The sequence below is a fragment of the Leuconostoc aquikimchii genome (assembly GCF_040838325.1).
In the GTDB taxonomy this organism is placed as follows: domain Bacteria; phylum Bacillota; class Bacilli; order Lactobacillales; family Lactobacillaceae; genus Leuconostoc; species Leuconostoc aquikimchii.
The window spans coordinates 1,441,786-1,499,456 of sequence record NZ_JBFPER010000001.1; the positions used below are offsets into that span (position 1 = coordinate 1,441,786).

Annotated in this window: 51 protein-coding genes and 1 tRNA gene (2 of these 52 only partly in view); 13 read left to right on the forward strand and 39 right to left on the reverse strand. The window is 38.2% G+C overall.

Going from position 1 to position 57,671, the window contains the following annotated elements:
- From AB3K24_RS07090 to AB3K24_RS07210, 25 genes are all read right to left on the reverse strand, one after another.
- A protein-coding gene (locus AB3K24_RS07090) for a 6-phospho-beta-glucosidase (RefSeq protein WP_367974669.1) crosses the window boundary here: on the reverse strand, positions 1-191 show its start. It extends 1,246 nt beyond the left edge of the window; 191 of the gene's 1,437 nt are visible here — the first part of the coding sequence; it begins with the start codon at positions 189-191; the stop codon falls past the left edge of the window.
- A 168-nt stretch (positions 192-359) separates the two neighbouring features.
- A complete protein-coding gene (locus tag AB3K24_RS07095; protein ID WP_367974671.1) occupies positions 360-1,022 on the reverse strand; it encodes an NAD(P)-dependent oxidoreductase in 663 nt (220 codons plus the stop codon).
- Between the two features lie 66 nt (positions 1,023-1,088).
- Positions 1,089-1,634 (reverse strand): NADPH-dependent FMN reductase, encoded by a 546-nt coding sequence (locus tag AB3K24_RS07100; protein WP_367974673.1) that lies wholly within the window; start codon positions 1,632-1,634, stop codon positions 1,089-1,091.
- A gap of 107 nt (positions 1,635-1,741) precedes the next feature.
- Positions 1,742-2,545, reverse strand: coding sequence for an HAD-IIB family hydrolase (locus AB3K24_RS07105; RefSeq protein WP_367974675.1), 804 nt, complete (start codon positions 2,543-2,545; stop codon positions 1,742-1,744).
- A gap of 67 nt (positions 2,546-2,612) precedes the next feature.
- On the reverse strand, positions 2,613-2,795 hold the full coding sequence (locus AB3K24_RS07110; protein WP_367974676.1) for a hypothetical protein: 183 nt from the start codon (positions 2,793-2,795) through the stop codon (positions 2,613-2,615).
- A complete protein-coding gene (ffh, locus tag AB3K24_RS07115; RefSeq protein ID WP_367974678.1) occupies positions 2,795-4,264 on the reverse strand; it encodes a signal recognition particle protein in 1,470 nt (489 codons plus the stop codon). The genes AB3K24_RS07110 and ffh overlap by 1 nt, the downstream gene beginning before the upstream one ends.
- Positions 4,265-4,363: 99 nt before the next feature.
- Positions 4,364-4,708, reverse strand: a complete 345-nt coding sequence (ylxM, locus tag AB3K24_RS07120; protein ID WP_367974680.1) for a YlxM family DNA-binding protein — start codon at positions 4,706-4,708, stop codon at positions 4,364-4,366.
- Positions 4,705-5,892: a signal recognition particle-docking protein FtsY gene (ftsY, locus tag AB3K24_RS07125; protein WP_367974682.1), complete on the reverse strand. Its 1,188-nt coding sequence runs from the start codon at positions 5,890-5,892 to the stop codon at positions 4,705-4,707. The genes ylxM and ftsY overlap by 4 nt, the downstream gene beginning before the upstream one ends.
- Position 5,893: 1 nt before the next feature.
- Positions 5,894-9,436 (reverse strand): chromosome segregation protein SMC, encoded by a 3,543-nt coding sequence (smc, locus tag AB3K24_RS07130; protein WP_367974684.1) that lies wholly within the window; start codon positions 9,434-9,436, stop codon positions 5,894-5,896.
- A 3-nt stretch (positions 9,437-9,439) separates the two neighbouring features.
- Positions 9,440-10,141, reverse strand: coding sequence for a ribonuclease III (rnc, locus tag AB3K24_RS07135; RefSeq protein WP_367974686.1), 702 nt, complete (start codon positions 10,139-10,141; stop codon positions 9,440-9,442).
- 88 nt (positions 10,142-10,229) lie between these two features.
- Positions 10,230-11,594: a phosphoglucosamine mutase gene (glmM, locus tag AB3K24_RS07140; protein ID WP_367974687.1), complete on the reverse strand. Its 1,365-nt coding sequence runs from the start codon at positions 11,592-11,594 to the stop codon at positions 10,230-10,232.
- An 18-nt stretch (positions 11,595-11,612) separates the two neighbouring features.
- Positions 11,613-12,695, reverse strand: coding sequence for a CdaR family protein (locus AB3K24_RS07145; protein ID WP_367974689.1), 1,083 nt, complete (start codon positions 12,693-12,695; stop codon positions 11,613-11,615).
- Positions 12,692-13,507, reverse strand: a complete 816-nt coding sequence (gene cdaA, locus AB3K24_RS07150; RefSeq protein WP_367974691.1) for a diadenylate cyclase CdaA — start codon at positions 13,505-13,507, stop codon at positions 12,692-12,694. The genes AB3K24_RS07145 and cdaA overlap by 4 nt, the downstream gene beginning before the upstream one ends.
- Before the next feature lie 67 nt (positions 13,508-13,574).
- Positions 13,575-15,668 carry a Na+/H+ antiporter gene (locus AB3K24_RS07155; RefSeq protein WP_367974692.1) on the reverse strand — a complete coding sequence of 698 codons (2,094 nt, stop codon included), beginning with the start codon at positions 15,666-15,668 and terminating at the stop codon, positions 13,575-13,577.
- 4 nt (positions 15,669-15,672) lie between these two features.
- Positions 15,673-16,551 (reverse strand): UDP-N-acetylmuramate dehydrogenase, encoded by an 879-nt coding sequence (gene murB / locus AB3K24_RS07160; RefSeq protein ID WP_367974694.1) that lies wholly within the window; start codon positions 16,549-16,551, stop codon positions 15,673-15,675.
- 111 nt (positions 16,552-16,662) lie between these two features.
- The gene (gene ndk, locus AB3K24_RS07165) at positions 16,663-17,076 is read right to left on the reverse strand and encodes a nucleoside-diphosphate kinase (RefSeq protein WP_367974695.1); all 414 of its coding nucleotides are present in this window, start codon (positions 17,074-17,076) and stop codon (positions 16,663-16,665) included.
- 62 nt (positions 17,077-17,138) lie between these two features.
- Positions 17,139-17,654 carry a YehS family protein gene (locus tag AB3K24_RS07170; protein WP_367974697.1) on the reverse strand — a complete coding sequence of 172 codons (516 nt, stop codon included), beginning with the start codon at positions 17,652-17,654 and terminating at the stop codon, positions 17,139-17,141.
- Positions 17,655-17,696: 42 nt separating this feature from the next.
- Complete coding sequence (gene mutL, locus AB3K24_RS07175) at positions 17,697-19,676, reverse strand: DNA mismatch repair endonuclease MutL (protein WP_367974698.1); 1,980 nt, start codon at positions 19,674-19,676, stop codon at positions 17,697-17,699.
- Between the two features lie 28 nt (positions 19,677-19,704).
- Positions 19,705-22,299 carry a DNA mismatch repair protein MutS gene (gene mutS / locus AB3K24_RS07180; RefSeq protein ID WP_367974700.1) on the reverse strand — a complete coding sequence of 865 codons (2,595 nt, stop codon included), beginning with the start codon at positions 22,297-22,299 and terminating at the stop codon, positions 19,705-19,707.
- A 47-nt stretch (positions 22,300-22,346) separates the two neighbouring features.
- A complete protein-coding gene (recG, locus tag AB3K24_RS07185) occupies positions 22,347-24,377 on the reverse strand; it encodes an ATP-dependent DNA helicase RecG (RefSeq protein WP_367974701.1) in 2,031 nt (676 codons plus the stop codon).
- Between the two features lie 129 nt (positions 24,378-24,506).
- Positions 24,507-25,646, reverse strand: coding sequence for a class C sortase (locus tag AB3K24_RS07190; protein WP_367974702.1), 1,140 nt, complete (start codon positions 25,644-25,646; stop codon positions 24,507-24,509).
- The gene (locus AB3K24_RS07195; RefSeq protein WP_367974704.1) at positions 25,636-26,814 is read right to left on the reverse strand and encodes a class C sortase; all 1,179 of its coding nucleotides are present in this window, start codon (positions 26,812-26,814) and stop codon (positions 25,636-25,638) included. The genes AB3K24_RS07190 and AB3K24_RS07195 overlap by 11 nt, the downstream gene beginning before the upstream one ends.
- A 148-nt stretch (positions 26,815-26,962) precedes the next feature.
- Positions 26,963-28,498 carry a SpaH/EbpB family LPXTG-anchored major pilin gene (locus tag AB3K24_RS07200; RefSeq protein WP_367974706.1) on the reverse strand — a complete coding sequence of 512 codons (1,536 nt, stop codon included), beginning with the start codon at positions 28,496-28,498 and terminating at the stop codon, positions 26,963-26,965.
- A 2-nt stretch (positions 28,499-28,500) separates the two neighbouring features.
- Positions 28,501-29,613, reverse strand: a complete 1,113-nt coding sequence (locus AB3K24_RS07205) for a pilin N-terminal domain-containing protein (RefSeq protein WP_367974708.1) — start codon at positions 29,611-29,613, stop codon at positions 28,501-28,503.
- Complete coding sequence (locus AB3K24_RS07210) at positions 29,610-32,363, reverse strand: SpaA isopeptide-forming pilin-related protein (RefSeq protein WP_367974710.1); 2,754 nt, start codon at positions 32,361-32,363, stop codon at positions 29,610-29,612. The genes AB3K24_RS07205 and AB3K24_RS07210 overlap by 4 nt, the downstream gene beginning before the upstream one ends.
- A 301-nt stretch (positions 32,364-32,664) precedes the next feature.
- Between AB3K24_RS07210 and AB3K24_RS07215 the strand changes: the two genes are divergently transcribed.
- Positions 32,665-33,240, forward strand: a complete 576-nt coding sequence (locus AB3K24_RS07215; protein ID WP_367974712.1) for a recombinase family protein — start codon at positions 32,665-32,667, stop codon at positions 33,238-33,240.
- A 49-nt stretch (positions 33,241-33,289) separates the two neighbouring features.
- Here AB3K24_RS07215 and AB3K24_RS07220 read toward each other — a convergent pair whose 3' ends face one another.
- From AB3K24_RS07220 to AB3K24_RS07245, 6 genes are all read right to left on the reverse strand, one after another.
- On the reverse strand, positions 33,290-34,696 hold the full coding sequence (locus tag AB3K24_RS07220; protein ID WP_367974714.1) for an NAD-dependent succinate-semialdehyde dehydrogenase: 1,407 nt from the start codon (positions 34,694-34,696) through the stop codon (positions 33,290-33,292).
- A gap of 229 nt (positions 34,697-34,925) precedes the next feature.
- A complete protein-coding gene (locus AB3K24_RS07225) occupies positions 34,926-35,519 on the reverse strand; it encodes a TMEM175 family protein (RefSeq protein WP_367974716.1) in 594 nt (197 codons plus the stop codon).
- Between the two features lie 12 nt (positions 35,520-35,531).
- Positions 35,532-35,918 carry a MerR family transcriptional regulator gene (locus AB3K24_RS07230; RefSeq protein ID WP_367974717.1) on the reverse strand — a complete coding sequence of 129 codons (387 nt, stop codon included), beginning with the start codon at positions 35,916-35,918 and terminating at the stop codon, positions 35,532-35,534.
- A gap of 3 nt (positions 35,919-35,921) precedes the next feature.
- A complete protein-coding gene (locus AB3K24_RS07235) occupies positions 35,922-36,305 on the reverse strand; it encodes a hypothetical protein (RefSeq protein ID WP_367974719.1) in 384 nt (127 codons plus the stop codon).
- Between the two features lie 75 nt (positions 36,306-36,380).
- Positions 36,381-36,854, reverse strand: coding sequence for a DUF1440 domain-containing protein (locus AB3K24_RS07240; protein WP_367974721.1), 474 nt, complete (start codon positions 36,852-36,854; stop codon positions 36,381-36,383).
- Positions 36,855-37,691 carry a VanW family protein gene (locus AB3K24_RS07245; protein ID WP_367974723.1) on the reverse strand — a complete coding sequence of 279 codons (837 nt, stop codon included), beginning with the start codon at positions 37,689-37,691 and terminating at the stop codon, positions 36,855-36,857.
- Between the two features lie 204 nt (positions 37,692-37,895).
- Here AB3K24_RS07245 and AB3K24_RS07250 point away from each other — a divergent pair, with 204 nt between their 5' ends.
- Positions 37,896-38,156 (forward strand): SemiSWEET family transporter, encoded by a 261-nt coding sequence (locus tag AB3K24_RS07250; protein ID WP_367974724.1) that lies wholly within the window; start codon positions 37,896-37,898, stop codon positions 38,154-38,156.
- 181 nt (positions 38,157-38,337) lie between these two features.
- On the opposite strand, the gene AB3K24_RS07255 is transcribed toward AB3K24_RS07250, so the two are convergent.
- From AB3K24_RS07255 to AB3K24_RS07265, 3 genes are all read right to left on the reverse strand, one after another.
- Positions 38,338-38,544 (reverse strand): CsbD family protein, encoded by a 207-nt coding sequence (locus AB3K24_RS07255; protein WP_367974726.1) that lies wholly within the window; start codon positions 38,542-38,544, stop codon positions 38,338-38,340.
- A 533-nt stretch (positions 38,545-39,077) separates the two neighbouring features.
- Positions 39,078-39,149: transfer RNA gene (locus AB3K24_RS07260), tRNA-Glu, on the reverse strand.
- A gap of 89 nt (positions 39,150-39,238) precedes the next feature.
- Complete coding sequence (locus AB3K24_RS07265) at positions 39,239-39,448, reverse strand: P8 family protein (RefSeq protein WP_367974727.1); 210 nt, start codon at positions 39,446-39,448, stop codon at positions 39,239-39,241.
- Between the two features lie 151 nt (positions 39,449-39,599).
- On the opposite strand from AB3K24_RS07265, the gene AB3K24_RS07270 reads away from it, so the two are divergent.
- Genes AB3K24_RS07270 through AB3K24_RS07290 form a run of 5 tightly spaced genes read left to right on the forward strand, consistent with a single transcriptional unit; the run spans position 39,600 to position 42,894 of the window.
- The gene (locus tag AB3K24_RS07270) at positions 39,600-39,809 is read left to right on the forward strand and encodes a helix-turn-helix transcriptional regulator (protein WP_367974729.1); all 210 of its coding nucleotides are present in this window, start codon (positions 39,600-39,602) and stop codon (positions 39,807-39,809) included.
- The gene (locus AB3K24_RS07275; RefSeq protein WP_367974730.1) at positions 39,802-40,278 is read left to right on the forward strand and encodes a hypothetical protein; all 477 of its coding nucleotides are present in this window, start codon (positions 39,802-39,804) and stop codon (positions 40,276-40,278) included. The genes AB3K24_RS07270 and AB3K24_RS07275 overlap by 8 nt, the downstream gene beginning before the upstream one ends.
- Positions 40,279-40,288: 10 nt before the next feature.
- A complete protein-coding gene (locus tag AB3K24_RS07280; protein ID WP_367974732.1) occupies positions 40,289-41,179 on the forward strand; it encodes an ABC transporter ATP-binding protein in 891 nt (296 codons plus the stop codon).
- Positions 41,176-42,402, forward strand: coding sequence for an ABC transporter permease (locus tag AB3K24_RS07285; RefSeq protein ID WP_367974733.1), 1,227 nt, complete (start codon positions 41,176-41,178; stop codon positions 42,400-42,402). The genes AB3K24_RS07280 and AB3K24_RS07285 overlap by 4 nt, the downstream gene beginning before the upstream one ends.
- 24 nt (positions 42,403-42,426) lie before the next feature.
- The gene (locus tag AB3K24_RS07290; protein ID WP_367974734.1) at positions 42,427-42,894 is read left to right on the forward strand and encodes a substrate-binding protein; all 468 of its coding nucleotides are present in this window, start codon (positions 42,427-42,429) and stop codon (positions 42,892-42,894) included.
- A 46-nt stretch (positions 42,895-42,940) separates the two neighbouring features.
- Here the strand turns inward: AB3K24_RS07290 and AB3K24_RS07295 are convergent, their stop codons facing one another.
- From AB3K24_RS07295 to AB3K24_RS07310, 4 genes are all read right to left on the reverse strand, one after another.
- Positions 42,941-43,948, reverse strand: coding sequence for an aldo/keto reductase (locus AB3K24_RS07295; protein ID WP_367974736.1), 1,008 nt, complete (start codon positions 43,946-43,948; stop codon positions 42,941-42,943).
- Positions 43,949-44,040: 92 nt separating this feature from the next.
- Complete coding sequence (locus tag AB3K24_RS07300; protein WP_367974738.1) at positions 44,041-45,081, reverse strand: aldose epimerase family protein; 1,041 nt, start codon at positions 45,079-45,081, stop codon at positions 44,041-44,043.
- Positions 45,082-45,476: 395 nt separating this feature from the next.
- Positions 45,477-47,183, reverse strand: a complete 1,707-nt coding sequence (locus AB3K24_RS07305; RefSeq protein WP_367974740.1) for an ABC transporter permease/substrate binding protein — start codon at positions 47,181-47,183, stop codon at positions 45,477-45,479.
- Complete coding sequence (locus AB3K24_RS07310) at positions 47,176-48,369, reverse strand: quaternary amine ABC transporter ATP-binding protein (protein ID WP_367974741.1); 1,194 nt, start codon at positions 48,367-48,369, stop codon at positions 47,176-47,178. The genes AB3K24_RS07305 and AB3K24_RS07310 overlap by 8 nt, the downstream gene beginning before the upstream one ends.
- Positions 48,370-48,527: 158 nt before the next feature.
- Between AB3K24_RS07310 and AB3K24_RS07315 the strand changes: the two genes are divergently transcribed.
- Positions 48,528-49,148, forward strand: coding sequence for a TrkA C-terminal domain-containing protein (locus tag AB3K24_RS07315; protein WP_367974743.1), 621 nt, complete (start codon positions 48,528-48,530; stop codon positions 49,146-49,148).
- Positions 49,149-49,260: 112 nt separating this feature from the next.
- Positions 49,261-49,806 (forward strand): biotin transporter BioY, encoded by a 546-nt coding sequence (locus tag AB3K24_RS07320; RefSeq protein ID WP_367974744.1) that lies wholly within the window; start codon positions 49,261-49,263, stop codon positions 49,804-49,806.
- 251 nt (positions 49,807-50,057) lie between these two features.
- Here AB3K24_RS07320 and AB3K24_RS07330 read toward each other — a convergent pair whose 3' ends face one another.
- On the reverse strand, positions 50,058-50,903 hold the full coding sequence (locus AB3K24_RS07330) for a bifunctional 5,10-methylenetetrahydrofolate dehydrogenase/5,10-methenyltetrahydrofolate cyclohydrolase (protein ID WP_367974746.1): 846 nt from the start codon (positions 50,901-50,903) through the stop codon (positions 50,058-50,060).
- Positions 50,904-50,975: 72 nt separating this feature from the next.
- Between AB3K24_RS07330 and AB3K24_RS07335 the strand changes: the two genes are divergently transcribed.
- From AB3K24_RS07335 to AB3K24_RS07350, 4 genes are all read left to right on the forward strand, one after another.
- On the forward strand, positions 50,976-51,458 hold the full coding sequence (locus tag AB3K24_RS07335; protein ID WP_367974747.1) for a deoxycytidylate deaminase: 483 nt from the start codon (positions 50,976-50,978) through the stop codon (positions 51,456-51,458).
- A gap of 289 nt (positions 51,459-51,747) precedes the next feature.
- Entirely contained in the window at positions 51,748-52,716 is a 969-nt protein-coding gene (locus tag AB3K24_RS07340) for a thymidylate synthase (protein WP_367974749.1), read from the forward strand.
- 40 nt (positions 52,717-52,756) lie between these two features.
- Positions 52,757-53,254 carry a GNAT family N-acetyltransferase gene (locus AB3K24_RS07345; RefSeq protein WP_367974751.1) on the forward strand — a complete coding sequence of 166 codons (498 nt, stop codon included), beginning with the start codon at positions 52,757-52,759 and terminating at the stop codon, positions 53,252-53,254.
- Positions 53,255-53,865: 611 nt separating this feature from the next.
- Positions 53,866-57,671 carry the 5' portion of a hypothetical protein gene (locus tag AB3K24_RS07350; protein ID WP_367974753.1) on the forward strand. 1,165 nt of this gene lie beyond the right edge of the window, so 3,806 of the gene's 4,971 nt are visible here — the first part of the coding sequence; the start codon lies at positions 53,866-53,868; its stop codon lies off the right edge, out of view.

A 57,671-nucleotide genomic window follows, 5' to 3' on the forward strand; every position in this document is an offset into this window, starting at 1 on the left:
ATTGCCTCATGATTAGGGTAATATACATCTGGTAAAACACCATCTGTAATTGCCCGCTCTTGCCCTGGCTTGCCAACAGTCATGACATCCGCAACACTAACGCCCTTGCCGCCTTCTTGCCAACCACCTTCAAGTTGATGTGCTGCAACCGCGCCGCCCCAAAGAAACTTTTTTGATAGCCCATTAGACATTTTTTATTCCTCCTTATATTACCTATAGTCTATCAAGAAAGCGCTTACATTTCCATTTAGTTGTTTGCCACATAGTTGCGGCAATTAGCATATTTAACGCGTAAAAGTAATCAAAAAAAAAACTTGATATGGGTTTAACCATTATCAAAGTTTTTTATAATATCACCATTAAGCATTTGCAACTGTAAAACGTGCGTTATGGTGTGTTGGCTTCAAAATTTCAGCAACCAGTGCAAACGCCATTGTGCCCGCAGTTGTTTCTGATACGCCTTGATCATTAATTAATAAATGATCTGTACCTGTAAGTATTTCCTGACTTTTTTCACCTGCTACAAAATTCAATCCTGGTGAAATACCAAACCAATCAACATTGTCAACATCACGCAAAAAGTTAAGTTCTTTCAATTGATTTTTCGGAATCGCACGCCAAGGTAACGTACTATCATCCTTTTCAATATCCGCAACAGCCAAATGCTCATTGCTATTGCCATCTCCAGCTACAAGTAAACTCCCCGCACCTAGAACAAAGGCCAAACGTGTCTTGCTTTCTCGCAATAAGGCTACCAGTTTCGTTGCCAAATCAATCTGTAAATAGGCTTTATCAGGTGTCGTTGAAAAAGCATCAATAACAACATCGGCAGCTTCAAAATCTGATTCGGTTAATAGAAAAGCATCTTTTGCAAGCGTTTCAATCGATTGAAATTCATTTTTTAATGCCGTTAACTTGTCATTAGAACGTGCATGAGCAATCACCACTAAATCATGATTTAGCGCTTCTGCTACAATAGCTTTTCCGGTCATGCCTGTTGCACCAATCACAAATATTTTCATTTGACGCTATTATCCTTATGCTTTCATTTCTAATTCAAAAAATGCGTTCAATCAATCTTACGCGTCTTATTTAAATTTGCTGGCAAACGATACAAATTTCTGGGTTGCATCGGCAAGAAATGCTTTCGTATCTGAATTCGTAATATGACCTTCGTCATCAGATAGATTTTGAACCCCACCGATATAAAGTTCTGGTTGCTGCATTGTTGGCATATCCAACATGACTAGAGATTGACGTAGAATATGATGTGCTAGTGTGCCAGCAGTACCACCAACTGATTGTGAAGCTACTAGGGCTGGTTTCCCACCCCAAACACTTTCACCCCAAGGACGTGAACCAACATCTAAGGCATTTTTCAAAGCAGCTGAAATGCTACGATTATGTTCTGGTGTTACAAAAATAATTGCATCTTGCTTCGCAATTTCTGAACGAAAGGCCACATATGATTCAGGTGATTGCATGTCATAATCTTGATTATATAAAGGCAAGTCACTAATATTGATGTAAGTTACCTCAGAATCTTCAGGTAAACCAGCAACGAGTGCATCAGCAACTCCTTTTGAATACGAATTTTTCCTAATAGATCCTACTAAAACGCCATATTTAGTCATGTTATTTGTCTCTCTTTCTTCTTACTATTAGTAAGTATACAACTAATTTTATCATAGCACAAGCTTTTTTAAAATTTGAATAACAAAAAAACACGCCTATTTGCGTGTTATAATTTTTCTAAAATTGTCTTCAAAACCCCGTCGTTGTCGTTATCAGCAATGCTTCGTGCAAAATCATGTTGAAAAAGCGCTTCATCAGAATTTGTCATAGCCACTGGTTGACCGACGTACTCAAGCATTTCTAAATCATTTAAGCCATCACCAAAAGCCATAATTTCAGATGGTAAAACATCTAATGTTTCAGCAATGTATTTCAGCGCATTTGCCTTGTTAACATGAGGATTCACAATATCAATTGCCCCATACCCGGAAGTTGTCACATGAACCTTATTGCCAAGCACTAGCTTAACTTCACGCATAAAATCATATTCAACACGCGGCAAAACAAGCGATACCTTTAAAATTGGTTCATTAATTTCAGTAACAGAATCAATGAGTGTCAAATTTTCAAAATATTTTTTTGCAAAAGCAAGATGCTCATCACTGTGATTTTTAATTATCATGAAGGCTTTGTTAGCTGCAACAAAGGACACGCCTAATTGCAAGTGCGTCTTATATTTATCCGCTAGGCTATCAATTTCAGCTGGTACCTCTTCAGATACTGCCCAGACATGAGTCAGTTCGCCATTTAAAATGACCTCTGCCCCATTATTAGCAATCATCTGATATTGTCCTTCAAAATTTTTGAAGTACTCACGTACTTTTTGCACATGATTACCTGTGGCAACAATAAATTGTCCACCTTGCGCATGTAATTTATCAAGTACTTCTTGAAATAATACTTCGTTGAATGTTTTATCATCTTTTAGAAAAGTAGCATCTAGATCTGATGCAATCAATTTAATTGACATATTTCTCCTTTAAGTTCAAATCAACTTGTGTGTCTCATATAATTTCTAAAATCAGCTAACCTCACACTCACTCGCGTTTTATCCACCACTCTAATAACTTGATTAAACCAAATATAATCATGCTTGGTATGAGTGCTGACAAAATTGCCATTAACACGGTTGGCATTGAAAGATTAGGTGCATTTAACATATTTGCGCCCAGCATTACCACAAACACAAATATAGGTAACACACGTTCCAATCGTTGCATTATTTCTTACCACGCTTTTTCTTAGCTTTTTGTAACCGACGTGCTGCCTGTTTTATCGCAAAATTCTGAACTTTTTGACCAAAGTTACCAGATGGCATGCCGCCACCACCCATCATTGCGGACATATCCATACCAGAACCGCCCATCATTTTGTCAATGCCGCCAAAGTTACCATTCGTCGCTTGATTCATCATTTTACGCATTTGATCAAATTGCTTAATCATACGGTTCACTTCAACAATAGGACGTCCAGCACCTGCCGCCAATCGTCGTCGACGTGATGGATTAATTAAGTCAGGATCTTCACGTTCAGCTGGCGTCATTGAACTCACAATTGCTTCCAAATGTGAAAACTGTTTTGCATCAATATTGACATTTGCCAACGCTGGATTGTTCGCCATACCTGGAATCATTTTTAACAAATCTTCCATCGGTCCCATACTTTGAACTTGTTTTAACTGCGTAACAAAATCATTGAAATCAAAGGTGTTTTGACGCATTTTTTCAAGCTGTTTAGCTTGTGATTCTTCGTCAAAGTCACGCTGTGCCTTTTCAATCAAGGTCAGCACATCACCCATACCTAAAATACGAGAAGCCATACGTTCTGGATAAAACACATCCAAATCTGTTGGCTTTTCACCTTGACCAACAAACTTAATTGGCTTCCCTGTGACATCACGTATTGAAAGAGCGGCACCACCTCGGGTATCACCATCTAATTTAGTTAAGACAACACCCGTTAAATCTAATGCTGCTGAAAAACCTTTTGCTGTGTCAGCAGCATTTTGCCCAGTCATGGCATCGACTGTCAGTAAAATTTCGTCTGGTTGTGAAATTTCAGCTATATCTTTCAGTTCTTGCATCAAAACTTCATCAATTTGTAAACGACCGGCCGTGTCAATAAAGACATAATCATTCTTGTTTTCGGCAGCTTTTGCTAATCCTTGCCGCACAATTTCACGCGGATTAACTGCCGTGCCAAGTTGGAACACTGGTATTTCTAAATCGCGTCCTAATATTTCTAACTGATCAATAGCTGCTGGCCGATAAACGTCGGCTGCAATCAAAAGCGGTCGTGCTTTTTCTTCTTTTTTTAATTTATAAGCTAGCTTTGCAACTGTTGTTGTTTTTCCAGCACCTTGCAGGCCAGCCATCATAATAATTGTCGGAATTTTAGGTGATTTATTCAACGGCACCGCTTCGGCGCCCATTGTCATCGTCAATTCATCATTGACAATCTTGACTACTTGTTGCGCGGGGTTTAAGCCTGTCAAAATATCAGCACCACTCGCTTTTTCACGAACGTTGGCAACGAATTTTTTGACAGTGTCATAATTAACATCAGCTTCTAATAATGCCAAACGAATCTCACGCATTGTTGCACGTAAATCCTCTTCACTCACTCGCCCACGGCCAGTTAAGTTTTTCATTGCCTTTGAAAGGCGTTCAGTTAAATTTTCAAATGCCATAATATTGATATTAAAGTGCCCGGGCTAGATCTTACATATGTATACCTATGTGAAAATCATCGTTGTACCGGACACGTTTCTCCTTTTTAGCGTGTCATATTAGTCTTCTATTTCGTGTGCCATGAGTTGTGATACAAGTTTTTTTAACTTGTTATCTTTATTATAATACACTGCGATGTAATCTTGCACTTGCGTCTCAATTGCGGAACGCGCCTCAAATTTTTCTTGTAACCGTAATACATGTTCATATTTTATCAGCTGGTCAAGACCACGTTTAATATTATCAGACACCGCTTGGCGGCTAACCGTTTCAGCTTCTGCTATTTCAACAATTGAGTAATCATCTTCAAAATAATATCGTAAATATTCTTGTTGTTTAGCCGTTAATAGCTCACCATAAAAGCCAAATAAACTATTAATGCGATTTTTCTCTTTAAAATTCATGCAATCAAATCCTTAAACATGCCATATATAAATTCTTCGGGCTTAAATTCCCGTAGATCACTGGCCTTTTCACCAAATCCAACCCATTTCACTGGCAAATGCATCTCATTTCGAATGGCAAACACGATGCCACCCTTTGCTGTACCATCCATTTTTGTTAAGACAATACCCGTCACATCGGAAGAATTTTTGAATAACTTTGCCTGTTGTAACGCATTTTGACCAGTTGTGGCATCAAGCACCAACAGTACCTCGTGTGGTGCGCCGGGCACTTCACGCTTAATAATACGTGTCATTTTTTCTAATTCTTGCATTAAATTAACATTATTTTGTAAACGACCTGCTGTATCAACAAACAAAATATCATAATGCTCATCACGTGCTTTAGTTACTGCTTCAAAAACAACGGATGCTGGATCTGCTTTTTCTTTGCCAGCTACTACTGGCACACCCGCACGTGCACCCCATTCTTGCAATTGTTTTGTTGCCCCAGCACGGAACGTATCTGCTGCTGCAAGTAAAACGGACTTCCCTTGTTGTTGATATTTTGTGGATAACTTGCCAATTGTAGTTGTTTTTCCAACGCCATTAACACCGACTAACAAGATAACCGTTGTGCCATTGACATTGAAGTGCATGGTTGCGTCTTCATCAACACCATCAGCTTCATACATATCAACCATTTTTTTTATGATGACATCACGGACATCTTCTTGACGATGTGCATTTTCAAGTTTAACTTCTTCACGCAAGTCATCTGAAATTTTAATCGCCATATCAAAGCCAACGTCTGCACCAACTAGGGTTTCTTCTAACGCTTCAAAAAAGTCTTCATCAACAGAACGAAAGTTGGCCAAAAACTTATTGAATCGCGCAGCAAACCCAGTGCGTGATTTTTCTAAACCTTTATTATAGATCTGTTGCTCTACTACTTCAGGTTCAGGCATTGGTTCTAATGCTACTTCTGATTCTGATATTTTCTCTGTTTCGGTCACCTGAGGAAAATTATCAGACGTCAATTCTTCGGTTACACTGTGCCCAGATTCTGCTTCTTGTGAGTCATTCGATGTTGTCGGCTCCAGTCGTTCTGAATTGTCTTGATTGGTTTTTGATTCAACCGTATTTTCAGATGTTTCACTTGTTACTTCGACCTTTTTTTTACGAAAAATATCAAATAATCCCATATTACCCTACACTTTCTGTTACTTTGTCCAAATCAATTGCAATCATCTTCGATACACCCGCTTCTTGCATGGTGACACCGTATAACAAATTAGCATTCATCATCGTCCCCTTGCGATGCGTGATCACAATAAATTGTGTATCCCCAGAAAAATGGTATAGATATTTAGCAAAACGATCAACATTTGCTTCGTCCAATGCTGCTTCTGCTTCATCAAGTACAACAAATGGCACAGGCCGCACATCTAAAATTGCGAACAATAATGTAATCGCAGTAAGCGCCTTTTCACCGCCTGACAACAAACTCATTTGTTGAAATTTTTTGCCAGGTGGTTGTGCGGTAATATCAATTCCTGTGGTCAACAAATGTTTTGGATCCGTTAAGAAGATTTCCGCTCGACCACCACCAAACATTTTAGCGTAGATCGTTGAAAATCTTGCTGCTACTGCATCAAAAGTTTGCTTAAAACGAATTTGAACCTCTTCATCCATTTCATCAATTGTCTGTAATAACGTATCACTGGCTGTTTTTAAATCATCACGTTGCTTAGTTAGGAAGTCAAAACGTATTTTCACTTCTTCATATTCTGCAATGGCGCCAATATTAACCGTCCCCAATTCGTCCAAACTGCGCTTCACCAGCGCTAATTGTGATTCGAGATGTGATAATTCGGCAGTTTCATGATCAGTAACAATATCTGTTATGTCCACAATACCATATTGTGTCAATAACTGCGCTTGCACATTATCAAGTTGCCCCTCTAAATGGGTTAATTGTCCGACAGCTTGACTTTGTGCGCTGTTATTGGCACGTAATGTTTCTTGTTGTGTCGTCACTTGATTTTCTAGGATGACAACCAAATCAGTTAAGTCATTAACTTGTTTCGTATACTGATCAAATTTAGCTTGTATTGCGACAATCCGATTCGTAATGACATCTACTTTTTTAACATTGTCAGCATTGCTTTTAGCTGTATTTAACTGATCGTTTGCCTCTTTTAAGGCACTTTGCACTTGATGCCATTGATTTTCCGCATCATCATGTTGTGTTTTCAATAACTTGATTTGACTCGCTAAGCTGTCCATTTTTGCTTGCACCGTCGCGTAGTTTGTCTGCACGGCAGCTTTTTGTTCACTGCTCACTTGTGACTGAAGTGAACTATCAGCCAATTCTTGTTCTAACCGCTTGGTTTCATTCTCTTGGTTTATTTGTTTGTCTTGCACTACTTCAAGCTTTTGTTGGTTAGTCGTTAACTGTGAAGCAATATCAGCTAATTGTTTTGTTAGCTCATCACTTTCTATTTGCAAAGCCTGTAACACCCGCTTTTGCTGTTTGACCACATCCTGTCGCCGCGCTAAATCATAATCAATTTGTGCTGTGTCATTTTGAGCCGTTGTTAATCGTTCCTGCGCTGCTTGTAATTTTTGACGCAAATTATCACCTTGAAGACGTGAATCTTGTAGTGACTTCTCTAGCTTGTTAGTCAATTGCGTCAAGGTTTCCAATTGCTCATTTAATCTGGTGAGTTCCGTTTGACGACTCAAAATTGATGTGCCTGATTTATGGTTAGCCCCACCAGTCATGGCGCCACCTGCATTCACAACTTGACCATCTAAACTCACAACACGAAAACGGTAATTGCCCAGACGTGCAATTTGTGTTGCGGCATCAAGATTTTCAGCAATTACTGTACTACCTAACAAGTTTGACTTGATATCAGCCATTTCAACAGGCATTTCAACTAAATCAGCTGCAATACCAATAAAACCTTCGCTACTTGTAACACGGGAAATGCCTGGTAATGGTCTCGGCTTAATCGTATCAATCGGCAAAATAGTCACACGTCCAGCTCGCTTTTGAGTTAAGTACCCAATAACTGCTTTCGCAGTCCCTGTTGTATCCACAACAATTTGCTGTAAAGCACCACCTAAAACTGTTTCAACTGCCATCGTATAGTTAGCAGGCACCGTCATTAATTCAGCGACAACACCTTTAATCCCTAAAAATTGCTGTCTCACTTGTGATTGCATAAGTGCACGCACGCCTTGGTAAAACCCTGCATATTCATCTAAAGCAGTTAGCGCATCCCTTTGACTACGTGTTTTATTCAAATCATTTAACGCACTATACCATTGTTTTTCATACGCCTGGTAACGTTTAGTATCACGCTCACTCTGCTTTTGCAAAGTAACAACATCACTTTCAAAACGATTAATAGGTATGACGTCATGTTGTTTTGGCAAATCTAACGTTAAGGTTGCTAATGTCTGTTTTTCATCTAATAATTTTTGTGATAAAATCTGACGGCGATTCATTAAACGTTGCTGCAATTTTTGATCAGATTGCAGACTATTATGTAATGCTGCAATTGTTTGCATTGTCTGTATATAAACATGACGATGATGAGCGATTTTTTTCTGTAAGTCATGTTGTAAAGCGACTTGTACTGCGTTATCAAATGATGCGACTTGTTGTTGCAACGTTTGCTTTTGTTCTTGTAGCGTCTGATTTTCGACGTGACGTTGTTTAACTTGCTGCTTTAATTCTTGTACCCGTTTTCCCCAATCAGCTGTCTGACTATTTTTTTGTACGATATTTTGCTCGATTGTTTTAATTTGTTGCGCACTTAAATTTTTAGCCCCAATCAGACGTTCTCTCTCTTGCGTGTCATGCAAAATTTCTTGCTGCAACTTATCTCTCTGTAGCTGAACACTCACACGCTCTTGTCGTTTTTCTGATAGTGATTGGTGTAAGATGTCTAAGGCCGATTTCACTTGATTCACACGACTGTCTTGCGCTTCAACTTTAGTCGTTGCCTGTTTGATTTGCGTTTCTAAATTGCGGTGGGTCAAAGCTAGTCGTAAAGTATCTAATGTTTCAAATCGGTCATTTTGTGCAATATAATCAGTTGCTTGCGCTGATTGTTCGGCAAGTGGTTCAATGCGACCTTGAATTTCATAAATAATATCAGCAACGCGTGCTAAATTATCACCCGTTTGTTTTAATTCTTTTTGTGCCCGTTCTTTATTTTGCTTATATTTATAAACACCTGCAACTTCTTCAATAATCCCACGGCGCTCTTCTGATTTAGCATTAAAAATACCCTCAACACGGCCTTGAGATATAATCGAAAAACTTTCTCTGCCAAGGCCTGTATCCATGAATAATTCATGAATGTCACGTAAGCGACTATCAACACCATTAATTTGATACGTACTTTCACCAGAACGATACAATTTTCTTGTAATACGAATTTCATTAAACTCTGATTTGATATAGTGATCAGAATTATCAAATGTCATTGACACTTCTGATCGATTTAATGCGCTGCGTTTATTTGTCCCACCAAAAATAATATCTGACATTTTAGTGCCCCGCAAATCTTTGGCACTTTGTTCGCCCATAACCCAGCGTATTGCCTCAATAATATTCGACTTACCTGAACCATTGGGGCCAACAATGCCGGTCATACCAGGCATAAATTCAATAATCGTTTTATCAGCAAAAGACTTAAAGCCACTGATTTCAAGGGATTTAAGTTTCATAGGTTACTTGTCTTCCAATAATTTTAGTGCAGTACGTGCTGCAGCCTTCTCAGCATCTTTAATAGACTTACCCGTACCACGTGCCAACTCGCGCTCATCAACTGAAATACTTGCCTCAAATAATTGCGTATTTCCAGCTAATGGTTTTTCACTTTCAGTACGGTAATAAATATCAACCGCACCATTTTTTTGCAGTTTTTCTTGCAAGCGACTTTTAAAATCTATAAAACGATCAAAAAAATCTGTATCTATTGCTGCAAACAAGGTTTGATCCAAAAAGGCGCAGACAGCCCCAAGTCCCTGATCCAAATATAAAGCACCAATAAAAGCTTCCCAAATGTCTTCTAACAGTGAATCACGGTCACGTGCCCCTGACATTTCTTCGCCTTTTCCAAGACGAATACCTTCATTTAAATGTGCTACACGTGAAAAATGTGCAAAAGAACGCGTTTGCACCATCGCAATACGCATTTCTGTCAATTGTCCTTCATGCCAGTTTGGATACCGTTTGAATAGGTATTCAGCCACCGAAACTTGCATGACAGAATCACCCAAAAATTCTAGTCGCTGATAATCACGACCCGATACCTCCTGGTGTTCATTCAAATAGTTACGTTGCGTCAATGCTTCTTGTAGCAGTGACTCATCGTTAAATTGTATATTGAACGCTGTTAATAAATGTTTTTTAAAGCTGTCTTGTGACACGGTTTTTTTCCTTTTAAATCATAGTTTTATACTCTATTATATCAAAAAAAGCGCCAAAGTTTTAATAAACTTGGCACGTCATGCATTTTTATTTGTTTGCTTGCTCACGCACAACGGCAGCAATCATTTCAACATAGCGTTCAACTAGAGCTGTTGTTGGTGCTTCAGCCATGACGCGCAGTAACGATTCTGTCCCTGAAGGACGCACAAGCACACGACCATCACCGGCCATTTGCGCTTCAACTTCTGCTATTTTCGTCACAACAGCTGGATCGTGCTGAATGGCTATTTTATCAGTAACTTTAATATTAACTAGCTTTTGTGGGTAAATTTGAACAGCTGCTGCTAATTCTGATAGTCTTTTGCCACTTTCTTTGACGACATATAATAGTTGCAAGGCTGTCAATAAGCCGTCCCCAGTTGTTGCCCAGTCGCGAAAAATGATATGCCCCGACTGTTCGCCACCAAGATTATAACCTGATTTAAGCATCTCTTCCATAACATAGCGATCACCAACAGCAGTTTTCACACTTGTCATACCATTTTCTGTTAATGCTTTATAAAAACCAATATTGCTCATGACCGTTGAAACGATTGTCTTATGTTTCAATCGTCCCTGTTCATTCATGAATTTACCAATGATAAACATAATTTTATCACCATCAACAATTTCACCATTCTCATCCACTGCAATCAAGCGATCACCATCACCATCAAATGATAAACCGGCTTGCACATCATTTGTTTTAACAAGCGCCGCCAGTGCTTCAGGATGTGTTGAGCCAACGCCATCGTTGATATTCAAACCATTAGGCTCAGTGCCCATAGTCACAAATTCAACGTTTAGATCTGCAAATAAACGTGCCAGTAACCCACTCGTTGCCCCATTTGCACCATCAAGTGCCACGCGCATGCCAGCAAGATCTGTTGGAATTGTTTTTTGTAAGAAACTCATGTAACGCAAAGCACCTTCAGGATAATTATTGACGACACCAATTCCTTCAGCACTTGGCCTAGGCAAGGTGTCAGTTGGCGCATCCAATAACTGCTCAATCTCATATTCAAGTTCATCAGATAATTTAAAACCATCATTACCAAAAAATTTAATGCCATTATCTGCTGCTGGATTATGTGAAGCTGTAATTTGTACACCAGCATCTGCTTCTAAATTTTGTACCAAAAAAGCAACTGCAGGGGTCGTAATGACACCTAAAACTAACACATCGATACCAACTGACAAAAAGCCTGCAACAATTGCTTGCTGTAACATTTCCCCAGAAATTCTTGTGTCTCGACCGACAATAACAACAGGCTTTTTAGTGTTTTGGGTATGCCGGGTTAAAATTGCCCCACCTGTGCGGCCTAAACGAAATGCTAATTCTGGTGTTAACGATTCATTAGCAATGCCACGTACACCGTCTGTTCCAAAGTATTTTAATTTAATATCTGACATATTTTTATCTCGCCTTCTCTAATTACTACTTGAAGTCCCAGCATCACTTGTATCAGTCTCACTAGATGCTGAAGCGCTTGATGATGTCGCAGCGCTCGTGCTTGAACTGTCGCTACTCCCACTACTACTGCTATTATTGTTGCTACTCTCTTTAATTTGTGAAACTGTAGCCGTCACAGTAGACCTATCATAACGCACAATCCCATCAATATTTGGTAATTCAACGTTAAGGGTACCTTTATCACTGATACCGTTAACATCAACTGGTACACTAATATTATCCATAGCATTAAGTATATCAGATGAACCATACGCCGTCACTGTTCTCGGTTCAAACGTGATTTGATAATTGTTAGAACCACCATTTTTAACGTTAGCGTTTAGCGATAGTCGTTTTGAATCCTCAGGTGCAATTGCCAGTGTCGCCTCAACAGTTTGACGGCTCAAATTAACTTCCACTGTATTACCGTCCTTGTCTAGTGCTACAAGCTGTACAGTTCGTGTTAAGGATGTCTTCACACCACTTGGCAAATTCAGACGTGCAGCAATGCTATTAACCGCATCAACGTTCGTCTTCGGCCCAGTAATTGTCACATGTTTTGGATCTGTTGTCGGTTCACTTGCGGTGTAACCCTTGGCAATATTGTCGCTATTATAACTCACATTAATGGGTAATGTCGTTGATGTTTTCCGTGCAATAGTAACCGTTACTTTTTGGGGGTTAACTGTGGAAGTTAACGAGGCATTAACACCACGTAGTGCCACGGTAGCAGTATGTTTACCTGCTTTTAACCCTCTTAAATCTATACTTGTTTGAATATCATTACGGCTTTGTGCCGCAGAAACTAAAGCGCCGGACCCTTCAATATCAACTTGTACTGTCGTTGGTGCTCCAATAACAACATATTTATCATTGTCAAACTGTACGTTCAAAGCTACTTTTAATGTCGCTTTTTTTTCTGGTATGATTGTTGAAAAATTATTAGAACCACTGTTTGATGATCTATTTGATCGCGTACTTAAAACATACGATGACAATAAAATGGCAATAACAAACGCGATGACAAGATTAACAATTTTTGATTGACCTATTTTTTTCATCGTATTTGTCCTCCTTTGCGCCACCAATGTGTCTTATCGACAACACCGTCTACTCCTGGTAAAAATTGGTGTTCAAAGAAATTCAGGTAACTTTCTTGATCCATATGCCTAAGTAAATCACCTTTTTGGGTAATAGAAATTTCACCAGTTTCTTCTGAGACAACCACAGTAATCGCATCACTTGCTTCAGATATACCCACTGCGGCACGATGTCTTGTCCCTAACTCTTTGGGTATACGCGTACTCTCTGAAAGTGGTAAATAAGCTGCTGCCACCGTAATACGACCTTTACTAATAATAACCGCACCATCATGTAGTGGTGTATTTGGAATAAAAGTGTTAATCAATAATTGTCCGGTAATGTTAGCATCAAGTTTAATACCCGTTTTAATATAATCATCCAAATTGGTTTCGCGCTGGATTGTAATCAATGCCCCAATGCGTCGTTTAGACATGTATTGCAGCGCAGCATCTAGACTTTTAATTAACTGATGCTCAACCGTGTTATCAATACGTGCACGTCGCACCGTTAAGCGACGGCCTAAAGTTTCCAAACCACGCCTAATTTCCTGTTGAAAAATCACAACTAACGCAATTGGCGCCCAGGTAATCAATTGATCCATTACCCATGATAACGTTATTAAGCCAAGATACCAACTGACTACCTTAACCAAGATGACAGTGCCCACACCAAGTAAAATTTGTAATGCACGTGTGCCTTCCACAAATTGAATAATTTTATACAATAAAAACCAAATAATTATAATATCGACCGCGTGCATCAGATTGTTAGTTGTTAGGTACGATAACATATTTTCCCCTTTACATCATTTCAATGTCAAACCTGCCATACTTTTTAGTATGCGCATACATTGTACACTATTCTTCGTCTTTGCCAGCCAATGCTGCTGTTTCGGAAAAATTAATGAATTGTCTAATATTAATACCAGCTTGACGTGTAATACGTTTTTGTTCATATAAATTTTGAATCGTTTCACGCTGAGCATTCAATGCCTTTAATTCAAGTTCCATTCTCATCTTTTCATCCAATTGTCGCTGTTCTGGTGTATCATCATGCTTTTCATTTTCAATACGGTAACGATAAGTGACAATCAAATTATAAGCATTTTGACGTTCCATGCGGTGTGTCACTGTATCCCCACTATACTTTTCCATATAGTCTGAGAGCGCCTTAATTGCTGCCTTTGACGTCTCGCGAATAGCCAGTGACGTTTCTTTTTGTATTTTTGCACTTGTCTCATCCGAAAACCAAATGCGCACACTACGCCATGCACGCCGCATAAGTACCAGTGCCCACTGTGACGAAAATTGATACTGTGCATCAGCTGCGATAAGATTTTCAAGTCGCTCCAAACGTCTAGATTGTGATGAAAACGTTAATGGCGAAATATCTTCATTAACCAACAATTGTTGTAAACGATCACGTTGTGCCTGTACACCAATCAAGCGTAGTTCAGCGTCATCTGTACCCGTGTAGCCTGACTTATCACCGATTAACTGACGTCTAATTTGTGCAATTGTCCCCTGTTTTCTGGTAATTAACTCATAAACAATCGCACGGTTTTCTTCACGTTGCTGTTCTCGCAATGTTTGAATGCCGACTTGAATAGCAAAAATACGTGCTTGAGATTCAGTCATCTCAGGTTTTGACACTTCTGCTGTCACAGCTTCAGAATCAGCCATTTCTGGTTGTGTGAAATCATGCGCTGAACGTTCTTTGGTCATAATTGGTAACATGATCGTTGCTACAAGCAAACTTACAATAACAACAACAGCCGCGACAAACACCAATAAATCTCTTTGTGGGAAAGCAGTCCCATCATTAATAATGGTTGGCACAGTCATGACAGCGGCCATTGTAACCGCCCCACGCACCCCAGTCAAGCCAGAGGTTATTGCCATTTTAAATGACGGTTTAATCTCTCTTGATTTAACATACGCCGCCATTTGATTCCCATAAGCCCAAAATGTTCGAATAGCAAATACAATAAACCAGACGACAATGCCATAAAAAATGGCATGTCCCGTGTGCATCTGTGAGCTTTGAACCACAGCAGCAAGAGCTGGTGGTAATTCAATGCCTAATAGCACAAAAATAATGCCATTTAATAAATAAACAAATATTTCCCATGTTCGAACACCAGTAATTGAAATTTCCGGATTACGAGCATCAACATGATGATCACTTAATATTTTTGTGATGATAGCGCCAGCAACAACCGCAATGACACCTGAGGCATGAAATATATCTTCCGCTACCCAATAAATTAAAAAGGGCGCCAGTATCGTCACAACCGTATGAAATACCACATCGTTCAACCCAACACGATCAAACACATCACGTAACCAATTTAACAGACTACCTAATAATAAACCAATGATTAAGCCAACGATTGTCATCCAAAAAAAATTACCAATCGCTTGACTAAGTAAAAATGTACCGGCAACTGTTGCTTTAATCGCTGTATTAAAACTCACCAAACCGCTGGCATCATTAATTAAACTTTCGCCTGATACAATATGCAAGACCGTTTTTGGTAATTTCACACGTTTCGCAATAGCCTGTACCGCAACAGGGTCTGTTGGTGACACAACTGCTGCTAAAGCCAAAGCCACGGCACTTGGTAATTGCGGCATCAATAGATGTATGAAAAAGCCACCGACTAGTGTAGTTAATAGCACTAGTGTAATGGCATTACCTAAAATAGGACCACGCAATTCCCATAATTCATGTTTTGGAAATCGCCAAGCATCATTGTAAAGCAATGGTGCAACAAATAATAACATAAACCAGTGTGAATCAATTTTAATAAAAATACCAAAAGCTAAAGATAACACCAGGCCAATGGCAATTTGGAACAAACTGATTGGGACTTCAGGTACAAAATGTGATATAACGTTTGATATCGTCACTGAGACGATCAAAATAACTACTAATTCTAATATAATCATAAATTTATCGTTCCCCTATAATACGCACTTCGGTTTCCAGCATAACATCAAACCTCTTTTTAACCGTTGCTTGTACGTAGTGAATCAAATCTTCATAATCATTGCCACTACCATTGCCAATATTGACCATAAAACCAGCATGCTTTTTTGACACTTCCACGCCCCCAATACGTGCGCCTTGAAGACCTGAATCCATAATCAATTTGCCAGCAAAATACCCCTCTGGTCGTTTAAAAACAGAGCCATTCGATGGATAATTTAATGGCTGCTTATCAGCCCGTCGATAATTATTAATGTCCATTCGTAATTTAATATCTGATTTTAAGTCCGGTGCCAAAACGAAAGTGGCACGCACAATCACACCGCCATTTTCTTGAAAAACTGAATGACGATAGCCAAATTCTAATTCATTTAAACTAAAAGTCTGTATTGTCAGATCTGGCATGATAGCAGTAACTGCTGTGACTACCATATCTGTTTGCCCACCATAAGCACCTGCATTCATAAAAATTGCACCGCCCACAGAACCAGGAATGCCAGCAGCCCACTCTAACCCTGCGAGGCCATGCATCATTGCAGTCTCCGTAACTAAAATTAAATCTGATCCCGCATCAGCTGTAATTGTGCGCTGGTCGACATGTATATCACGTAATTCATGCAACAAAATCGATAAGCCCTTTAGTCCCCCATTTCGCACGACTAAATTTGATAATCGACCAAAAATATGAACTGTTTGCTTCTGTGTTTTAGCCCAGGATAAGAGTTGTTGTAACTCTAAATTTGTTTTAGGAATTGCTAAATAATCCACTATGCCTCCAACTTGTGTATAGGCATATGGCGCTAACGCTTTTTTTTCAAATATTGTTATATCATTTAATTTCATTTTTAGGCTCCGAGTCTGTTACTTCTATTTTACCAAACTTTTAGCTAGACCACTCAAAATGAACAAAAAAACTTGACTTGAGATCAATTTAATCTCAGTCAAGCTTTAGCGTCAATCAAACCAGAGGCCTATTTCGCGCTTTGCTGATGTCACGCTGTCTGAACCATGCACGATGTTCATCATTGCTTCGCCATCCCACTCACGTCCTAAATCACCACGAATAGTCCCAGGCGCTGCCTTTGTTGGATTTGTTTCGCCCATCAAGGTTCGCCAACCTGAAATAACGTTAGTTCCTTCACCAATCATGACCACAACTGGTCCAGACATCATATAGTTGACTAGAGAAGGATAATAAGGCTTGCCAACATGCTCAGAATAGTGCAAATTAAGCAACGATTCAGTCGGGCGTATCATTTTAATATCAACAATTTGATAACCTTTATTCTCAATCCGTCGTATAATTTCGCCTACTTTAGCTCGCTTGACACCATCAGGTTTAATCAACATTAATGTCCGTTCAGTCATACTATCCTCCAATAAAATGATATTAACTATATTGTACATGAATATGAAAACGCTTACAAGACTTATTTGCGCGCTGTTCTTTTAACATCAGCTGGTCGATATTCCATTGCCATCCCCTTGAGAATATTTCGTAAGTATCTATCACCAGCTGGCTTATAATTACGATGGTCTGGTCGACGTAAAACAGCACTTAATTCATTATTTGAAATTGTAACGCCTGCTGTTTTTAAGAAACTCATGTAATCATCGCTTGTGTAAGACATCGCAATTTTAAGTTTTTTCATGATAACATTATTAATGTCTTCTTCCTTAAGCATGTCAAAAGTTGGGGCCACAGGCTTTAAATCAGGCCCAAATTTCTGCCCGCGTTGTGAAATAATTAAACCATTCATGAATGATTCCAACTGTTTTATGTCAACTTTTTCATCACGTTTAAGCCCTGAATCCTGCTTAACAAGTAATGTATGTAACTGTTCTTCATCAATAATCACGCCACCAAATTTAAAAATTTTAAGCATGTCTTCATTTTGAATATTGAGTGCATAGCGCAGACGGATAATAATATCATTGTTGTTCATTTACTTTTCTCCTGTATGTACGACGCTCTTAACGCCATTGTTTTAGTAAGGGTGATTATCATATGTTTCCCATTTTTCATGAGAATCTTGAATACGTTTAAACATTTTTTCCATTTCTGTTAACGTGAACTGCGTTAAAACTGGTCGACCATGTGGACAATTGTATGGATTTTCTGAACTTGCTAATGTTGTCAGTAACGTACGCGCTTGCGCATCAGAAAGATGCATGTTGGCACGAATAGCCCGCTTACAACTCATCATAATGGCTGCTTTTTCTCTAAACTCAGCCACGGTCAACGCACCATCACGTAATATCCAATCAATCATTTCACGAATTGTATCTTCTTCTTGTCCATTTTCAAACCACGTCGGATGTTCACGAATAATGACACTCGTTGGTCCAAATGGCACCACGGCTAAGCCGACATGCAATAAGTCCTGCTCATGATCAGCAATTTTAAGCATGTCAGAAGCAGTATAGTTAATTGTGATTGGGACTAAAAGCCGTTGTTTATCATCGCTCACTTCGCCAATTTTTTGACGATAGTATTCATAATTGATTCTTTCTTGAGCCGCATGTTGATCTATCAAAAATAAACCATCGTCATTTTGAGCAAATAAAAATGTGCCATGCATTTGTCCAATATATGACAAATCTGGAAAACCACTTGGTTTGGTTGGTGTCACATCAAGTATTTCTTGATTTTTAACTGCTAAGTCAGCAAACGGCGCCTGATAAGTGGCAACTGATTCTGTTATTTGTTCTGACTCAAGCACATCAAAAACTGGCAGGGCTGCTTCATTTTCGTATTTAGTAACAAACGCGGTCACCGAAGAATCCGATAATTGTGATCGTTTTATAATATTGAGTGCAGCAACATCAGACGCTGTATGACGCGCAACATTGGGCTGTGATGACATCGCATCATTTAACTTCGTATGCATCCACGGTGCTACTTGAGTCGGTTGCCCGATTTTATGTTCAGTTACTTTTGTTTTACCGTATAAGTTCTCATAAGCATCTGGAATTAAATTTTCATCTGCCAAACGTGTTTTGATTGTTTGCACCAGTAATTCCGACAGTTCTGTTTCTTTTGATAAACGAATTTCTGATTTTTGAGGATGTACATTAACGTCTATTAACAGTGGATCTGTATTGATGTTAATGACCCCCATCGGAAAGCGGCCAATCATTAACTTGGAGCCATAACCGTGAATAACAGCATTTGAAACCGTAAAATTTTTGATAAAACGTCCATTGACTAGTATTGTCAGATATTCACGTGACCCACGCGTCAACTCAGGTAAAGAAATGTAACCAGTCAAGTTAAAATCATCATCTTCTCCAGCAAATGATAACATTTTTTGCGCGGTATCGCGGCCATAAATCGCAGCAATCACTTGTTGTTGGTTCCCATTTCCTGTTGTTTTGAGCAAATCTCGACCATCAGAAGTTACTGTAAAAGCGATATTAGTGTATGACAACGCTAAACGATTCATAATATCAGCGACACGCGATAATTCCGTTTGCGGTCGTTTCAAATACTTCAATCGTGCTGGTGTATTATAAAACAAATCACGTACTGAAATAACCGTGCCACGACGCCCATTGGCTGGCGTGGCACTCACTTGCTTGCCACCCTTGATATGGTACATAACACCTTGAGTTGCCATTTCAGTCGTTGTATTTACGGTCACATCAGCAATAGCAGCAATCGATGGTAATGCCTCACCACGAAAACCAAGTGACACAATATTAAACAAGTCATGACGATTCACTATTTTACTTGTTGCATGTCGTGTAAATGCCAACGGTACATCCTCTGGCTCAATACCTGTGCCATTATCAACGACACGAATAAGCGATTCACCAGCATCTTCAACAATAACTTCAATTTGTGTGGCACCTGAATCGATGGCATTTTCAACTAATTCTTTTACCACGCTCGCTGGCCGTTCAATAACTTCGCCAGCGGCAATTTGGTTAGCTAATAAATTTGAGAGTTCATGTATTTTTCCCATCTTGTCCACGCCCGTCGGCGCACACCTCCTAATTTCTCAGTTGTTTCAATGTATTCAAGGCATTCATGGTATCAATTGGCGTCATCTTCAAAACATCAAAACTATCAAGTGTTGCCAACAATTTTTTCGTTTCTGTATCGACAACGTCGATATTGAACAAAGCAACTTGTTCAGATAAACCATCCGTTTTTGATTTTAAGTCCGTCTCGAGCTGTTGTGGTGCTATCGTAACTATTTTTTGATTTTCTAATACCGTCAGTATTTTCGTGGCATTAGCAATGAGTTCATCTGGTAAGCCAGCCAGTGCCGCAACATGAATCCCATAAGATTTATCAGCTGGGCCTTTTTGAATTTGATGTAAAAAGTGTAGCTGTCCAGCGTCATCTTCAACAGCACCAACATGAACATTTTCAATGCTCGCATGCTGATCTGCTAAAGTAGTGAGTTCATGATAGTGCGTCGAAAACAGCGTTTTTGCGTGGATATGCGCATCTAAAAATTCAATGATTGCCTGAGCCAAAGCCATGCCGTCATAAGTCGCCGTACCACGCCCTAATTCGTCGAATAAAACTAATGAATGCGCGGTCGCTTCCTGCAAAGCATGATTTGCTTCGGCCATTTCAACCATGAAGGTAGATTGTCCCATCGCCATATCATCATTGGCGCCAATTCGTGTAAATATTTGATCAAAAATTGGTAGCTCAGCGTACTCTGCTGGTACAAAACTACCCATTTGTGCCAGAATGACAATGAGAGCCAGTTCACGCATATATGTTGATTTTCCAGCCATGTTGGGCCCAGTAATCAATTGCATGTTTGTCTTCTGATCAAGCATGACATCATTAGCGACAAATTCACCAGCACCAAGCAACGACTCCACTACGGGATGTCGACCTTGCTTAATGGCAATATTATTATGTTCTGTAAAAGTAGGTCGTATAAAACGATGATTATCAGCAACATCAGCCAATGCTGCTAAAACATCCAGACGTGCGATTTGTTGTGCAAGTTTTTGTACGCGACTGATATTTGCCTTGACACGTTCACGCACTGTCACAAATAATTCATATTCGCGTTGTGCACGTTTAGCTTGTGCTTCAATAATAAGGCGTTCATGTTCTTTTAATTCAGGTGTGACAAACCTTTCAGCGTTAGTCAATGTCTGTAAACGTTCATAACGATTTTCTTCTAGTTTAACGATATTTGCTTTAGTGACCTCGATGAAATAACCAAAGTTTTTATTATAGCCAACTTTTAATGAATTAATGCCGGTCGCGGCACGCTCATCTGTTTCCAATTGTGCTAACCATTTTTGATTGTCATGTAATACGCGACGGTAGGTATCAATTTTTTCATCAAAACCATCATTAATGATATCGCCTTCACGCACACTAATTGGCGGATCATCAATAATTGCTTCTTCAATTAATCCTGCAAGATCAACCATATCATCTAATTGATCGCCTGTTGCCTTTAAAATACTAGTTGTCTCAGACAAAACAGATTTAACACCTGGTATCGCCAATAATGATCGTTTTAACTGAACCAATTCACGCGCATTCATTGTTCCCATAGCTGCTCTGGCTGACAAACGTTCCAAATCATATACTGATTTTAAATGATCTTGCAAAGCACCACGCGTAAAAAAATCCCCCTGAAAAGCTTGTACCAAGTCCAACCGCGATTCAATATCATGCTGATCGCGCAAAGGTTTTAACACCCACTGTTTGAGTAGTCTACCACCCATAGCCGTATGTGTGGCATCTATGAGACCAAGCAATGAGCCTGCGCGTTTTTTTGTTCGTGTATTTTCTATTAAATCTAAATTAGTTCGCGTATCTTGATTGAACTTTAAGTAAGTTAAACGTTCATAACTCACCGCCGGCACAATATGATCTAAATTACGTCGTTGCGTATCAAAAATATAATTTAGCAGCATTGCTGTTGCTGACACTTCATCGGATTTTATGAGCGGCTGCGTCAAAAAGCTCACTGTCGCATTTTCTCCAATAACTGTTTGGGTAGAAATCACTAACCCACGTTCACCAAGTTGCGTTGCTAGCTGTTGTCTAGTTGTTTGTTCATCGTTTTTTCGCAGCACAACTTCTTTGACTTCTAACGAACGCAACTCATCAATAACATCACTAAATCGATGCATTGTTGTTGCTTTCAACTCGCCCGTAGATAAATCAATATAGGCTAAAACCCAAGTACCCTCACTTGGTAAGATGGCAGCCAAATAATTATTTTGCTTATCTGATCCCGCACCGTCAAACATTTTAGTACCAGGTGTAATGAGTTGCACGACGTCACGTTTGACCATCCCCTGAGCAGTGGCGGGGTCTTCCATTTGTTCCACGATAGCTACTTTGTGTCCCTGGTCCACCAAAATATCAATATAATTTTTTACAGCATGATGCGGTATCCCCGCCATAGGCACTGGATTTTCCGAATTTTTATTGCGTGCCGTCAAAGTTAATTCTAGTAGCTTTGCACCTTGTATGGCATCTTCTTCAAATAGTTCATAAAAATCACCTAATCGATAAAAGACAAAGGCATCTGGATATTGCGATTTAATTTCGTGATATTGCACCATCATTGGTGTGTCAGCAGGTTTGACCATTTGTTAAGCGTCTCCTAATTTATATAATTCACAGTTTTATTTAATTTTTAATCAAAATGACGATAATGTGCCATCGTGCGTGATAAATAATCAACCAACGTTTGATTAGCCACTTGTTGATCCCAATTTTCTTGACTCACGAGTGTAATCGCTTCTTGCTGTGCAATTTCCATCATAGTTAAATCTTTAATCGGATCACCAACAACAAACTCTGGGACGCCAGACTGCTTAGTCCCTAAAATATCGCCTGAACCACGTAATTCTAGATCTCGCTGTGCAAGTATAAAGCCGTCGGTTGTTTCAACCATGGCGTCTAAACGGGCGGTCCCATAATCTGTTTTGGGGTCTGCGATAAGCATTGTGTAAGATTGCCTGCTACCTCGCCCGACACGTCCTCGTAATTGATGTAATTGGGCTAAGCCAAAACGATCAGCATCCAGAATCAACATGACAGTGGCGTTTGGCACATCCACCCCAACTTCAATGACCGTTGTAGCAACTAAAATTTGAATACGGTTGGCTTTAAAATCGGCCATCAAGGTTTTCTTTTCATCATTTGACAACCGACCATGTAATAAACCAACTGTATATTGTGGAAACGCCAATTGCATCGTTTCATACATCGCTGTCGCATTTTGTACGTCAAGTGATTCAGATTCTTCAATTAAGGGTGTCACAATATAAGCTTGTGCGCCAGCATCAATTTGCTTTTTAACAAAAGCAATGGCGTTGTCTAATTGATTATGACCCATACGTGTCGTTTTAATGACTTTACGACCATTTGGTAATTGATCAATGACTGACACATCCATTTCACCATATGCTGTAATCGATAGCGTTCTAGGAATGGGCGTTGCAGTCATTGCTAGAATATCTGGATTCACGCCATTTTCGCGCAATGCTGCGCGTTGATTCACACCAAATCGATGTTGTTCATCAATGACCGCCAATCCTAAGTGATGAAAAGCAACATCAGGTTGTAATAACGCATGCGTACCAACTAAAATATCAATGTCACCATTTTCAAGATCTTCCAAAATTTGCCGACGCGCAGCAACCTTTAAACCACTGGTTAATAATTCAACACGTAAGGTTAAACCTGCATGATCAAATAATTGCGTTAGACTCAATGCGTGTTGTTGCGCCAAAATTTCTGTTGGTGCCATAATTGCGGCTTGCATGCCAGCCGTCACGACAGCATACATGGCCAAAGCCGCCACAACTGTTTTTCCGGAACCAACATCCCCTTGCAGTAAGCGATTCATATGACGTGGTCTTGTTTGATCTTGTAAAATTTCTGACACAACTTTTGTTTGTGCCGGCGTTAATTTAAAAGGTAAACTGGCTTCAAAATTTCTAATCGCAGTTGCATCATAATTAATACCTTCACCAGCAAAATTTTGATCTGCTAATTTAAGCAATTGCAAGCGCATTTGGAAAACAAAAAACTCCTCAAAAGCTGCACTACGACGCGCTGCTTTGGCAGCTGCCATGTCAACTGGAAAGTGCATATATTCAATTTGTGTATTACGATCTAATAAACGATACTTCGTGCGAATATTTTCTGGTACCAAAGAAGCAATTGTTCCTCGCGCATCTACCCACGCCAACGTGATTAAATGACGAATTGTTTTTGCAGTAATTTGCTTAGAGGATGGATAAATTGGGTCAAGCGCATCCGTACTAGCATTAATCATCTTCATACCAGTTAATGCTGCTTTAGCAGCATTATAGGTACCATAAATAGCAACCTCTTGCCCTGCGTCAATATTTTGCGCAAGCCATGGTTGGTTGAAGAAAGTAACACGAATATTTTCATGTTCAATTAACAAGCCAAAACGCGTTTGATTTTTTTTTCCAAAACGTGTGACCACTGGTGGCGTGCTAACAACACCTTTAAAAGTCACTTTATCACCGTCTAATGTTTCTGATGGTAGACGTTCACCTAAATCTTCATATCGAAAGGGAAAATAACCAATTAAATCTTCAATTGTAAATATACCGAGTTCATGTAAGGCATCAAGGCGTTTTGGACCAACACCTGGCAAAACATCGACATTATCAACGTGAGTTATCATGTTATAATTGTAACATTTTAGATGAAAAAATGGCGACTGATAGGCCGCCATAGAAAAATAAAACATACTATTTAAAACAATATACCTCTAATTGTATAATCTAATTTTCTGCTATTCTTAATAAAAAAATTATCTTTTGATCCATAATTTGTCATCTTTAAAATAGTAAGTTACACGTGTTGACTTAGTTGGATAAAAAATCATTTCTTTAGATTTTAATTTCTTAACGCCAGCAACTACACCATTATTATTTTTCAATGCCAATTCTTTAATATAATAACAACCACCAGGAAGATTTTCAAATAAAACCAAACCATCATGATCAGCATAGCGAACCATATTTTGATTATTTCTTTGTATTGGCACTTTTTTGTTTTTTGAAAACAATTGAAAAGACACAGACGGTAATGGTTTACCATTTAAATCTACACGATAAAATGCTAAGTTATATGTTCTTTTAGCTAATCTCCAATTTACAATTTTTTTATATAGTAATATAACTTGCCCAACTAAAAATAATATGACCAAACAAATAATTAACATTTGTTTGATATTATGCCATTTATCTGCATTTTGTATACTTGATGACATACCTGCCGGATAAGGGATACGTTTTCCAGTAAGTAATAATCTATGTGAATTGATCATATAGGGTGTGCATGTCAATAAAGTAACCAAATCTTGATTCTGTTCAATTTTCAATCCTTGATAATTTTCTGGTTTAATCACTTCTATTTTAAAAACTTTATACGCTAATTTTTTGTCAAATACTTGCAATACAAAAATATCATCTTTTTTGACTTGATTCAAATTTGTAAATAACACACGTGATGCTAATCCACGATGCCCGGAAATAACACTATGTGTGCCTTTCCCACCAATTGGAAAAGACGTGCCTTGCAAAACTGTTGCGCCGTAGTTCAAGGTTTCTTCATTTGTAGTGTCAAATAAGGGAATATGTAACTTTATTTTTGGAATAGAGATGGTGCCTATTAAATGGCGTTTTAATACAACATGTTCTTTGTAGTTAGATCCGGAAAAAGGATCATTCCCAGGCTGTAAGCCATCTTTACTAAGTTTTTCGTTCTTTTTTTTCATAGCCAACTCTTTTTGCTTGATAGTGTGACTAGTCTGTTTTTGTATGGTATTAATTCGCTGCTGATCTATAAAATGATTCAATGCGCCGACATAAAACGGATATAATGCTACTAAAAAGCCGATTAAAAAAATGATGTTTAGAAATATATTTTGTTTATTCTTATTCTTCATTTGTTAAATTACTTTCTGATTGAATGTGATAACCATTTTCAACTACTTTTTTGATATAAAAATGACTATTTTTTAAATGTTTAACCGAAATTTTAAAAGCTTTAATACTCCTATTTGGATTCGTAGATACGACTCGATAACGCCCACCATTAATTTTACCAAATGAAACATATCCTAACGCATCACTCGTTCCCTCATATAGTTGATTTACTATTTGTTTACCAGAGTAATCTACCAAGATAAAATGACATCCAGATACAGGTTGATTGTTATAATAAACAAAGAAATCTAGTTGATACATTCTTTTATGAGATAATAATTCAATGACTTCACGCCTAACAAAATAAAAAATGACAGCACCAAAGAAAGTAATCAGAGCAGTTAAACACAATAAATACTGATTTTGATGTGATATCGTCTTTTTTTCTTGATTATCAAATGTCCGCTTATCCAAAGCAACTCTTTTCCCAGTAACCAGTAATCGATGTGTATTTACCATATAGGGTGTACACGTAACCAGTGTCGCTAAATCTTGATTCTTTTGTATAGTCACATCACTAAGATCTGTTGGTAAAACCACTTTAATGCGAATAACTTGATAAGCCAAACGTTTCCCATATATTTTCAAAAAGAATTTGTCACCTTTTTTTAGTTTATCTAGATGAGTAAACAATTCTTGATTTGGCAAACCATTATGCCCCATAAGGACTGTGTGCGTATTATTTCCCCCGACAGGATAAGAACTGCCAGGTAATTGCGTAATTCCTTTATATAACAGGCTATCGGTGGTTGTATCAAATATTGGTAAACTTAAAGATATTTTAGGAATAAATATGCTACCTAATGAATGTTGTCGATAATAAGCCTTGTCTTCTTTTGGCACATTCTTCAAAGTTTCTCCTAAAAGATTTTTAACAGGTGATATGCCTAATTGTTGATTTTCTTGCGTTTTTTGTTGGTTTTTTTCGATTAATGTTTTTAATCTTTTGTCACTCGCTTTTTGATTATTCTGATTCATTTGATTAACAACAGTTAGTTCTCTTTGTGCAACATAATTATTCACGCCATTTGCAATGAATGGGTACATGAAAATTAAAAAACCAATAAAAAACATTAAAGCAATGAACAGTTTTAAAAAAATATTAACGTTGTTTTTTTGTTCCGTCATAAGTTTAAATATCCTTCAAAATTACCAATCACATATTAATAAAATTACTATTTCAAAAATCTATGAATAATGAGACACATAAGTGATTTAGTCTTATAAAAAAAGCGCCACCCTTAACCTGGGTTTGCACTTCAATTTGTAAATATGATTAAATATTTTGGTTCTTTTTATTACGTTTATTCCAAACATAGGCGCCACTCATCAAAATTATACCAACGATCAAGAACAGATAAATACCCGATCCACCAGTAGCTGGTAAGATACCCTTCTTAATGTTTGTCACAGTAATTGTTTGATTGTCAGCATAGCTTCCTTTAGTAACTGTAAACTTAACAGGAGCTGTCAAAAGCGCATAATCAGATGGCGACTTTGTTTCAACAAGTGAATAGCTTTGACCATCAGTTAACTTGGTTGAATATTCAAGACCTTTTAATTCAACTGATCCTTGATCATTTGATGTATATGTTGTCGCTAAATCACTATTTGATGCCCATGTGTATGAACCATCAGCTGCTTGCGTTGCATAAGCAACTTTGTCACCATTGGCATTTAACTTAACCAACTGAAATTCTGCACCAGCAAGCTTTGCAGCACTTTGCTTGTCTTGTTTAACAAATTTTACACCACCAGTATAAATTTCTGGTCCTTCGGCTGGTGTTGATGTGACATCTGAACCATTACCAATATTTAGTGTTGCGGTGTTGTTATGCGCCTTATCAGGAATAGCAGCATTTGTTAATGTAGCATCATAAGTAACTGTTAATTTTTTTCCAGCAGCAGCTTTTACACCTGCTGAAGTTGGTGTAAAGGTTATTTTAAAACCTTTACCGTTTTTGTCAGTTGCATCAGTTGCATCAGTTGCTGAAACTGTATAGTCAGTTCCTTGAGTTAATCCTGCAACCTTTACTGTAGTAGCATCATCATCAATACCTAAGTTTGGCGTATCAACGACATTAAATGTATCTTTATCCGCAATGTTCCATGGTACTGCTATTTGCAATTGATAACCAAATTTTTGACCATAAGTGGCATTATAAACCTTCGATCCATCAGGCAATGTCACAATCAAATCTTTTTTACTTTCATCACTTAAATCTTTTGTAATAGCATCAGTTTGTTCGTTTTTGGGATAAACATGAATATCAGAATTAATTTCTGAGTCTGATCCTGACTTATAAACTGGTAAAGCTAACACAATTGGCGCAGCTTTTTGTGTGATAGTTGTCGGCGAATTTGTTTCAACAAATAAGTAAACTTTATCTTTGTCGCCGTCTTTCGACTTCAAATCAGAAAAAGTTACTGTACCATCTGCGCCAGCAGTGACACCTTTTGCAATTTCTGTTGCATAACTTGGTGCGGCATCATTTGCATCTGATTGTACAGACTGAGTTGCCTTTTCAGCAGTATCACCACTAGAACGTAAACTTAAGTAATGATCCGTTACATCGTATGCTGTAAAAGTAACCCCTGCTAATGGCGTTCCACCAAAATTGCTGTCTAATTCACCCGTGTTAATCTGATTATCAGGCAACTTGCCTTCATCAAATACACGCTTATGCAATGTGACACTGACATTATCCGTTGATGCTGCATACACATTTGTCGCACCGAACAAGGCTGAGACGAATAGAGGCAATACGAGTAACATTGTATTAACCATTCGTGACCATGACTTACTTTTCATCTTTAAAACTCCTTTTTAATTCTAATTTTCTTTTTATAAATTTTTATCAATACTACTGATAGAATAATCAACAAACCAATTAAAGAAATGGAACCAATCGCTATTCCTGTTTCAGGTAAGAATGGTATATTAAATGGCGGTTCCTTAGTAGGGTGCTTTTGTTGGTAATTCAAAACTTTAGGACTTGCATTTTGGTACACATCACCAGGGACCACACCAGCAGCTACTTTAGACAATGATTCGCCATTAACAGTGATTGGCGGTACATTAGCTAAGCTCGTGACTGCAGGAATATTGACACTAATGTGTTGTGCCTGAGAAGATATGTCAAAATTCTTTAATGTTTGGACCTCTTGAAAATAATATTGACCCGCGGGTAACTTACTATTGTTCAAAGCAACTAAACCCGCACTATCAGATACTATTTTCTTTACGTCTTTCATGTGTAAGGGGTCATCAGTGATTTTCCAATTATTATCATCAGTCAGGTATTTTTTTTGGTTGTCAACTATTTTATACAACACAAATTTGACACCTGATAGTGGCATTTCTTTATGATCAAGTGTTTGTCCATATTTAAAAAAATATGGTATACGTGTCACAATTGCAGATTTGGTTTCAATGTCAAGCTTGTTTTTATATATATCTTGATTGCTTATCGAAAATGCAACTGGATCACTAATCTGCTCATAGGACAAACCATCGCTTTCAAATTGGCTACTTTTTTGTTGCACAATAAGATAAGCTTTTCCATATTCTTTTGAAACATGAAATGTTGCTTGCCCATTCGTGTCTGTAGTTTCAGTATCTAACAAACGCATGTGGCGATCTTTAATGTAATTCTGAATACCCTGATTTTGAGATTTTAAATTTTCAAAATAGTTTTCATCATCTCCATACTTTTGGTAATCAGCCGTCAAATCATATAGTTGAAATGTTACATTACTACCGGAAGTATATGATACTGGATTTGATTCATATACACTCAACTGATGATGCAAGTTTATCGTCATTTGGTTATCAGTATCGGCTAAAACCTTTAAATTATCTTGTTGCAAGCTAAGCACCCCAAATGAAATACAGGTAATAATGAACACAATCATTTTTTTAATCATGATCTGTTACCCCGCTTTATTCGGAAAATATAATAACCGCTAGCAACCAAGGCAATTAATATAAAGGCCCCAGCTATCACCATGTACCGTACAATGCCGGAACCACCAGTAGATGGAAAGACGGTTTTATTTGAATTATTGACCGTTAGGTTGATCTGATTATTACCTGTATCATTTTGTAAAGTCGATTTCCAATCACCATTATTGTTAGTTACCTTAACACTGCCATCATCTGAAATTATTATTATGACATCTTTACTAGCACTATATCCATCAGGCACTTTTGTTTCTTTCAAAGTATATGTTCCTGATGAAAGATTTTCGAAAGTGAAAGTCGACGTCGGATCGGTTTCTTTGTAAATTGATGTTTTGCCATCAGAATCAGTCAATGTGAATTTAGCACCTTTTAGCGGATTTCCAGTTGTTTTATCAACTTTATTAACTGTCAGATCAAACCTCTTGAAAGCATCATTTTTAACAAATCTAATCACATTATTCTTATCAGTATTGTTTGATTTGTCAGTAGCAATAGAAAAACCATCTTTGTAGCCGTTACCATCTGTGGTGGGTGATTTCACATTAATATCTTGACCACTACTTGACCATTTTCCATCTTTCGATAGTGTTATTGGATAAACCGTAGAATCAAGTTGATATCCAGTCGGACTCTTAGTTTCTTGAATGGTATAATCCCCTGGTGTCAATTGCTGTAACTGATTATCTTTTAATGTATAAGATTGCTTGCCATCCACCGATTTAACAATAAATTCAGCACTAGTAAGTTTATTTTTCGAGTTATTTGCATACTTATCAATAATCAAACCATACTGTGTGTTGGTTAACGTTGACTCATTTGTTTTGTTAACAATATTTGAAACATAACCATCCGTACTTTCGTTTAGCACCTGATAATTGAACGTTACACCTTTGTTATCATAAGCCGGTAGCGAAACCGATTGATTATTTCTATTCAACTGTTTAAATGTTTTAGACCAATTATCCGATTTAGTCAAAGTACCAGTTGCCCGCCAATCGTTTGATTGGTTGTTCACAGTTCTCGTTACTTCAAAGTTAATACTATCTGGTCGCTTCGATGAATCAACTAACTCTTGCCACTGCTTGATAACCTTGAATTCAGTCCCTGGTGCTTTTGCAGAAGGAACGCCAAATTCCACAGCATTGCCATCTTTTGTCGGTGCAAATGTTGTTTTGCCATTCATCTGATACCAGTAATCCGGTTTAAAATTATCTGATTCAGTATTTAAATGCACCTGATAGTGGATTTGAATTTCTTGATCTTTCCCCAGATTAATGTCACTTACGGCTATATTACCATTTGATTTGGTAACTGTTGGTAAATTCTGAACAACACTACCCCCTACACTCTTAACAGTTGGTGTGTCATCTCCATAAATGAATTGCGCACCTAACGGATCTGAAATACTGCCTTGGCTGACGGTGTTGAATTGCTTTAAGACGTCTTTAGCTTGATTATTTAAATAAATGGTAACCTGTGACGCATCGTTAGCATCTTGATAAAGTCCGGACGAAGCAATTAAACTAGCCCTAGAACGTACATCATTGGAGGATAGATAAAGTGGTGAATCCAAATAATTATTATTAATATCCTCCCCCAACTGGATTCCTAAAGCATGTATTTCAGTTCTACTGTCTTTGCTAATTTTTGCTTCTCCAAGCGTTGCCGCCCAAGTATTCCAAATTTTAACATTGTTACTAGTATTGTAATATCGTCCACGATTCTTTGCGCTTGTAGTTGCACCGTTAGGATCAGTTCCAGAAGTGTATCCATCATACCAATTAGTTCTCCCACTGACAAATTGGGAAGTAGATCCGGGCTGATCCTGATTTGAAGAGGAAAATGCTGTTCCGTATGTTGTTCCTGAAATAGTCGTTGCTTGGGTAACCTTATAAGAAAAGGTTGGGACGCCGTCAGTCATCAAAATCATCATTTTTTTGTGATCATTTTTATCATCATCAAGCATCTTTTGACCTCTACGAATTCCCAATTGTGTGAAGGTTCCACCTGAAAAAGTTGGAGATAGAGTCTTATTTATTTGTTCTGTTTGACCAGCTGTTGAAACGCTCTGCATCCCAACTTCGAGATACCCATTTGAACCCGTCGCGTATCTCCCTGGACTTGAAAATCCGACTAACCCAACATTAACGTACTGGGCAATCCCAGCATCTTTAATTACTTGTAGAAATTGTTTAACACCATCTCTAGTAGCCTGAGCTCTGTTACTTCCAGACGAATTGTTCGCCGGCTCCATTGATCCCGACATATCAACAACCAATACAATATCGATCGGTTTAATATTTTTAACTTCATTACCCTTAGCATTGAGGTAAACATCGTACAATCCTGGTGTTGATGTTTCTTTTGCATACTTACGGATTTGATAATCAGAATTATTTGTATCTGCCCCAAATTTCAAGTATGAATTTGATGTGTTGTTAGCGTTACCATCCCAACTTGTTGTATTGTCCCACCCACTATTCGCATCACCACCTTGATGATTAATCACTGTGTTCTGATTTGGAATAGTCCATGAATTACTTGGATAAATGCCTTTATTGTCCGTTGTATATTGTGGTGCTGTGTCATTAGCAGCAAAGACTGTGGTAATTGGTAACGTAAATGCAGTAGCAATTAATAGTAACAGCAAAAAAAAATGACCAAGAAAATGACCGTTGTAATTGGCTGCAACATTGCGACTATTGTTTTCCATATTTCTCCCTTCTATAAAACTACTCATATACTTGTCAAAGTGGATATCTTTTGAAAGCATGTTCACGGTATACTTTAAAAAGTATCATAACTTGAAAGATGTAATCCTTAGTTTTATGTACTTAAATGATCGTATTTTTGACTTAAATCAATTAAAAATTAGTTTAAATGAACATTAAAATTATTTGTATGATATAATTACCCTATTATTGAAAAAAGCTCGCATCTTTCAAGTTGCGAGCTTTTTCTATCGTATATTTAAATGCACCTAATCCTCAATTCACAATTAAGGAGACACTTACATGAAGTACGGATACGCACGTGTGAGCACTATCGGGCAACATTTAGAGCATCAAATTTTAGAACTACAACAGGCCAGTGTGGATAAAATTTATAAAGAAAAATATACTGGAACTACTGTGAACCGACCAGTATTTGAACAATTACTAAAAAAGCTTCAACCAAAAGATGTATTGGTCGTCACCAAATTAGATCGTTTTGCTAGAAATACACATGAGGGCCTCGAAGTGATGCAAACTTTATTTGACCGTCATGTTGCTATACACATTTTAAATCTTGGTCTAATCGATGAAAGTCCTACTGGCAAGTTGATTTTTACAATATTTTCTGCGTTTGCACAATTTGAGCGCGACCTTATTGTTACAAGAACACAAGAGGGGAAAACTTATGCTCGCATGCATAATCCAAACTTTAAAGAAGGTAGAAAAGAACAATATACTGACTTAGAAATCATCCAAGCCTACAACACGCACTGCCAAGGTATCACATATAAAAGCATTGCTATTCAAACCGGAATTAGCATTTCAACCCTAAAACGACGTATTAAAAAGCTGAATCTTAAAAATCAAAAACTATGAACACAAAAACACCTGATGTACTTTAGCTTGTCAGGTGCTTTATTATTTTTTATACAAAACCGCCGAAGGCATTTTCAAGATCAATTGGTTCATGCTTCGTCACAATAGTTTGTTTGTTAACGAACGTATCAATTCCTAAGTCGCCTAATTCACGGCCATAACCAGAATTTTTAACGCCGCCAAATGGCAATTCTGGTAAGGTACCACCAAAACTATTGACAAACACAACACCAGTTTCAATTTTAGAAGCCACTTCGGCAGCATGATCTGCATCACCACCAAAGACAACACCACTCAAACCATAGTGCGAATCATTGGCCAATGCTATTGCCTCTGCCTCATCTTTTACCTTGAATACTTCACCAACTGGTCCAAAGAATTCTTGATAGAAAGCAGGATTTTCTTTGGTAATATCTGTCAAAATAACAGGTTCAAACAAGGCAGCTGGCTGATTTTGATCAACACTACCAAATGCAAGTGTCGCCCCTGCTTCAACAGCTTGACGAACTTGTTTGGTCAAATTTTGTTTAGCTTTTGATGTGCTTAATGGTGCCAAAGTGGTCTCTGGCTGCATAGGATCTCCCAACTTTACGTCGGCAAAGGCCGCTTTTAGCATATCAACAATTTTATCGTAATTCTTTTCAGTGACGATAAAACGTTTTGACGATGTGCAAACTTGCCCAGCATTGTAAAGTCGCGCGCCACTGATAATTTTTTTAATTTCTGATAAATCAGCATCATCTAATATCACAAATGGGTCACTGCCACCTAGTTCAAGCGAACTTTGCTTCATATTTTTGCCTGCTTCAGCAGCAACTAATTGACCTGCACGTTCAGAACCTGTTAAAGCAACCCCCTGCACACGGTCATCGCCAATAATTTTATTCACTTGGTCATAATTAATAAATAAGTTAGTCAGTGCGCCATCCGGTAATCCGGCCTCTTGCACAATTTTTTCAAAGGCATCAGCAGCCATTGGCGTATTGCTGGCATGTTTTAATACCATGGGGTTACCTGCCACATAGTTTGGCGCAAAAACACGCATAATTTGATAATACGGGAAATTCCACGGTTCAACCATGAGAAGCACCCCAGTTGGCCTAGAAATAATTTGTGCTGGTCCAATCGCAGACACAATATCTCGTGGTTTCAAAAATTCTGCGCCATGTTTAGCATAGTAACGCGCAATCGCAACCGTAATTGCCACCTCGCCTTTTGCTTCTACTAAACGTTTTCCCATTTCAATCGTTAAAATTTTAGCCAATTCATCTGTTTTTGATGCGATTAAATCAGCCACTTTATTTAACGCTTCGGCACGACTTTCTATTGGATCATTGCGCCACTTTTTATATAACGCATCCCCTTTACTCAGTGCCTCCTCAACATAGGCATCATCATGGTTGTCATATGTTTTAACGACTTCATCTGTCAAAGGATTAATTGTTTGATAGCTCATTTTGTGCGACCTTTCTTGAAATCCAAACTTACTATAATTAACAACACCCCAACTATAACACCTTCATATTAGAAATAAACACATTTGACTTGTGACTTTTTAATCAAGAAATCAAAAAAGCCCAGCACCTCTGCTGAACTTTTTTCGTCACTATCATGAACATATTTGAGATAATTTACGGCTACTTATCATTGTTTTAAAATGATACCTTCCTTGACAAATAAACAAATTATTTTTTTATTTGATCACTATCTGGCGACGTTAGAAAGCCTAATATGACCAATTCTACAAACGTTATCGTAATACCAAGCAAAGGGTAAAAATAAATACCAAGCGCAATTATGCCCACAGATATTGGGAAAAAAATTGAATTTAGAAATTTAAAAGCAAACATGTGTTCAATTTTTTGGCTAACTGCAGTCTCTGCATGCTCTGTTGTTTTTCTAATGGTATGTGATAACCAAAGATATGATAAACTCCAAAAAGTAAAAATAAACAAATACAGATATTCTGGACTAGGTTGTAGTGGAAACTTTCCGACCCAACCAGTTGCAAACGGTAATAAAGACATACTAAAAAGCCACAAGTTATTAACCCAATAAACTTTTTTTGATATTCTAATAGCTAATGTAAACATATAGTGATGATTATACCAAGCAACGCCAATAAAAACAAAACTCACAATATACGAAAAGAAATAAGGTAATTGTCTCATAATTTCTTCCCATTCGGCCGTTTCAGGTGTTTTAAATTCAAGTACCATAATCGTGAGTATAATTGCTATTACTGCGTCTGTGTATGCCTCAACTCGTCCCTTATTCAATTTTTCCTCTTTCTAAAACAAACTATCTTCATCATTTAAAGTTTTAATTTTCCTGTTAACTTGCTTGAGATAACTTTGTTGTTGCGCTATGTGTGTGTTTATTTTTTCAGTTTGTTTTTTTAATAACGCAATTCTAGCAGCTAACGTTTGAGGTCCCTGATAAGTTGCATCAACAAATACTTTAAGTTGTTCCAAACTCATCCCTGTATTTTTCAAGCATTTAATCATATCAAGCCACTGTAGGTCTTCCTCTGTAAATTGACGTATCCCATTTTTATCTCGAAACACCTTGGGTAACAAACCTTTTTTATCATAATAACGTAAGGTATATGCGCTGATGCTTTTTAATTCAGCAACTGTCCCGATAGTAAATGTCTCGTCATGATTATATTTTGTCATTTATTAACGTTCTTTCGTTATAGTCACGCTTAACTTATGATTACTTGCATCATGAATAGCTTTAACATGACGATATTCTGCAGAAACAATTGAACCACTTTGTATAGCGTGTTGATACGCATTATAAAAATCAATAGAAGCGCACTTCAAACTTTTTTCGAGCGCCATAAATACGTCATCATAAAGTGGCGTTTGCTGCATTGTTGACGTAATAAGAATTTGTTCAACATTTTCTTTCACGACACGCACAAAAACTTTTATGGGCCCATTCTGCACCACTAGTGTTTGCCCGTCATTTGAAATTTGATCAACCATTTTTAGTGGCGCAGCAACTTCTTGGTTATAGCCTGTTTTCAAAGTATGATAGTCTGTCAAATAATTTGTCATTAGAAATCCTTCTTTCATTATTTACTTTCAAGTATACACATTAGAGTGAGATCTAAGTCAAATAAAAAACTAATTTTAGTGCCCCATCAAGGCAACAACAACCAAATAAATGGCCCAGGCCCATACTATATGGCCTAATATTTCTGAGAAATGTTCTGTAAAAGGTTGTTTTGCGGGCGATGGGACTGTTTTGAACACTGGCATTATCACAATATGGAAGACAAACCAAATGATAAGACCATACAAACTACCCTGCCATATGTCAACAATAGGCCATGTACGATAGGTCAACGCAAACAGAATCGCAAAGAAAAGAGAAAACGAAAAGTGTATCAAAAGCGCAACATAATACACTTTTTGATCTTTGGCATAATAAACATAAGCATGTGTTATACGACGAGGGATACCCATTTGTTGCAATAATTGTTGTGGCGGGTTGGTTTCATCACGTGCTTGCGTTCTGGGTGGCAAAATTGCCTCCCAACCAATTTTGACCATACCGGCAATTAAACCGGCAGCAATACCCACTAAAATTTGAGTTATTATCATTTATTTGTTCTCCTTGTCATGTTTATTAACCACTGCTAACTGACTAGTATCATATGCTACTCTCGCGTGGTTTGTCTTAATTAAGGCTTCATTTATTAACTGATGTTTTTGATCATAACGATACTGATATATTTCCCCACAGCGATACACCACGCCAGATTCTGCTTCAAAGTGCTCTCCAATAGCCTTGACTTCATAGGTATCACTTTGTGGCTCAGATGCATAAATTTTACCGTGTAAATGTGTTTCCCCAACATAAGTTACCAGCTGATAGGTAGTATTCGTGTTATTTTTAAAACGATAATCTAGGTAGTTATAAACAATGGAAGTCCCACTACCAAAAGGTACTTCTCGGTTGGCGTCAGGAAACATGTCCACTTGTTCATGATGATATTTTTCAACAACATCTAATGGTGTATGCAAAATCATCCAATGAATCAAATTGCTAAACTGGCAAAGGCCACCACCGGTCCCTTTTTTGAGTTCGCCGTCATTTGCTACCATCAAACCATTTTGGTAACCACTTTTTTCAGTACAGCGGCCAATTAAATGCCAGAAAGAAAAGGTTTCTCCTGGTTTAATCAGTACATTATTCACCTTTGGCGCTGCAATTTTAAGATTGGCAACCTTGGCTTCTTCAACAGGAATGGGGACTTTTCTCAGCCCACGACGCATGAGTGATTGATGGCTAGCTATTAAATACGGCAACTGTGCTTGGCTTTTTTCTTGTGCTATGCGACCAAATAAATGGTCCGTTGCTTTGCGCTTTAAAATACGTGATTCATAGGATATCTTATACGTTAAAGGCGATATTTCACAAAATAATTTTCTTCTCATTGTTGGCTCCTCCAAAAATAATCATATCACAAAATGACTGTTTGGCGTGGATCAAACACATCAATCAAGCATCATTTAACCTTAACAAGTTTATCTATTTCAGCTTATTATTTGTAAAATATGATAATACACACGCTAAAAATCATATTTGCTTTAATAAACTTAAACAAGTATACTAATTAATAATGAAGGGGTAGGTAATCAATGAAAAGTGAAAAGTTCATAGAATATTTAAGTTGGACCGCTACCGTGATGTCAATTTTGATGTATGTATCTTACATTCCTCAGATAATAGACAATCTTTCAGGTTCCAAAGGCAATCCGTTGCAGCCATTAGTCGCTGCGGTGAATTGTGGTTTATGGGTGTTATACGGCTTGATCAAAGAGGATCGTGATATCCCACTAGCCACTGCTAATTTTCCTGGCATTGTCTTTGGATTAGTAACATTTTTAACTGCGATTTAATTTTTTAATGTTTCTTTCTAATGTCGTAGCCTATTGTGTTTAAACACTTAATAGGCTTTTTATATGCCTTTCAGCCCACCTAAGTTATGGAAAACATTAAACGTTGTATATTCCACTATCAAAAAAGCGCAACAGTCTAGTTCCGGTTTAACACCGGAGCCAGACTGTTGCGTCACATTATTCATTTTTCATCATCATTTTTTAGATTATTGATACTGTCTTTAACTGAATCTTTGGCGTCTGTGACTGCGTCTTTTGCCTTACCTAAAACACCTTGTGCTTTACCTTCTGCTTCGCGACTTTTGTCACCGGTAACTTTGCCTTCTACTTCTTTTGCCTTCCCAGCAACCTTGTCCTTAGCATTATCAAACTTTTCTTCAACTGACATGTTATGTTCTCCTAATATTTTATTTGATGATACAACCACATTGTAACGTTGTTGTGCAATTACTTCAAAATATATGTTTATATTAATTACTGATTAAATAAAAAACAGACCACCCTCAGGTAATGTCTATAAGACCCTACGTCTTACGAAACCTTACCATTCACTCGAACTATCAGTTACACGAACGTTTTAACACATTCATCACTTCCTAGTTCAAACATCGAGTAGACTGTCTCTGGATTGAAAGAAACCCATTCCCGTCACCATTTTAGAAGACTTCAACAACTTAAATTGTTATTAGGACTTCCTCCTAATCTATACTTATATTATAACACCTAAAGTTTAAAAATGCAAGCGCTTACATATTAAATAAATGGTATTTCTTGTTTCATCCGTATTCGTAGCACTATTGTAGCACCGAATGCTTATTCACGCCATTTTTTTCTTGTTTAATATACCATTGAAACACTGATATATTAACGATTACAAACAAAAAAGCCGTCCTACCAGTATTCCTGATAAAATGGCTAAAATAGCGCTAGAGGGAGTCGAACCCTCGATTTCGGCCTGAGAAGCCGACGTCTTAACCACTTGACCATGGCGCCATAACAAGATATAAGTATACAGAAAAAATACTCGCCCGTCAACAGCCATAATAAAAAATGACTAGCAGTTTTTTGCTAGTCATTTTATTTTACTTCAAAACCTTCTCAGCTTCTGCTTTAATTTCGTTGCCACTCATAGCTTTGTAAGCCTTTAGGTGTGCCAACGTCGATGATGTGTTTTTGTTGCTTTCGTCCATGTAATGATTCCATAGTGCATCGCGTAATGGGGTTTTGTCCTCGCTCCAATCAAACACTTCGCTCATTGGAAGATCCAACGTTTGATACTTTTCATCTGCCATTTTATGGCCCCCTTTTATCTATATCCCTGTTATAGTTCTTTTCAAACCAAAATGCAAATTTATTATAAATGTATAGATCACTTTACATTTATAATTACTTTTGCTATACTATGAAATGTAAAGTCATTTATACATTATGGGAGGATTACTATTGAAAAATCGTATCCAAGAACTCAGAAAATCACGACACATGACACAAGCTGAACTAGCTGATAAGCTGGAGGTCACACGCCAAACAATTATATCTCTTGAAAAGGGCAAGTATAATGCATCACTCACCTTAGCACACAATATTGCAACCCTTTTCCATCTCAAAATTGAGGCTGTTTTTATCTTTGAGGAGGACAAAACAGATGTTTAAAAAATTATTTGCAACACCGCAACATGGCATGAGCGATGAAGATTATGGTAACCTAATGAGATACCAAACTAATTTTATCACTGTACTTTTCATCACTTTGTCTATTTGCCTATTTGCAGCCAGCATACCAATATATTATTTTTATGGCCGTAATCTCGGTTCATTGACTTCAGGTGTATACGGTGGGCTATTCGGAGGCGCTTTCGCCACCAAGTTAATGAGTATCATTAACTTATCTAATCCACAAGAATTACATCGTAGAAAAATAAAAGACACTGACGAACGTGTGCAACAAGTACGACAACGGGCAGATGCGCTGACTTTGAAAATATTACTCATTGTGGCTTATGTATTCTTTATTTTAGGATTAAGTTATTTCACACAATATTTTTGGTATTTTGCGGCACCACTGATTTTAATTCTAATCATACAACCTCTACTGCGTTGGCTATTTACTAAACTACTATAAGGAGAAACACATGATTCAACTCACTGATCTCAACAAAAAATTTGGTCAAAAGATGGTCGTTGACAACATGAACATGACCCTAGAACCTGGAAAAGTTATGGGTTTAATTGGTCAAAACGGCGCTGGTAAAACAACCACTTTTCGCATGATTTTAAATTTCATCGCACCAACATCAGGTGACATTACATGGAACGATCACCCTATTACGCAAGCTGATAAACAAAAAATTGGTTTCCTACCTGAAGAACGTGGCTTATATCAAAAACTGACCATTGAAGAACAAATTTTATATTTTTCTGAACTGCATGGTATGACACGATCAGATGCTAAAATTGCGCTAGCTGACTGGTTAAAACGTCTCGATGTCGTTGGTAAAGCAACAGACAAAGTGCAGTCATTGTCCAAAGGCAATGCGCAAAAAGTTCAAATGATTGCGGCACTCATCTTCAAGCCGGAATTTATTATTTTAGATGAGCCTTTTTCAGGACTTGACCCAGTCAATACAAGTATCATGATGAACGAGATTGTTCGCATGCGTGATAATGGTGCCATGATTATTTTCTCGAGTCATGACATGAACAATGTGACTAAAATTTCTGACAACCTCACCATGCTTAAGCAAGGTAAAATCGTTTTGCAAGGTGGCGTACAAGAAATTCGTGAACAATTCGGGCGCACCAAAGTATACGTCGAGGGGCCATTTTCAAAAGCAGAGCTCGCTAGTATTGCTGGTGTTACCGCCATTAATCAACAAGGTGCTGGCTTTGATATCACCATTAGTGATGAAGCAACGGGTCATCAAATATTTGACTTCGTCACACGCAATGGTTACATTCCAGCGTTTTCACAACAACCACCCACACTCGATGATATTTTCCGCCAGGAGGTCGCCCTATCATGAACAAAGGACTCATTATTGTTATGAAACAAACTTTCCGTAGCCACTTTAAAACACGTGGTTACTGGTTATTAGTTTTATCGCCTATTATCTTTGCCGTAGTCATTGGTGGCATTATTTTCGGTGTCACTCAAATGCAAGGTAATACGACACCAACAGTCGCAATTATTGGGAATTCACAAGTACGACAAGTATTTGTTCAAGATGAAAAGGCATTAGGTATTAAGGTTTCAAAAATTACAGACAGTCAAAAAGCAAATCGCTTGTTAACAGCTCAAGACTTAGATGGCATTTTAACACTTAATTCTGACCAGGCCACATTAACAACACAGCCTAAGAGTAACACGATTAATAAAGAAGCATTTGTGAGTGTTTTGGGTAACCTATCACGTAGTCAAAAAGCAACAAACTATGGTTTGACAGCGGCACAAACGCAAGATTTAATCCAACCTTTTAATTTAAAATCAGTTGTTAAACAATCAGATAATAAATCTACCAATGGTGAAAATTCGGATATGGCTAATTATGGTATCGCTGTCGCTATTGGTATTATTACGACCATGATTGTCATGTGGTATGCGTCAATGATTGCCACAGAAATTGCCAACGAAAAATCATCACGTATTATGGAAACGCTGTTAGCCGCAACCTCAGCAAGCATTCAATATTTTGGCAAGATGATTGGTATTTTTGCGCTAGCCGTAACACACCTATTAATTTACATTATTGCTGGTATAATTGGCTACATTATATTGCAAAACAACACGATGCTTGATGGCATTAAACAAACATTTTCAGGTGTCACAATCGGGTTTTCAATCTACGCCGTGGCTTTCATTCTGGTCGCCGTTGCACTCTACCTTGTGCTCACGGCAATGATTGCATCACTCATTAATGATAATGCGCAAGTGCAACAGGCCATACAGCCCATTACATTTTTAGCCATGATTGGCTATATGTTTAGTTTCTTCATGACAAATATGCCTAACAACCTCGCCATTAAAATATTGAGTTATGTGCCCTTCATCTCACAGAGCATGATGCCCGTGCGTTTGGTTACTAAAGTTGAAACTTGGCCCACAGCAATCTTGTCACTCATTATTTCTGTTGTGGCTATGATTTTACTTGCTTGGTTTGGAAAAAATATTTACGCTAAAAATGTATTATCTTATAGCGATGACAAAATTATGTCTCAACTCATCAAAAATATTAAGGACAGACGCTAGTATTAGGTTAGGGGCCACAAATATATGAATAGCACACCTTTCTTTTTAACAAACAGCAAGTGGTACAAGTACGAAGAACGTCGAACGGCTGATGGTGTATTGTTTCAACGATTTGAATTAACTAATAAAGCCACACGTCAAGCAATAAAGAGTTTTAAAGATACAATGATAGCTATCGGACCGGAATCAGCAATTGATCCCGCAAATTTAAATCGCTTCCAACAAGCACTTGGCTATGCAGCACGTCAGCATTTACTCTACGAGGCGCACGGACTAGATGATGCAGCTATTACAGATGAATTGCACTTTATAAGTTACGCCATTCGGTCCTATCAATTGTTAACTGATGATTTAAGTGCACCAAATACACTTATTTTTAGTCAACGTGTTGGTACACTTTATCGTCAATTTCTCAAAATACATGCCTCACGCATCGATGATAGCAGCCTGAATACATGGATTATCGCACAAGATGACAACATCAAACTTTAAAAAGCACTAAAACTAAACCGTTTTAGTGCTTTTTTTGAAGAAAAAATCATACATTGTTTTTTTCATGTACAAGTAAAATATCAGCAATCGCTTTTTCGTCTGCATCACTAAAACTGAGTCGATTAAGTGCCTTGACATTGTCCACTAATTGTTCTGGTCGACTTGCACCTACTAACACACTAGCAATTTCTGGTTGACGCAAATCCCACGCCAGAGCCATTTCAGCCAATGTTTGTCCACGTGTGATAGCAACTGCATTTAGTTTTCTAACAGTTTGTAATGTTTTTTCAACTTGCTCTGGTTGTAAAAAACGACTTGATGATTTAGCTGCTCTAGAATCTGTAGGAATACCATTCAGATAACGATCAGTTAATAACCCCTGTGCCAAGGGACTAAAAACAACAGCTGATTTTCCGATTTCTCTTAAAACAGGCAGAAGGTCATTTTCTATATGACGATCAAACATGTTATATCTTGGTTGATGGATAATAAATGGTGTCCGTAATTCTTTGAATATTTTAGCCATCGCCGTTGTTTGTGCACCACTATAATTAGAAATGCCAACATACAAAGCCTTGCCATCACGGACTAACTGATCTAACGCTAACGCCGTCTCTTCAATCGGTGTATCTGGATCAGGTCGATGAGAATAAAAAATATCGACATAATCTAATCCTAACCGCATTAAACTTTGATTGGCACTCGCAATAATGCTTTTACGTGATCCCCACTCACCATAAGGCCCATCCCACATGTCATAACCAGCTTTACTGGTTATAACCATTTCATCACGATAAGGTTTCATATCCGTAGCCATCATGCGCCCAAAGTTCTCTTCGGCACTACCAGGCATTGGGCCATAATTATTTGCCAAATCAAAATAAGTAATACCGAGATCAAACGCCTGATGCACAATGGCTTTTTGATTTTCATAAGGATCAACGCTACCAAAATTATGCCAAAATCCTAATCCTAGTGCAGAAATTTTAAGACCACTTTTACCAACGCGATTATAAACCATTTGTTCATATCGCTTATTATTTGCTTGATACATCTTATCTCCTCATAAAGTTACTTTCTTATTCACAAATCAACTTCCAAAAACAGCATAACTTTATTTTAGTCAACGCTGATCAGAAATAAACATCAAAACTGAATTTCAAAGCAAGTTGTTGCATGATATGTGTCATTTTCAGATAGACTAATGTCCCCAAATGAGTGATACTTCTCAGCGCCCGGTGCCACTTGCGTTTCAAGTGTTATCCCGCCGTGGTTAAGCAATTTTTCCTCACGCATAGACACATGATAATCATCCCCAAAGTTAGCTGTAAAAACAACCACTGCTGGTGCTGTCGTCTGCATATTAATAGCTACTTTTTGATCAGGTGATACTAATCGTGCTTGTACTGCATCGCTATCAACTACCTTATTTAATAAAAATGGATGATCCAGGCCACCACCAACTAATAGACTTTGCGGCTCTGAAGACATGATTGCTGCGTTAACTTTTTTAGCTGTTCTAAAATCAAACGTTGTTTGTGAGACATCACGTGCCTCGCCAGTTGTTAGATTATGGTCATCAAGTGGTGCAAAATGATCAGCATCAATTGACAATAGATGCTCAGCAACACTTCTACTTGGATGGCCAGTTAAATTAAAATACACATGATTTGTTGGATTAAATAATGTTAATGCGTCAGTATTCGCTTCATAGTTAACACGCCAAACGTTGTTATTATCCAATGTATAAGTGACTTTAACGGTTAAATTCCCTGGAAAACCATTGCTGTGATCAGGACTGATATGCGTAAATGAAGTGGTTAATTTACCATCACTTTTACTTGTTTCACTTTGCCAATACTGCATTTCAAAACTATCTGGTCCACCATGAAGTGTGTTATTGTTCTCATTTTTTACAACTTGGTAGTGCGTTTGACCAATATTAAATGAAGCATTTGCAATACGGCCAGCCACCCTACCAATTGTTGCACCGATATAATGATCCTTAGTAATATATTCTTCAGCAGAGTCAAATCCAAGAATTAACTCTCTTTGCGTACCAGCAATTGGCACATTCAAATGAACAATACGTGCACCAAAATCTGTTACCGATAATTGCATACCATTATCATTAATCATTGTAAAAAGTTTTGCCTGTTCACCAAATTGGCTTTCAACAATATTCATATTCACATCTCCTATACAAATTACCAAAATAACGTGTCATTTTAAGTGATTTATTTGTTATTCTATTTCGTTCAAATTGCTTGTAAACCACGCTGACCCGTGGCATATAAATTTTTTTAATATTTACTCAACAATTTTCACACTAAAACATAACCACACTTTAACATTAATTTATCAAATTGTAAACGCTTACTCAAATTCAAAAACATCTCGTTATTTTACTAAATCAAGTACTGCCGTCCATTATATCCCATTACCCATGACAGAGATTTAATCAAATTTATCCCTGTTTAACATCTTTTATAATACTAAAAAACATCAAGTAAGTTAGAAATATCTAACCCTACTTGATGTTTTACAATATTATTGATTCTAATTCTTGTTTACGTTAATGCTTACTCATACCAACTATCAACAAGCTTTTGATGTGATTTCAACCATTTATCCGCCGCTTGCTTTGGCGTTTTCCCATTTTGTCTGTCAAGCATCACACTTTCCATATCATCTTTAGTCCAATGGAATTTATCCAATATTTTTTCCAATTTAGGATTATCTTTTTTCAAGTTCTTACGCGTAATGGTATTAATCGTTTCACCCTTACCCATTGTTCCCTTTGGATCCTTGAGATATTTCAGATGATATTTACTAAACATCCAATGTGGTGACCAGCCTGTTACAATAATATCTTGTTTTGCCTTATAAGCTTTATCAAGTGCAGTGGTCATAGCACCAGAAGAAGCACTCAGTAAGTTCCATCCCTGAAGATTTGAATAGCTATCAACTGTTTTTTGTGCTGTAATCATTTCACCAGCGCCAGGTTCAATACCAGTAATCGTTTTATTCGCTTCGTTACTCAAATCAGCAATTGAATTGACTTTCATATAATCTGGCACAACAAACCCCGTTTTAGCACCGTGTAGGTTTGGACCAAGTAACGAGATATCATTTTTGTAACGATCATACAGCGCTTTATGTGTAAATGGTAACCACGCACTAACTGAAGCATCTACTTGTCCATTGGCTAATGACTGCCACAATACAGCATTATCAAGCGGTGTCATTGTCACATCATAACCACGTTGCCGAAGTGATTCAGCCAAAACATTTGTTGAGGCTACTTCAGAATCCCAGGTAACATAGCCTAAGTTAACTTTTTGACCCGTTGTTTTTTGTGAGGTTACCATATTAACAGCACCGCCACCAATCATAATCAAAGCAGTTGCCAAAATTGCCCAACGACGCCAAGGACGTGTTGCTACTTTTTGTCCCGGCTTGGTATTGAATTTTTGCGTGAAACGATCAATAATAATTGCCAAGATAACTAATCCAAGGCCATTAACGAACCCAGATCCGACATCTGCACGTTGCACAGCAGACAAGACACCACGCCCAAGTCCTGGTGCACCAATCATCGATGCCGTCACAACCATTGAAAGTGCCAGCATAATAGTTTGGTTCGCACCAGCTAAAATTGTGTTTCGTGCATTTGGTAATTCTAGTTTAATTAATTTTTGCCACGTTGTTGATCCAAAAGAATCAGCTGCTTCAACTAATGCCACAGGTACTTGACGAATACCCAAATCCGTCATTCGCACCATTGGTGGCAACGCAAAAATAATTGAGGCGAATACACCAGGTACGACTCCTATGCCAAAGAAGGCAACAGCAGGTATCAAATAAACAAAGCCAGGCATTGTTTGCATGAAATCTAAAATTGGTTTAACAATTGCTGCAGTTTTAGGTGATTTAGCAGTTACTATGCCCAAAGGTATTCCGATCACAAGTGAAATAATTGACGCCATAATCACTAACGTCACTGTACTCATCAAATCTGACCACAAATTTTGATTGGCAATTAATGATAAGCCTACTAACGTGAATAAGGGAAAACCATATTTTTTAGGTGTTGTTAAAATAGCTATTATTGTTAATCCAGCTATCATTAATGGCATAGGTATCGCTGTCAAGCCGTTGGTCAGGCCATCCATGATACTTTGACCACTTCGTTGCATCAAGTTAAATAGCCCAGACAAATGTGTCGTCAACCAATTAACAGCATCACTTATCCACATTTCTAATGGTATTTTAGGTAAATTAGGCATTGTTTTCATCTCCTTCTGTATCGGCTAGTGCTTCCAAAACAGACCCTCGAATAATGACACCTCTTGCATGTTTATTGCTATCAACCACAGCAACGGGTGTTTGTGCATCATAAATAATCGGTAGAATGTCTACAACTAATGTATCCAAATCGACTGTTGGCATTTGCACCACCGCTTGTGACAATGGTGTTTGGTTACGACGTGACTTCAATGCCTCATCAGATGATAAGTACCCAAGCATTTCTCGTTTGCGATTCACCGCAACTAACCCAGATACCTCTTCGTCTGCCATCTTTCGCAACGCAACAGTTGGGCCATCCACATCAATATTGGTTGTTAGTGCAGGAATCATGATACTTTCTGCAGTCAAAACCTTTGAACGATCGACACCACCAATAAATGATTTAACATACTCATTCGCAGGATTTGTTAAAATTTCTTCTCCTGTCCCAATTTGTTGCAATTCACCATCTTTCATAATGGCAATATGATCACCAATATGTAACGCTTCATTCAAATCATGGGTGATAAAAATAATCGTTTTTTGAACATTTGCCTGTAATTCTAGTAACTCATCCTGCATTTCACCACGCACCAACGGATCAAGCGCCGAAAAGGCTTCATCCATCAATAGAATATCGGGATCATTCGTCAAGGCACGTGCAAGGCCAACACGTTGTTGCATACCACCCGAGAGTTGATTAGGATATTGGTCTTTATAACTCAATAACTTGGCATTGTCTAGTGCACGTTCCGCGCGTTTGCGTCGTTCTTCCTTATTAACACCTTGTATTTCTAGACCGTATTCCGTGTTTTCTAGTAATGTACGATGTGGAAAAAGGCCAAAGTTCTGAAATACCATACTCATTTTTTGACGTCGAATTTCCAACATCTGTTTTTTGTTAAATTTCGTAATTTCTTCACCATCAATGAACAGTTGTCCTTGCGTTGGTTCAATCAAACGATTTAACAATCTGATTAATGTCGACTTTCCTGAACCAGAAAGCCCCATAATGACGAATATTTCGCCTTCATCAATACTCATGTTGATGTCGTATACACCAACCGTACTACCTGTTTTTTCAACAATTTCATCTTTACTTTTATGTTGCTTGACCATCTTCAGCGCTGCTTTAGGTCGCTTACCAAATATTTTCGTGAGATGCTTAATCTCTACTTTAGCCATGAGACCCTCCGTTTATTTTTTATTGACTACGCTCACTATTTATCTTATACTTCATAGTGACCACTTATATATATAAATGAGTTGTCACTAAGTGATGTCTTCTATTTTGTCACAAGTTGTCACTTTTGTCAAACCAGAACCTGCTCTTGGAGAATACCATGCAAACAATTAGAGAACCGAGTTACCGAAAAATAGCCTATCAAATCGCACAAAAAATAGCTGATAATGAGTATACGGTTGGTAGTAAGCTACATGCCAGATCAACACTATCAGTCGCTTTTGGCGTGTCTTCTGAAACTGCGCGCAAAGCTGTCAGCATTTTGGCTGACCTTCAAATCGTTAAGTTAATTCATGGTAGCGGTGTTGAAGTGCTTTCTCGTGAAAAAGCAAAAGATTTTTTAAATCAAGCACAAAAAACGTCAGACATTCAGACAACACATCAACAAATTAATCATTTAATTGCAAATCAAAAACAAGAAATCAAAGCAATGGAAAATGCCTTAACGCTTTTGCTTGAGCAAAGTCAACGTATTCAACGGCACAGCCCACTGAGCCCATATGAATTAAAATTAAGTGCTGCCAGCACAAAATTTGGACAATCGATTGGGACACTCACCTTGTGGCAGACCACTGGCACAACGATTGTAGCTTTATTACATAATGGCGAACTTGTTGTATCCCCTGGTCCTTACGCGGTTATTGAACGCGGAGACACCTTATATTTTGTCGGTAATGAAACAGCCGTTCAAGCCGTTCAAAACTTTTTTTATCCTCAATAAAACATATATACAAAGCTGTTAGTTAAAAACTAACAGCTTTTTTGACGTTATTGACAACAACTCACTTTAATTGTAAACTTATATAAATATAAAGTTTACAAAAGGAAGTGCTATGAAAACACAAAAACTAACACTCACTGTGGTAATTGTCGCTATACTCGTTGTCATGGCCTATGTACCGAACATACCACTGGGTATTGTGCCACTGACGATTCAAAACATTGGTATCATGTTAGCTGGCGCCTTGCTAGGCTGGCGTAGTGGCTTTTTAGCTGTCATCGTGTGGCTCTTGTTAGCCGCAATAGGTCTCCCTGTCTTAACCGGTGGTCATGGTGGTTTCCCCGTATTTGTCAGTGCCACATCCGGTTATATTTGGGCCTATCCGGTTGCTGCCTTGCTTATTGGTTTGACTATAACCTATCTTGATCGCTTCAATCGTACAAATTTTGTCACAATTCTTTTGACTATTTTAGTATTTGGTGTTGTTTTAATTGACGTTTCTGGCGCTGTTGGTCTACATGTTGTCACGCATATGCCGTTACCCAAGGCACTTATTTTCCAATTAGCATTCATTCCGGGAGATGTGATAAAAGCTGTCATAGCAACCATAATCACGATTGCTATGCGTCGCCATTTTAGTGTTCTTCGTCATGCCTGACATTTTCGGTCTTTCACTTGATACATCTGGTCGCTGCCAACACTGGCATCAATCCTTTGATGTGATTGCTAATATGTGTCAACAATGTCAAACATACTTCGCCTGCTCACTAATTGTACAAAATGCCCCGCCTGTCAACAGGCATTTAATCCAAGTTGTCACCTGCATCATGATATTTATTTTTGCTAGAATTAGTAGATAACGTTACAAAAAAGCGATTGGCAAACTATTTGCCAATCGCTTTTTAATTTTTACTCGTATTTTTCTGCCAATGTTACGGTATTTTCTAATAACGTCGCAATAGTCATTGGTCCAACACCACCAGGAACTGGTGTGATGTAACTGGCAATGCCCTGTGCTGATTCGAAATCAACATCACCAACTGCTTTCCCATTAACATAATTCATGCCAACATCAATAACAACAGCCCCAGATTTCAAATCAGGACCCTTAATAAAGTTTGGTATGCCAACACCGACCACAACAATATCCGCCGCTTTCAATTGCGTCTTCAACATGGCTTCAGGTGTATAACGATGTGCTAATGTGACTGTTGCATCGGCGTTCGTTAATAAGGCAAACATTGGTCGGCCAAACAACTGAGAACGACCAACAACGACTGCACTTTTCTCGTAGGTCTCAATATCATAATGCTTCAACAGCGTCATCACACCTTGTGGTGTAGCTGCAACGGTATAATCTTCTAACGCGTCACCAAACAGCAACCCCTGCACAGTAGCACCTAAACCATCAGCATCTTTATGTGGTGCCACGGCAGAAAAGATTTCACGTTCCTTAACACCTTTAGCCAAAGGGCTTTGCACTAAGATACCGGTAACATGCGCATCTGCATTCAGTTTTTCAACCAACTTAATCACACTTGCCGTTGTTGCATTTGCATCAGTTGGAATATCCAATGTTGCAATGCCCAATGCTGCTGCTTTTTTGGATTTCATGCCAACGTACAAACGGCTACCGTCATTTTCTGGATCATAAATGACAGCAAGTGTTACCGGTTTATTCAACCTCGAGACACGGTCAGCAGTTTTGGCGTTTGTAATTTTGGCCACTGCTGCACCATCGAGTATTTCAGTCATTAAAAAGCTCCTTCGCTTGGTTGTCATTTTATGTTATATTCTTCTTAACAAAATAAATTCATTGGAGTTCACATGTCACATAATCGTATCAGCTGGGATCAATACTTTATCGCGCAAGCCGCTATCTTGTCTACCCGATCAACCTGCACGCGTCTACACGTTGGTGCAGTCATTGTTCAAAATAACCGTATCATTTCTAGTGGCTATAATGGTTCTGTATCTGGCACACCACACTGTACAGACGTTGGTGACTTAATCGTTGACGGTCACTGCATTCGCGCCGTCCATGCAGAACAAAATGCCTTGATGCAAGCAGCACAAATGGGCATCAGTATTGACGGTGCAGAAGTATATGTGACCGATGTGCCCTGTGTCCACTGCACAAAATTATTGTTACAAGCTGGTATACAAAAAATAAACTTTATGCGTGATTATCATAATGATCCTTTTGCTGAAGAACTGTTGGCACAAAAACACGTTGTTTTACAGCAAGTGCCTTTCTCCGAACAAACTGCGTCACAAATTGATTTGCATCAGTTTGTTTCTTATGAATAATTTGATAAAAAATTAGCCGTTTTTCTGTTAATAACGAACTATTTTTATTTTATCATAGTTTATTGTTTTAGAAAACGAATATCAAAATAATTATAGTGGTTTTTTTGATATTTTTAAAAAATAAAAATAATTCTTCTAGTAATCACATTAAAAACCAATAAAATCTGTTACTCATTCTTAATGCGCCATATCTTTTAAACCTTGATTATTAAACTAATTTTCGTTAGTATTTAAGGTAAGGAAAATCTTGAAAGGAAATGCGTAAATGACCATTTGCGCGCTAAATATTATGTCAAAAAATGAACAACAATATCTTGATCTTGCACAAAAAGTCCTCGATGAAGGTGCCCTAAAAGGCGATCGTACAGGAACTGGCACGCATTCTTTGTTTGGCACGCAGATGCGTTTCAATTTACAGGAAGGTTTCCCGCTGCTGACAACCAAAAAAGTTTATTTTGGCCTCATTAAATCTGAATTACTCTGGTTCCTACGTGGTGATAATAACATTCGCTTTTTGCTACAACATAACAACCATATCTGGGACGAGTGGGCGTTTAAAAACTGGATAGAATCTGACCAATATACAGGTCCTGACATGACTAATTTTGGCCATCGTGCCCAAGAAGACGCTGAATTCGCCGCTGCCTATAAAACTCAGAAAGATATTTTTGTTGACAAAATTCTAACTGACGATGATTTCATGGCAACCTTTGGCTATGTCGGTGATGTTTATGGTAAATTGTGGCGTAGTTGGGAAACAACATCTTTAACTGCCGGTGCAGACACCATTGATCAAGTGAGCCGCTTAATTGAGCAAATTAAAACAACGCCTGACTCACGGCGACTCATTCTAACGGCTTGGAACGCCGAGACAACGCCACAAGCACCACTTCCTTCTTGCCACGTCCTAAGCCAATTTTACGTGGCTGATGGCAAATTAAGTGTGCAATTGTATCAACGTTCTGGTGACTTTTTCTTAGGTGTACCATTTAATATTGCCTCTTATTCACTATTACTTCATATGGTAGCCGCTCAAACAGGCTATGAGGTTGGTGATTTCGTTCATACCATTGGTGACACACATATTTATAATAACCATGTTGATCAAATGACAGAACAACTTTCGCGTCCGATGCACAAATTACCAAAACTTTGGTTGAATCCTGACGTCAAATCTTTATTTGATTACACTATGGACGATATTAAAGTATTAGATTATGACAGCGAACCAGCGATCAAAGCACCCGTTGCCGTTTAATAGCTTGGCTGATTTTAAACACGCAACTGAAAGCATAAAAATGAAAATTAGACCACTTGAAAAAAAAGACTTACCTTATATCTATCAGCAGGAAAATTCACGAAAAGTCATGGCTTTGTGGTTCCAAGAAGCCTATACGTCGTTTGACGAACTCGAATTGCTATATGATCGTCACGTTCTCGACCAAACGGAACGTCGTTTTGTTGTTGAAGATGATAAACAATTTATCGGCGTGGTCGAATTAATGTATATTGATGGTCTCCATCGACACACTGAAATTCAAATCATTATTCATCCAGATCATCAGGGTAATGGCTACGCACAGGCAGCAATTAAAGCTGGTGTCGAATATGCTTTCAAAGTTCTCAACATGCACAAAGTCTATCTATATGTTGATATCGATAATAATGCCGCAATTCACATCTATAAAAAAGTTGGCTTTATTGAGGAAGGTATCCTTCGTGGTCACTTCTTTGCTGAAGGTCAATATCATGATAGTATGATGATGGGGATGCTTGCAACGGAATTTGTGAGTTAAAATACGCTCTAACAATTGTAGTTATAGCATAATATTGTAAATTACGAAGTCATCTAAAAACAAAGTAAAGGCCCTCAAAAAATTTTTGAGGGCCTTTGTCTTATATAAATTAATAACAATATTACCGAAATCAGCTCCTAGACATTGCCTTTAAAAGAACTGGTAATTGGATTAAATAATCAAAAGAGCTCAAAAAATAACGTCATGCAATATTCCTAGTCATTTTGCATAGCTGCTAAATGACAGAAAAATCTACAATAACCAAATCATATTAAGTATTGAAACATTTTGACGATTAAAACAAGAAAATTAAATTGCAAATGGATAATGATATCAGTATTAATTAACTTTTAAACAACACACATTCTATATAAAAAGCCCAATGGTATCTTAGACAGAACTTTTGTCTAACCATTGGGTTTTTCAAATCATCAAGAAGTTTTTCTACAAAAACAACTTTTTATTTATTTTGTTTACGCTTTTTTGCAACTATAGTTGCCAACAATGTTAATAATACCATCATAACTTCTGCTTGATTTTGAGTATTGGCAATACTTGCATCAGTGTTAGGTAATTTACTAGAATCATTCTTTGATGTCGCTGTAGTCTGATTGTTTGTTGAAGCGCTTGTACCATCTGAGTTACTTGTGCTTGCTGATGTACTTGCACTGTCACTCACACTTGTACTTGTTGAAGCACTAGCTGAACCACTTATACTATCTGAGTTACTTGTGCTTGTTGATGTACTTGCACTATCACTCACACTTGTACTTGTTGAAGCACTAGTTGAATCACTGGCACTTGTTGATGTACTATATGATCCTGAACCACTGGTACTATCTGAGTTACTTGTACTTGTTGAAGCACTGCCTGAATCACTTGCACTCGTTGATGTGCTATATGACCCTGAACCACTGGTACTATCTGAGTTACTTGTGCTTGTCGAGATACTTGCACTGTCACTCACACTTGTACTTGTTGAAGCACTAGCTGAATCGCTGGCACTTGTTGATGCGCTGTTTGCTGAATCACTCGCACTTGTTGATGTACTATATGATCCTGAACCACTGGTACTATCTGAGTTACTTGTGCTTGTTGAGGCACTTGCACTGTCACTCACACTTGTACTTGTTGAAGCACTAGCTGAATCGCTGGCACTTGTTGATGTGCTATATGATCCCGAACCACTGGTACTATCTGAGTTACTTGTGCTTGTCGAGATACTTGCACTATCACTTACACTTGTACTTGTTGAAGCACTAGCTGAATCGCTGGCACTTGTTGATGTGCTATATGATCCCGAACCACTGGTACTATCTGAGTTACTCGTGCTTGTTGATGCGCTGTTTGCCGAATCACTCGCACTTGTTGATGTGCTATATGATCCTGAACCACTGATACTGTCTGAGTTACTTGTGCTTGTCGAGATACTTGCACTGTCACTCACACTTGTACTTGTTGACGCACTTGCTGAATCACTCGCACTTGTTGATGTGCTATATGATCCTGAACCACTGGTACTATCTGAGTTACTTGTGCTTGTTGAGGCACTTGCACTATCACTCACACTTGTACTTGTTGAATCACTAGCTGAATCGCTGGCACTCGTTGATGTGCTATATGATCCTGAACCACTGGTACTATCTGAGTTACTTGTGCTTGTTGAGGCGCTGTTTGCCGAATCGCTAGCACTTGTTGATGTGCTGTATGATCCTGAAGTGCTTGCACTATCTGAGTTACTTGTGCTTGTTGAGATACTTGCACTATCACTTACACTTGTACTTGTTGAAGCACTAGCTGAATCACTCGCACTTGTTGATGTACTATATGATCCTGAACCACTGGTACTATCTGAATTACTTGTACTTGTTGATGCGCTGTTTGCCGAATCGCTAGCACTCGTTGATGTGCTGTATGATCCTGAAGTGCTTGCACTAGCTGAATCACTCGCACTTGTTGATGTGCTATATGATCCTGAACCACTGGTACTATCTGAGTTACTTGTGCTTGTCGAGATACTTGCACTATCACTTACACTTGTACTTGTTGAAGCACTAGCTGAATCGCTGGCACTCGTTGATGTGCTATATGATCCTGAACCACTGGTACTATCTGAGTTACTTGTGCTTGTCGAGATACTTGTACTATCACTCACACTTGTACTTGTTGAAGCACTGCCTGAATCGCTGGCACTCGTTGATGTGCTATATGATCCTGAACCACTGGTACTATCTGAGTTACTTGTGCTTGTCGAGATACTTGTACTATCACTCACACTTGTACTTGTTGAAGCACTAGCTGAATCACTCGCACTCGTTGATGTGCTGTATGATCCTGAACCACTGGTACTATCTGAGTTACTCGTGCTTGTTGAGATACTTGCACTATCACTTACACTTGTACTTGTTGAAGCACTGCCTGAATCGCTGGCACTCGTTGATGTGCTATACGATCCTGAACCACTGGTACTATCTGAGTTACTTGTACTTGCACTGTCACTTACACTTGTACTTGTTGAAGCACTAGCTGAATCGCTGGCACTCGTTGATGTGCTATATGACCCTGAACCACTGGTACTATCTGAGTTACTTGTGCTTGTCGAGATACTTGTACTATCACTCACACTTGTACTTGTTGAAGCACTAGCTGAATCACTCGCACTCGTTGATGTGCTATATGACCCTGAACCACTGGTACTATCTGAGTTACTTGTGCTTATTGATGTACTTGCACTATCACTTACACTTGTACTTGTTGAAGCACTGTCTGAGTTACTTGTGCTTGTCGAGATACTTGCACTATCACTTACACTTGTACTTGTTGAAGCACTGCCTGAATCGCTGGCACTCGTTGATGTGCTATATGATCCTGAACCACTGGTACTATCTGAGTTACTTGTGCTCGTTGATGTGCTGTATGATCCTGAACCACTTATACTATCTGAGTTACTTGTGCTTGTTGATGTGCTGTATGATCCTGAACCACTGGCACTGTCTGAGTTACTTGTGCTTGTTGAGGCACTTGCACTATCACTTACACTTGTACTTGTTGAAGCACTGTCTGAGTTGCTTGTGCTTGTTGAGATACTTGCACTGTCACTCACACTTGTACTTGTTGAAGCACTGCCTGAATCACTCGCACTTGCTGATGTACTATATGATCCTGAACCACTGGTACTATCTGAGTTACTTGTGCTCGTTGAGGCACTTGCACTATCACTTGCACTTGTACTTGTTGAAGCACTGTCTGAGTTGCTTGTGCTTGTTGAGATACTTGCACTGTCACTCACACTTGTACTTGTTGAAGCACTGCCTGAATCGCTGGCACTTGTTGATGTGCTATATGATCCTGAACCACTGGTACTATCTGAGTTACTTATGCTTGTTGAGGCACTTGCACTATCACTTACACTTGTACTTGTTGAAATACTTGTACTATCACTAGCACTTGTTGATGTACTATATGATCCTGAACCGCTTGTACTATCTGAGTTACTTGTGCTTGTCGAGATACTTGCACTATCACTCACACTTGTACTTGTTGAAGCACTAGCTGAATCGCTGGCACTCGTTGATGTGCTATATGATCCTGAACCACTGGTACTATCTGAGTTACTTGTGCTTGTTGAGGTACTTGCACTATCACTTACACTTGTACTTGTTGAAGCACTAGCTGAATCGCTGGCACTCGTTGATGTGCTGTATGATCCTGAACCACTGGTACTATCTGAGTTACTTGTGCTCGTTGATGTGCTTGCACTATCACTTACACTTGTACTTGTTGAAATACTTGTACTATCACTAGCACTTGTTGAAGCACTAGCTGAATCGCTGGCACTCGTTGATGTACTATATGATCCTGAACCACTGGTACTATCTGAGTTACTTGTGCTTGTTGAGGCACTTGCACTATCACTTACACTTGTTGAAGCACTAGCTGAATCGCTGGCACTCGTTGATGTGCTGTATGATCCTGAACCACTGGTACTATCTGAGTTGCTTGTGCTTGTCGAGATACTTGCACTATCACTTACACTTGTACTTGTTGAAGCACTGCCTGAATCACTCGCACTCGTTGATGTGCTATATGATCCTGAACCACTGGTACTATCTGAGTTACTTGTGCTTGTCGAGATACTTGCACTATCACTCACACTTGTACTTGTTGAAGCACTAGCTGAATCGCTGGCACTCGTTGATGTGCTGTATGATCCTGAACCACTGGTACTATCTGAGTTACTTGTGCTTGTTGAGGCACTTGCACTATCACTAGCACTTGTTGATGTACTATATGATCCTGAACCGCTTGTACTATCTGAGTTACTTGTGCTCGTTGAGGCACTTGCACTATCACTTACACTTGTACTTGTTGAAGCACTGTCTGAGTTGCTTGTGCTTGTTGAGATACTTGCACTGTC

Bases quoted from the DNA above. Each gene is read 5' to 3' on its own strand.
- AB3K24_RS07305 (WP_367974740.1), bottom strand. From the start codon at position 47,183: ATGCCTAATTTACCTAAAATACCATTAGAAATGTGGATAAGTGATGCT.
- AB3K24_RS07250 (WP_367974724.1), top strand. From the start codon at position 37,896: ATGAAAAGTGAAAAGTTCATAGAATATTTAAGTTGGACCGCTACCGTG.
- AB3K24_RS07235 (WP_367974719.1), bottom strand. From the start codon at position 36,305: ATGACAAATTATTTGACAGACTATCATACTTTGAAAACAGGCTATAAC.
- AB3K24_RS07210 (WP_367974710.1), bottom strand. From the start codon at position 32,363: ATGGAAAACAATAGTCGCAATGTTGCAGCCAATTACAACGGTCATTTT.
- AB3K24_RS07215 (WP_367974712.1), top strand. From the start codon at position 32,665: ATGAAGTACGGATACGCACGTGTGAGCACTATCGGGCAACATTTAGAG.
- AB3K24_RS07290 (WP_367974734.1), top strand. From the start codon at position 42,427: ATGAATAGCACACCTTTCTTTTTAACAAACAGCAAGTGGTACAAGTAC.
- AB3K24_RS07295 (WP_367974736.1), bottom strand. From the start codon at position 43,948: ATGTATCAAGCAAATAATAAGCGATATGAACAAATGGTTTATAATCGC.
- AB3K24_RS07190 (WP_367974702.1), bottom strand. From the start codon at position 25,646: ATGAAGAATAAGAATAAACAAAATATATTTCTAAACATCATTTTTTTA.
- AB3K24_RS07300 (WP_367974738.1), bottom strand. From the start codon at position 45,081: ATGAATATTGTTGAAAGCCAATTTGGTGAACAGGCAAAACTTTTTACA.
- ndk (WP_367974695.1), bottom strand. From the start codon at position 17,076: ATGACTGAACGGACATTAATGTTGATTAAACCTGATGGTGTCAAGCGA.
- AB3K24_RS07110 (WP_367974676.1), bottom strand. From the start codon at position 2,795: ATGCAACGATTGGAACGTGTGTTACCTATATTTGTGTTTGTGGTAATG.
- AB3K24_RS07335 (WP_367974747.1), top strand. From the start codon at position 50,976: ATGTCACATAATCGTATCAGCTGGGATCAATACTTTATCGCGCAAGCC.
- AB3K24_RS07275 (WP_367974730.1), top strand. From the start codon at position 39,802: ATGTTTAAAAAATTATTTGCAACACCGCAACATGGCATGAGCGATGAA.
- smc (WP_367974684.1), bottom strand. From the start codon at position 9,436: ATGAAACTTAAATCCCTTGAAATCAGTGGCTTTAAGTCTTTTGCTGAT.
- AB3K24_RS07105 (WP_367974675.1), bottom strand. From the start codon at position 2,545: ATGTCAATTAAATTGATTGCATCAGATCTAGATGCTACTTTTCTAAAA.
- AB3K24_RS07330 (WP_367974746.1), bottom strand. From the start codon at position 50,903: ATGACTGAAATACTCGATGGTGCAGCAGTGGCCAAAATTACAAACGCC.
- AB3K24_RS07145 (WP_367974689.1), bottom strand. From the start codon at position 12,695: ATGAAAAAAATAGGTCAATCAAAAATTGTTAATCTTGTCATCGCGTTT.
- recG (WP_367974701.1), bottom strand. From the start codon at position 24,377: ATGATAACTCACGTTGATAATGTCGATGTTTTGCCAGGTGTTGGTCCA.
- cdaA (WP_367974691.1), bottom strand. From the start codon at position 13,507: ATGTTATCGTACCTAACAACTAACAATCTGATGCACGCGGTCGATATT.
- AB3K24_RS07280 (WP_367974732.1), top strand. From the start codon at position 40,289: ATGATTCAACTCACTGATCTCAACAAAAAATTTGGTCAAAAGATGGTC.
- AB3K24_RS07265 (WP_367974727.1), bottom strand. From the start codon at position 39,448: ATGGCAGATGAAAAGTATCAAACGTTGGATCTTCCAATGAGCGAAGTG.
- AB3K24_RS07205 (WP_367974708.1), bottom strand. From the start codon at position 29,613: ATGATTAAAAAAATGATTGTGTTCATTATTACCTGTATTTCATTTGGG.
- ylxM (WP_367974680.1), bottom strand. From the start codon at position 4,708: ATGAATTTTAAAGAGAAAAATCGCATTAATAGTTTATTTGGCTTTTAT.
- murB (WP_367974694.1), bottom strand. From the start codon at position 16,551: ATGAAATTAAATGATATAACAATATTTGAAAAAAAAGCGTTAGCGCCA.
- AB3K24_RS07100 (WP_367974673.1), bottom strand. From the start codon at position 1,634: ATGACTAAATATGGCGTTTTAGTAGGATCTATTAGGAAAAATTCGTAT.
- mutL (WP_367974698.1), bottom strand. From the start codon at position 19,676: ATGGGAAAAATACATGAACTCTCAAATTTATTAGCTAACCAAATTGCC.
- AB3K24_RS07155 (WP_367974692.1), bottom strand. From the start codon at position 15,668: ATGATTATATTAGAATTAGTAGTTATTTTGATCGTCTCAGTGACGATA.
- AB3K24_RS07315 (WP_367974743.1), top strand. From the start codon at position 48,528: ATGCAAACAATTAGAGAACCGAGTTACCGAAAAATAGCCTATCAAATC.
- glmM (WP_367974687.1), bottom strand. From the start codon at position 11,594: ATGTCAGATATTAAATTAAAATACTTTGGAACAGACGGTGTACGTGGC.
- AB3K24_RS07220 (WP_367974714.1), bottom strand. From the start codon at position 34,696: ATGAGCTATCAAACAATTAATCCTTTGACAGATGAAGTCGTTAAAACA.
- ftsY (WP_367974682.1), bottom strand. From the start codon at position 5,892: ATGGGATTATTTGATATTTTTCGTAAAAAAAAGGTCGAAGTAACAAGT.
- AB3K24_RS07340 (WP_367974749.1), top strand. From the start codon at position 51,748: ATGTCAAAAAATGAACAACAATATCTTGATCTTGCACAAAAAGTCCTC.
- AB3K24_RS07230 (WP_367974717.1), bottom strand. From the start codon at position 35,918: ATGACAAAATATAATCATGACGAGACATTTACTATCGGGACAGTTGCT.
- AB3K24_RS07285 (WP_367974733.1), top strand. From the start codon at position 41,176: ATGAACAAAGGACTCATTATTGTTATGAAACAAACTTTCCGTAGCCAC.
- AB3K24_RS07170 (WP_367974697.1), bottom strand. From the start codon at position 17,654: ATGAACAACAATGATATTATTATCCGTCTGCGCTATGCACTCAATATT.
- AB3K24_RS07240 (WP_367974721.1), bottom strand. From the start codon at position 36,854: ATGATAATAACTCAAATTTTAGTGGGTATTGCTGCCGGTTTAATTGCC.
- AB3K24_RS07200 (WP_367974706.1), bottom strand. From the start codon at position 28,498: ATGAAAAGTAAGTCATGGTCACGAATGGTTAATACAATGTTACTCGTA.
- mutS (WP_367974700.1), bottom strand. From the start codon at position 22,299: ATGGTCAAACCTGCTGACACACCAATGATGGTGCAATATCACGAAATT.
- AB3K24_RS07195 (WP_367974704.1), bottom strand. From the start codon at position 26,814: ATGACGGAACAAAAAAACAACGTTAATATTTTTTTAAAACTGTTCATT.
- AB3K24_RS07320 (WP_367974744.1), top strand. From the start codon at position 49,261: ATGAAAACACAAAAACTAACACTCACTGTGGTAATTGTCGCTATACTC.
- AB3K24_RS07345 (WP_367974751.1), top strand. From the start codon at position 52,757: ATGAAAATTAGACCACTTGAAAAAAAAGACTTACCTTATATCTATCAG.
- ffh (WP_367974678.1), bottom strand. From the start codon at position 4,264: ATGGCATTTGAAAATTTAACTGAACGCCTTTCAAAGGCAATGAAAAAC.
- AB3K24_RS07245 (WP_367974723.1), bottom strand. From the start codon at position 37,691: ATGAGAAGAAAATTATTTTGTGAAATATCGCCTTTAACGTATAAGATA.
- AB3K24_RS07310 (WP_367974741.1), bottom strand. From the start codon at position 48,369: ATGGCTAAAGTAGAGATTAAGCATCTCACGAAAATATTTGGTAAGCGA.
- AB3K24_RS07095 (WP_367974671.1), bottom strand. From the start codon at position 1,022: ATGAAAATATTTGTGATTGGTGCAACAGGCATGACCGGAAAAGCTATT.
- AB3K24_RS07255 (WP_367974726.1), bottom strand. From the start codon at position 38,544: ATGTCAGTTGAAGAAAAGTTTGATAATGCTAAGGACAAGGTTGCTGGG.